The organism is Thiopseudomonas sp. SA1F2-1K (genome assembly GCF_057443035.1).
Window position 1 is genome coordinate 466,967 of sequence record NZ_CM172014.1, and the last position, 57,671, is coordinate 524,637.

Here is a 57,671-nt window from a genome sequence, read left to right on the forward strand (position 1 = left end):
AATGTTATAGTGTTTGCAACTAATCTGTTTATACTGGTTATCTCTAAAAGATGTAGATTTAACCAAGTGGTAAGAAATATTGCCTATAAAAATGATTGTTAATTTGGTGGATAAAGTTCAAAAGCAATATAATATTAAATATTTAATAAATGTAGTAAGAGATATAAGGTGTTAGCGTGAAAAAATTTGCTCTGATCGGTGCAGCGGGCTACATAGCTCCACGCCATATGCAAGCCATTAAACATATTGATGCAGATCTTATTGCTGCCCTAGATCCTAATGACTCTGTGGGTATTATGGATAGTCATTTTCCTGATGTCAGTTTTTTTACTGAGTTTGAGCGTTTCGATCGGTACTTAGATAAAATGCGTCGACTAGGTGATGGCGTAGATTATATTTCCATATGCTCTCCAAACTATTTACATGATTCTCATATGCGCTTTGCTTTAAGGTCAGGCGCAGATGCTATTTGTGAGAAGCCTTTGGTGCTTAACCCATGGAATATTGATGGATTATTAGAAATAGAAAAAGATACGGGAAGAACAGTCAATACTATTTTGCAGCTACGCGTTCACCCGGCAATTTTAGCGCTTAAGAAAAAAGTTGAGGTCAGTAAAGTAGAGAGGAAGTATGAAGTGGATTTGACTTATATCACTTCAAGAGGAAAGTGGTATCTACACTCATGGAAAGGCGAAGTTAAAAAGTCGGGTGGTATTGCGACTAATATTGGAGTGCATTTTTTCGATATGTTGCACTTTGTTTTCGGTCGCCTACAAGACAGTCAAGTGCATGTTGTATCAGAAACTAAGGCAGGAGGTTACCTAGAGTATGAAAATGCTCGGGTGCGCTGGTTTTTATCTGTCGATATTAATGACGTGCCAGCTGAAATAAGAGCTACAGGGCAAAGAACTTATCGCTCAATTACTGTAGACGGTGAGGAAATTGAGTTTTCAGGTGGTTTTACTGAATTACATAACCGTAGCTATGAAGAGATTTTGGCTGGTCGTGGTTTTGGTTTAGAAGAAAACCGTACGGCGATTGAAACTGTATCAGCTATTAGAGAAGCACGGCCAATAGGTATTCAAGGAGATTACCATCCATTTTTGCATGAGCAAAAATAGCTATGAATTATTTTAAGCATGCAAGTGCCATTGTTGATGAGGGCGCGCAAATTGGCGAAGGCAGTCGAGTCTGGCACTTTGTGCACGTCTGCGCCGGTGCGAAAATTGGCAAGGGCGTGTCGTTAGGGCAAAACGTATTTGTCGGCAATCAAGTTACCATTGGTGATCACTGCAAAATTCAAAATAACGTGTCGGTTTACGATAACGTGCATTTAGAAGCGGGCGTATTTTGTGGCCCGAGCATGGTGTTTACCAATGTGTATAACCCCAGATCCTTAATTGAGCGTAAAGATCAGTACTTAGATACTTTGGTTAAAAAAGGCGCAACCTTGGGCGCTAATTGCACCATTGTTTGCGGGGTAACCATTGGTGAGTACGCTTTTGTAGGAGCCGGTGCGGTAGTCAATAAAGATGTACCTGCTTATGCGCTAATGGTGGGTGTGCCGGCTAAGCAAATTGGTTGGATGAGTGAGTTTGGTGAGCAATTAGCCCTACCTTTGCAAGGCGAGGCTGAAGTGTTATGTGAACACACCGGTGCTCGTTATGTATTGAGTGGTCAGCAGGTTCAGCAAATTAAGGCTTAGTCCGCTAGGGACTAACGTTGGGAGTTAGGTAATGCAGTTTATTGATTTAGCCGCACAGCAGGCGCGTATTAAAGACAAGATTGATGCAGGGATTCAGGCGGTTTTGAATCATGGCCAATATATTTTGGGGCCAGAGGTGGCAGAGCTTGAGCAGCAATTAGCAGCCTTTGTAGGCACTAAACACTGCATTACCGTAGCTAACGGCACGGATGCCTTACAAATTGCACAAATGGCCTTTGGCATTGGTCCTGGCGATGAGGTAATTACCCCAGGCTTTACCTATATTGCCACCGCAGAAACGGTGGCTTTATTGGGGGCTAAACCTGTTTATGTGGATGTTTGCCCTAAAACCTATAACTTAGACCCTACGCTGCTAGAGGCTGCCATTACTCCGCGTACCAAGGCAATTATTCCAGTTTCTTTGTACGGGCAATGTGCGGATTTTGATACGATTAATGCGATTGCTGAAAAGCATGGTATTCCGGTGATTGAAGATGCGGCGCAAAGTTTTGGTGCTACTTATAAAGGTAAAAAATCCTGCAATTTAAGTACGGTAGCCTGCACTAGTTTCTTTCCTAGTAAGCCTTTAGGTTGTTATGGCGACGGTGGGGCAATCTTTACCAATGATGATGAGTTGGCGGTGGTTTTACGGCAAATTGCTCGCCATGGCCAAGATCGTCGTTATCATCATATTCGGGTTGGGGTTAATAGCCGTTTAGATACTTTGCAAGCAGCTATTTTATTGCCCAAGCTTGAGATCTTTGCTGAGGAATTAGTGTTACGTCAACAGGTGGCCGAGCGTTATAACAGGCTATTAAATGAAGCGGGTATCTTAACTACGCCTTTTATTGAGGCGCACAATACCAGTGCTTACGCGCAGTATACGATTCAGGTCGAGAACCGCGAGCAGGTGCAGGCTAAGTTACAAGAAGCAGGGATTCCTACCGCAGTGCATTACCCGATTCCGCTGAATAAGCAGCCAGCAGTGGCTGATGCAGCGGTGAGTTTACCGGTAGGGGATGCGGTGGCAGATAAGGTAATGAGTTTGCCGATGCATCCGTATATGACTGAGGTAGATATTAACAAGGTAGTTATAGGTATAGTTAATGGATAGCAAGCATATACTAATTATTCCATCTTGGTATCCGGCAACATTTAATGATGTGGGAGGAAGTTTTTTTAGGGAGCAAGCAATTGCACTTAAAAAAAGAGGCTATAAAGTTGGTGTAATTGCGCCAAGTTTTAGGTCCATACGTGACATTAAAGGAGTTTTTCTTAAAAAATATGGTATTAGCTATGAAGTTGATAATGGTATAAATACCTATCGGTATCATAGTATTAGCTTTCCTAAAATGCCTAGGCTAGCAAATAAAAGATGGGTGTCTGCAGGCTGGAAGCTATATAAAGAGTATATAAAAAAACATGGCGTTCCAGATATTATCCATGTTCACTCTATAATAAATGGAGGTTTTTTAGCATATGAAATTTATAAGAAATACTATGTTAAGTATGTTATTACAGAGCACTCGTCATTTTTTTCTCTAGGAAAAGTATCGAAGCATATACTGAAAAATATTAGTTTGATATCGAGTGAGTCCAAATACAATATAGCTGTTAGTGATAGATTTAAAGAGCTTTTAAATGGTTTAACTGGGGTGGAGCGTTGGGTATATATTCCTAATATTGTTGAAAATGGTTTTTTGACTTATGAAGGAAATATTAAAAGAGATGCTTTTAATTTTATAACTGTTTCTCTTTTAACTAGGAATAAAAGAGTAGATGTGATTTTAAAAGCCTTTGCTAAGAGCTTTAAAGGAGACAGTAGAGTATTTCTTAAAATTGGTGGAGATGGACCAGAGAGGCCTTATTTAGAAGCGCTTGCTAAAAAAATGAGTATTCAAAATCAAGTGTTTTTTTTGGGTATGCTGTCAAGAGAGCAAGTAAAAGCAGAAGTTGCAGCTGCAGATGCATTTATGCTTTCAAGTGAATATGAAACTTTTGGTGTGGTAGTCATCGAAGCTTTGGCTTTAGGAAAACCAGTTATTGCTACTAAATCAGGTGGCCCTGAATCAATTCTTAATGATGAGGTTGGCTATCTAGTTGATGTGAACGATGTTGAGCAAATGTCGGAAGCTATGATTGATTTGTATAAAAATATAGATAGGTTCGATGCAGAGTATATTCGTAGCTATTGCAGAAATAATTTTAGTGAAGATGCAGTAATAAGTAAATTGAGTAGCATATATCAATCAGTAGTTGAGTCTAATTGATGAGAAATAAAATATTAGGCTATGCAATAGGGCCTATAGGCTCAGCAGCACTAGGGTTCATTACGCTACCTTTACTCACGTGGTTTTATTCTGTTGAAGATATTGGCAGAATTTCTATGCTTCAAGTAGTAGCTAGTTTCTCTGTACTCTTATTTTGTTTAGGATTAGATCAAGCATATGTCAGGGAGTACTACGAGGCAGATAATAAACCTAAGTTATTTAAGCAGAGCATACTTCCTGGTTTATTATTTATGTTAATAAGCTTTGCTTTGGTATATCTTGTTGGTTCAGATAAGTTGTCAAACTGGTTGTATGGCGTACCTAGCAAATATTTAACTTTTTTGAGTATTGCTTGCTTTATTTTTGCATTTTTATCTAGATTTCTATCCTTAATATTAAGAATGCAAGAAAAAGCAATAGCTTATTCAATGAGTCAGCTGCTGCCTAAGTTGGCTTTTTTGGTTTTTATTCTTAGTAGTGTACTTTTTGGTTTTCAAAAAAATATATATAATCTAATTACTGCTCATGCATTATCTATCTTTTTTGTTTTTTTTATTTTTGCTTGGAACACAAGAAAAGAGTGGATAGCATCAATTTTTATTCGGTTTGATAGAAAACAACACAAAACCTTAATGAATTTTGGCTTGCCTTTAGTCGTTGGCGGCTTGGCTTCTTGGGGTTTAAATGTAATGGATAAACTTTTCTTGCGAAGCATGTCTACATTTGAAGAGTTAGGCATTTATTCAGTTTCCATGAGTATAGCGGGTGTAGCAACGTTATTTTCAGGAATATTTAATACTATCTGGGCACCAATGGTTTATAAGTGGGTATCTGAGGGGGGAGACTTTAGAAAAATTGAAGAGGTTTCAGAATATGTGTTATCTGCAGTTTACTTTTTAATTGTATTAAGTGGTGTTTTTTCTTGGAGTTTATTATATGTACTTCCAGTGGAGTATGACTCAATAGTATATTTGCTTACCTTGTGCTTAATTGGGCCGCTACTTTACACTCTCTCAGAGACAACAGCAATTGGTATATTGTTATCTAAAAAAACTGTATTCTCTATGATTTCCTCTATAGGAGCGATGCTTGCAAACTTAATAGGTAACTTTTTATTGGTACCTAGTTATGGTGCATTAGGTGCAGCTATTTCTACCGTTATAGCCTTTTTTGTTTTTTATGTATTGAGAACAGAGTTTGGCTGTATAGCCTGGAAGCAAGTTAGCAGATTGAAAAGCTATATAATAATAATTTTTTTGGTTTTTCCAGCAATTTTTTCAGCAGTTTTACAGGTTTCACTGTATGTTCAAGTTGTTATCTGGAGTTTAATGTTAATTTTAGGCTTTGTTATTTTTAACAGAGCCGTGAGGCTTGCTATAAGAAGTTTAATAGTTTTATTAAGAAGTTATAAGTTATGAGCTTTAAGATTCAAGGCGTTTTAAGTGTTCAGATTAAATGTGGCAGCTTAAATCTGGACTGTGAAACCACTTACTTGCTGCTTCCATCTTCAGCATATTTAGGTGTCGATAGAAATAGCGCAATTATTTATGAGGCAGAGTTTGAAGAAGAGCAGTGTGTACAACAGGTTAAGCTATTAAGTGGTTTTTTAAAACTTACTCTGCATGCTAATTTAAAAAGTAAAGAATATTATTTTTCGCAGTTAGTTACAGAGCAAAAGCCAGTAGAGCTCTTACTAGCCGAGAGTGGTAGAGTTATTATCGGCTTCACTTACCCACCACCAAGAGTATGAATATTTCAATTAACCCTTATATACAGACTTTCTATGCACAGACACTTGACGAAGTTGTGCGCTTATGTTTGCAGTTAAAAAAAAGTGGGCCAGATAGTCGGTTTTATTTTCGAGGTGAAAATAAAGATTTTGGTGATGGTGCATTCACTCCCAGTATTTATCGAAATAAGTTATTAGCACGTGAACACATAATTTATCGTGAAATGCAGCGTTTTAATGATCATGAGTTTACTACAGATAAAACTGCATTCGATAAGTTGGCGCGTATACAGCATTATGGTAGCCCTACACGAATGCTTGATTTAAGTGAAGATATGTTTAGTAGCCTATACTTTGCTTTAGACGGTCGAGCTGAAGATGAAACAAAAGATGGCGGTGTGCTTTATGTGGTAGAGCTAAACGAAAACCAAATAAAATATTATGATTCGGATGCAGTGAGTGTTATTGCTAATCTTTCTAAGTTACCTTATCAGGTTGATAGTAATGCTTCTCCAAAAGAAAAATCTAAACAAGCACTTTGGCAGGAGGCATTAACTTATTATCAAGACAGAAAAGGCTATAATACTAATAAAATGTTACTAAGCAAAGGGTACCTACTGCATGATATAAAAGAAGAAAAGTCTTACTTTAAAGACTTAATTGACCCAAAAGATTTATTTAAAGTAGTTGCAGTTAAACCTAAGCTAACTAATCAGCGGCTGCAAAGTCAAAAGGGGGCGTTTTTACTATTTGGTTTAAGTAAGTATAATGTTGATGAACATATAAAGTTAATTAATATTAATGGGCAGTTAAATAAAGATTCGGATACACATCCTTTGCTAGGCCTTACAAAAATTAAACTAAGCATACATATAACTAGCGATCAGCTAGAGCAGTTAGGGATAACGATGCCATTTATTTATCCGGAACTAGATAAGGTGGCAAAATACTTAACTCCGAAATAAGACTAGTTTAATAAATGATAATGATAATACTCTGCATCAGTGCTGAAAATACTGATAAGCTAGAAAGGCGGGCAGAAACTATTGATGCATTAAGTAATACATACTCATTTTTCACTTGATCTGAATACTAGAAAAATACTATGCGACAAGGCTTATCTTTAAATGTACATCTGATTGAGCTTGTGGAATAGTTAGAAGTGCTATGGTTTTACAGTATACAGGTCAGATGTTTAACCGGTAGCGATGGAGTATAAAAAGTTTTTATGGCTAAGACTTGTGTGATGATGCATGATAAAGCAGAGTGGATAGAGTTAATCCAAATTGGAGTCAATGAGTTGGTGTGGCTAAGATAGTAAAAGGTTGTGACGGGAGAGTAATTAAAGATAAAAGTCAGACTTATGGTAGAGTAGCTGTTGCAAAGGCCGCTGTTGAAAAGCTAAAAGAGAGAGTTCTAAGTGACTAGATTGTTAATAGTAGGATTGCCATTTTTTCCACATAAATATGATTATGTAACTGATTCTTATAAAGCCATTGGAGTTAATGCTAAAGTATTGTTGAATAGTGATTATAATGTTGCTTTGGCAGGAAAAGATTTTATTGAGTTTGCTGGTAGGAATAAGTTTAAAAGAGTTGCTTCATATTTTTTTATGATCAAGAGATTTAGGCCAAAGTATTTGGATTGCTATGATTACTCTATTTTGTCACTTTTTTACTTAATAGTGGCAAAAATATTTAAGGTGAAATCTCGTTATTGGTTAATTGGTGGAGAGCTTATTGGTGATAGTCAAGATTTAAATAAGAAAAATTTTAAATCTAGTGCCTTGATTAAAATTAAAATGTGTTTTTCTAGAGTTTGTTTAAGGGTGGCAGATACTATTTATGCAAAAGAGCATCATCAGTTAAAAACAATAGAGCGGATTAATAAAGGTCTTTTATCGAAGACTATTAGTATTTATAATTGTGTACCTGTAGATGGTAGGTTTCGTAAAGCTGATGATTTGAACTATAAGATAGATTTTTTATACGCAAATGCTGTAATTGAAAAAAGAAATGTAATAGAGCTTTTAGAGGCATTTTCAAAACTAAAAGAAAATAAGTCGGAGTTTTCTGCCTCTATATACGGATTTAATTCTATTTCTAATGATGTGTATGCACCCAGAGGTTTAGAATACTCTTCTAAAGCCATTAGTATTTATAATAAGCTTGACTTAAAAAAGTATGTTAGTGTTTTTGGATTTACAAAAGACATAAAAAATGTCATGAAAATTAGCAAGTTTTTTATTTTGCCAGCAGATAATATACTTGCAAATTATGCATTATTGGAGTCTATGGCTGTAGGAGTAGTTCCAATAGTTTATGCAGGTGATGGGTATGAAGTGATAGTAAAAAATAAAGAAAATGGGCTAGTTGCTTATAGCTTAGATGAGCTATCTTTCGTTTTAGAAAAAGCAATAAATATGAGTGATGAGGAGTACTTAAAAATGTCACATGCAGCTCAAGAGACTATCAAAAACAAATTTTCTCTTGCAGTATGGCAGAGTAAGCTGAGTCAAAACCTGACATTGGAATAAAAAATGAAGATATTATCCGTTTTTGGAACTCGTCCTGAAGCTATTAAAATGGCTCCGCTTGTAAAGGCTTTGGAAGCAGATGAGTTTTTTGAATCTAAAGTGTGTGTAACGGCTCAGCATCGTGAAATGTTAGATCAGGTTTTAGATTTATTTGAAATTCAACCTGATTACGATTTAAATTTAATGAAAAAAGAGCAAGATTTGTATGATATTACTTCTGCAGTTTTGCTTGGTCTACGGGATATACTCAAAGATTTTCAGCCAGGCATGGTACTAGTCCATGGTGATACAGCTACTACCTTTGCAGCTGCTTTGGCTGCGTTTTATCAGCAGATTCCTATTGGGCATATAGAGGCAGGTTTACGCACAGGCAGTTTATATTCACCCTGGCCAGAAGAAGCTAATCGCGTATTGACGGGGCGTTTAGCAGCTTTACATTTTGCTCCTACTGAGAGAAATCGTAATGCGTTGTTACGCGAACATATTAGTGATGAAGTAATCATAGTAACAGGCAATACTGTTATTGATGCTTTGCAGTGGATGATTAAAAAAATTAATTTATCTAGCGAGTTAAGAAGTAGTATTAATATACAGCTGAGTACAGCTGGCTTGGATATAAATATATTACAAAGTTGTTATGTTTTAGTTACTGGGCATCGTCGTGAGAATTTTGGGAAGGGTTTTGAAAGTATTTGTGCTGCTTTGCATGATTTAGCGACTGCTAATCCTGAAATTAATTTTATTTATCCTGTACATTTAAACCCTAATGTACAAGGTCCAGTTAAACGTTTGTTAGGTGGACTCTCAAATATTCATTTGATTAAGCCTCTTGGATATGAACCTTTTGTATATCTTATGAAAAAATCTTACTTGGTGCTTACAGATAGCGGAGGAATTCAGGAGGAGGCACCCAGTTTAGGTAAGCCTGTTTTAGTAATGAGAGAAACAACAGAGAGACCTGAAGCAGTTGATGCTGGAACTGTAATGTTATTGGGTACAGATTCTAATAGAATAGTTAACTCTGTCCAAGAATTATTAGATAATAAATCTTTATATATGAAAATGTCACAAGCCCATAACCCATATGGTGATGGGAAGTCTTGTGAGCGTATAATTACTTATCTAAAAAGCTTATAAAATGTTGCCTTACATAATTCTCAGTTTTTTAGTAGCATTTTTTATGCTATTTGATAAATCTAGATTTGAAAAAAAATATTTCATTTAATTGTTTTTTTATGATGATTTTTTCTGGATTTAGATTTGGAGGGACTGGTACTGGAGATTATAATGCATACCTTGAGCTTTATAATGCTATTGTAGATTTTAATGATGTTTTAAATCCAAAAGTTCATGCTGAAATAGGTTTTAGATTTTTAAGTTATATTGGTAATGGTTTAGAGTTAAAGAGTTATTATATTATTTTTATAATGACTTTTCTATCTGTTTTTTTGGTCAGTAAGTTGATTTATAAGCTGTCACCTTATCCTTTTTTATCATTGCTAGTTTTCCTTCCTTTCTTCTTTACTTTTACCATGCAGACATCAAGAGCAGCAGTTGCTGCTGCTTTTGGTATGCACTTTATCTATAGATTTATTCATAAAGACTTTAAGATTTCAATAATTTACTTGCTTTTAGCAATTAGCTTTCATTATTCAGCATTAATATTGGTTTTCTTACTGTATTTTTCACTTAAGTCCTTAATGTGCTTTCTAGTTGTTGGTGTTTTTATTGGTGTTTTTGGTGATCCATTTGCTTTACTAATAAATTTTTTTGAGTTTTTGGGTTTTTTTAGGATTTCTGATTTTTTAAGGATATATGTCAACTCTTCAGATTATGGATATCCAATGAAGCTTTATGATCCTAGAATTATTTTATCTATAATCATTGTTTTTTTGATTGTAAATTTAAAAGGTGATGCTGAGTATAGGATCAAATATTATAAGGTTTTCACTATTGGGGTGATTGTCTTATTGCTTTTTTCTAGTAACACAGCTATTGCTTTAAGAAGTAGCTATTATTTTTTGATTTTTAGCGTACTAGTAATTCCATACTTAACAGAGAAGTATAATGAAATTTATTTTTATAGGTATGGCTCAGTATGGTTGTTTAATGGGTTGTTCTTGTTGATTTATATTGTTTATCTGCTTGGCTTAATTGTAGGCTTTCAACCTTATCGATTTTTGTTTTTATATAATTCATGAAAAAGTTATTAATAATAGATACTACATATCCAATAAATACTAGAACCGAAAGATTTAAGCGGTCACTTGAGCATGAGTATGAGGTTCATACTTGTACCTGGTTAAGAAGGGGGAGAGATGTTTCTTTAGAGTTAATTGATTACTATTTTTTTAACTGTGGAAATGTAGGTTTTGGTGATAAATTTAAAAAATTATTATATCTGCCTTTATTTTGTCTTTTTGTAGTTAAAACTGCGTTTAAAGTAAAACCAAGTATTATTTTTGCGAGTCATTGGGATTCCTTGATTTGTGCAGCTGTTGTTAAAGTGATATTTTTAGGTAAAATAAAAATAGTCTATGATTGTTTAGACATGCCGACAGCATCTAGCTCTATACTTCATAAAGTTTTAAGAGGTATAGAGCGTATTAATTTAAATCTGGTAGATTTGACTATATTTGCCTCAAGACATTTTAAGCCTTTATATCCTAAAAGTATTAGAAGTACTGTTTATGAGAATTATCCCTCTAAGCTTATATTGAATAAGCAGACTGCTATGCCTAAATGGTTTAAAGATTCAGATTTAGAGATAATTAAAAATAAAAAAAGCATTTCATGGATTGGTGTTGTTCGATATTTTGATATCTTAGAAAATATACTTAAAGCCCTTGAGGGGACAGAGTGCTTTTTTTATGTTTTTGGTGATGGTCCAGATCTGAATAAGTTAAAGGATAAGGTTAAAGAGATGGGTATGTGCAATCAAGTGTTTTTCTTTGGCCGCTACTCCTCTTCAGATTTAGAGTTCATTTATGGAATTTCACAATTAGTTTGGGCCGCTTATCCAACTAAAGATTTTAATGCTTTGTATGCTATATCGAATAAGTATTTTGAGTGTTCTTATTTTAATAGAGTTCCAATTATATCTGTAAAGACAAAAATGGCTGATGGTCTAAAAAATAGTCCGAATGTTATATTGGTTGACGAGTATTCTGTTAGTGATATAAGAGATAAAGTTTTCGGATTTAAACTTCAGGCTCCATATATTAAGTACGAACCTGATGTGACATGGGAAGATAAAGAGTGTGATTTTGTTAACTATATAAAGAGGGAGTTATAATGCTGGTTTCTATTATCACGCCACTTTATAACTGCTCAACTTTTTTAGAGAGTACTATTCGCTCTATTATTGCTCAAAGCTATATTGATTGGGAGTTAGTCTTGGTTGATGATTGCTCGCAGGATAACTCTTTAGATATAGCAAATGATTATGTGGCGCAAGATAGCCGTATTAAACTCATTAAGTTGACTAAAAACTCAGGAGCTGCCGTTGCTAGAAATATAGCTATTGAAGAAGCTAGTGGTCGGTTTATCGCATTCTTAGACAGTGATGACTTATGGCATCCTCAAAAATTAGAAAAGCAAATTAATTTTATGTTAGAAAATAATTATGCTTTCTCTTACACTGCTTATGAAAAAATTAATGAGGAGGGTAAGGTTTTTGAGTATGTTGGTGCTCCGCAACAACTTAGTTATAAACAACTATTAAAAACTAATGAAATTGGTTGCTTAACTGTTATATATGACATGAAGCATCTTGGTAAGGTCTACATGCCAACTGAAACAAAGCGTGAAGACTATGCTACTTGGCTATCTATTTTGAAAAAAACTGATTATGCATATGGTATGCCTGAGATTTTAGGGCAGTATCGTGTTTATGCTAATCAATCATCAGCTAAAAAAGGAAAAATGGCTAAAGAAAACTGGAAGCTTTATCGTAATATTGAAAATCTGGGTGTGATCAAATCAGTCTATTATTTTAGTCACTATGTTATACGTGGAGTGCTAAGAACAAAATTTCCTAAATTGGCACGTATGTTAGGTGTATTGCATAAGTAATAGTTCTGATCGTTATCGCTAGTCTCTTGTAGTAGCTGCTTAACCTATAAGCATTAACGGGCTCGCTAAATATCGCCTTTAACGAGCACCAAACCCAGTCAGAATAGTTTTAACAGTCTTAGCTATAATCAGCATGTCTAGCCAAATTGAAAAGTTTTTAATGTAGTAAAAATCATGCTCAATTTTAACTTGAGTATCTTCAGCGTCTGCCGCATAGCCATGCACTACTTGTGCCCAACCAGTAATACCTGGTTTAACCACATGGCGATAAGCATAAAAGGGAATCGTTTTTTCAAACTCATCGACAAACACCCGTTGTTCAGGCCGTGGCCCAATTAAACTCATATCACCCTTTAATACGTTAATAAACTGCGGAATTTCATCTAAGCGGGTTTTACGAATAAAGTGTCCTACACGGGTAATTCGCGCATCATTGGCTTGGGCAAATTGTGCACCGTCTTTTTCAGAGTCTTTACACATGCTACGCAGCTTATACACAGTAAAGGTTTTGTCCGCTTGCCCTACGCGTTCTTGTTTAAAAAACATTGGGCCTTCGCTTTCTAATTTAATCACTACACCAGTAATTAACATGACAGGTAGCCAAACAGGTGCGGTAATTATTACCAAGCTTAGGTCAAGGATACGTTTAAAAAAGCTATAAATAGAAGAGGGTAATAAGCTACCAAATTGGTTTTCTGAGAGATGATCAATTTGTACCCGCCCTGTCAGCGCCTCAATAATATGTTGGGTATGGTAGACCGGGATTCGTGCCAAGGTGCATTGGGCTAAAAAACGTTGCCATTCGGCATTTAATTCGGGGGTATGTAAATCTGCAATTACCCCATCAAAACGACGGTTGCCAAGATTAGGAGAAGAAAGCATAGTAAAGTTAGCACGATAATCTGACTTTAAAGTACTTGCTCTTCCAAAAGGAACAACTGCAAATTTTTTTCGGTTAAGTTTTCGGTTTAAGTAGGCTGTAAGTAAGATCCATAAGCACTGAAAGACTAAAGAAATAGCAATGACAGGGCGAGAATAAGACTCTTCTCTAGCCATAATAAAGTATGTGATCAGTATTCCCCAACACCCTAAGGCCGTAGATATAGAGTAAGCAACATGATTATTGCCTGGCACCGCCTGAAATTTTTTTGAAATAAAAAAGCTACTCATAAATGCAAAAAAAACGGCACTAATGCTGTTAACGACAGTAATAGTTGGATTAATAAAAATATTGTTCATTCCCCAAACTAGAATAGCAGGGCCTAAACAAATAAAGAGTGTGCCCATTCCAACTTGGAAGAGGGTACTAAATAAAATAACCTCATACCAACGAGAGTGACGGCGATGAAAGTGGGTAGTCATAAGAGTTTCACGGTTAATCAATAATACTGAGCTTCAGTAAAGTAGGCAGTTTTTGGCTATTGTTATAGCTCTCAATTAGGCAACAATCTTACCTGAAAGATTAGAAAATAACCTTAAAAAGCACGCCAACAGCAGATAGATAGCCATCCTTTAGTGAATGATATTTATTATCATTTCTTTATGGGTGAGCTACAGACATTAACGCAGGGGTATTGTTCAGTTACTGTAAAACTACGTCGTGCCGGATTTAGTCCGGCATCTCAGGAGCCAATGCACGGCCATGAACCCAAACCTATTAAAGCAGTACAAACGCATCTACCCATAAATAGATACTTTTATCTTTCAGCCCATTACTTATGACTTAAGTCTAGCGCTGGCAGGTGTCTTATAACCATTTTCCTGTGCTAGGGTAAAAGCAAATAAAAACCCATGGGTCACGCTATGCCAACCCCAACAACGATCAATGCACTGCAGTTAACCAAGCACTACGCAGCACAAGTGCGGCGGGATAAAACATTAACCCTAGAACCGCCAAACAGCCTGCTGCGAACAGAACTGCAAGTGCCCGACGTACCTGGGACCCAGCTCACCCTTGAAGCACACATAGTAAAAGGCAAACTGCAGGCACTGGGTTATCGCATTCGCAGTTGTAGTCTAGGTCAAGCCGCATTAGGCATTTTACTGCAATACCATCAAGGCTTAACCCTAGCGCAACTGACCCAAGCCCAGCAGCAACTGACGGATGTCTTAGCGGGCACGCTGACTGACGTTAGCCAACTGATTTGGCCAGAGTTAGCGCTGTTTGCCGATGCCGTCACCTTAACTGAGCGTCACCCGGTAGCTTTGCTGCCTTTTAATGGATTAATCCAACTCTTTACCCAAGTTCAAACACAGGAGTTATCAGCCAACCCATCACTTACTTAATCCTTGCGCCAATCAATAACAACAAAAATAGCCCTTATCTAGGAGCGCCCATATGAAACAACATATTATCGTCGTCGGTGGCGGAATTGGTGGCACCATGACTGCCAACAGTTTGGTCAACAAACTCTACCCAGAGGTGGTATCCGGCAAAGTACGCATTAGCTTGGTCTCCAATAGCCCCTGGCATTACTACAAGCCAGCATTTATGTATGTTGCCTTTGGTGCCTTTTATAAAAATGAACTGCGTCGTCCCCAGGCCTCGCTGTTACGCCCCGAAATTAACTTTATCCTGGATGAAGTAGAAAACTTTGAATTTAGCCATAGTCGATTACGGATGAAATCGGGCAAGCACCAAGACTACGATTACTTAGTGGTTTCAACGGGCTGTATTCCTGCACCAGAACGGATTGAAGGCCTTAAAGAGGCGGGTGATCATTTCTACCAACATGCCCCAGCACGCCAACTCTATGAAAAGCTGTGCACCATTGAAAAAGGCCGAATTTTTATTGGCGTAACCTTCCCCGAAACCCCGAACGTACCCCACCAGTGCGGCATTGCCCCGATTGAAACTACTCTCATGCTGGATGAGTTTTTACGTAAGCGCGGGGTGCGCGATCAAATTGAATTGGTGTATACCTATCCCACCGTGTCGCAGCTGATACGCAATTGCTTGTTTTTACAGAAAGACACCTGCGAAATTCTACCGACGATTTTTGATTCCAAAGGCATTAAATATCAACGGGGCTTTACTCTGGCTAAGGTCGATGCCGAGCGTAAAGTAGCAATCTCTGCCGAAGGGGATGAACAAGACTTTGATATTTTAATGCAAACCCCACCGATTCGAGCGGTGGATGCAGTGCTAAATTCAGGCGTTTCCCAGGCACCGAACAACGAAGGCTGGTTGCCGACTGATCGTCACAGCTTGCAATTAGAAGGCTTTGAAAATGTTTTTGTGATGGGCGATACCGTTGATTTACCGATCAGTAAAGCCGGAGGCAGTTGCCATAACCAATCGCCTGTGGTGTGCAACAACATCGCGGGACTGATTCGTTTAGGGCAAACCGTGGCCGAGTACGACGGTAAGGTTCAAGCCATTGCCCAGATGGGCCTCGAGGCAGGAATGCCGCTGTGGTATGACTACGATGAGGACGTTAAACCCACGCCACCAACCAAAATTGGTGGGTTGATGCGTAAAGCCTTTAACCGAGGCGTGTATTGGTCTGTAGCCCGTGGGCTGGTATAAGGAGTCTGCTATGTCTGAAGTTGATCGTCATCATCCATTAGAAAGCTTGCTGTGCAATGCGCCTGAGCTACAAGATCCCGCTACGTTGGCCGGCTTAGCTGAATTGATTGGCAAGTTAACGCCGTTAATTCAGGGTAACCGCTTACATAATATTGTGGATTTAGTTGCTGCCACCTCCGATGTGATTGAGATGAGCGATGATGCCATGGTGCAAAAGCTGATGGCTCTCTATGAGGAAAGCATCGGTAACCTATGGAATCTCAGCAACACCTTACGCTACGCTGCTGCCCAAGCCGCTGCAGAAGCCAATCCACCCAGCCTATGGCAAAGTGTGCGCCGTTTAAATGGCGATGCCGATGTGCGCCGCGGGATGGATCTGGTACTGAATGTACTCGCCCAGCTGGGCAAACAAGCACACAACCAACACCAACCCTTGCCTGAAGATTAATCCACTGTTTCTTGCTTAGGTGCCGGACTTCTGTCCGGCCTTTGCTTAATTGACTAACCAGCGCAAGTTGTTGATAGGTGTGCCTGCATGGATCCCGGGTCAAGCCCGGGAAGACGGGTGAAGGTGCGCAAACTTAAAATCGTCGTGCCGGACTTGAGCCAGTTTATGTTCGTCGTGCCGGACTTGATCCGGCATCTACTTAATTGACTAACCAGCGCAAGTTGTTGATAGGTGTGTAGGCATGGATCCCGGGTCAAGCCCGGGAAGACGGGTGAAGGTGCGCAAACTTAAAATCGTCGTGCCGGACCTGAGCCAGTTTATGTTCGTCGTGCCGGACTTGATCCGGCATCTACTTAATTGACTAACCAGCGCAAGTTGTTGATAGGTGTGTAGGCATGGATCCCGGGTCAAGCCCGGGAAGACGGGTGAAGGTGCGCAAACTTAAAATCGTCGTGCCGGACTTGAGCCAGTTTATGTTCGTCGTGCCGGACTTGATCCGGCATCTCGAGAACCCAAGCAAGGTCTGTAGCCAATCTACATGGATCCCGGGTCAAGCCCGGGAAGACGGATGAAGGGGCGCAAACTTAAAATCGTTGTGCCGGACCTGAGCCAGTTTATGTTCGTCGTGCCGGACCTGATCCGGCATCTCGAGAACCCAAGCAAGGTCTGTAGCCAATCTACATGGATCCCGGGTCAAGCCCGGGAAGACGGATGAAGGGGCGCAAACCTAAAATCGTTGTGCCGGACCTGAGCCAGTTTATGTTCGTCGTGCCGGACTTGATCCGGCATCTACTTAATTTTTGTGTATAGAAGCTACACCCTATTTAGCACCTGCCTAGATCACTCGTTAGCGATAAATTGTTGTAGCAGAGTATTGTTATAAACGACTTGACTGCCATTGAATGTAACGATTTTGTTTTGTAAAAGTGCGTTAAGCACAATCTTTTCTTCATTATTTTTTAGCTGGCACTGACTACGAATGGCGTTAAGTAGTGACTCCTGTTTTGCTGGTCTAGCCTTGGGGTACTGCATTAGTCGGCCGCAAAAAGTTTTTAGGCGTTGCATGGTAAGACTGGTTTCAATTGCACTATTTTTCTTATTGGCAGTGGGAGCGGCAGCCGATATTTTTTTCACCCCAATGCGCTCCGCTGGTATGTCTTGGCTGATAAGAAGGTTCACCACATGGTCTAGATCTGTATCATCCGATAAAATCACAAACTCGGTATGAGGCGGCATTTCATTCATCAGGCTGCCAGCAAAAAAAGCGATACCAAAATCTGCCGAATTCTTACCTTTAGTCGTCATCTGGATAACTTTTAAACGACCTTGATTAATTGTTTGGTTTAAAGGCAGTAACCAGTCGAGCGGTATTTTGGCAGTGCTTTGTGCATAGCAAATAACCACTCGAGTAAAAGCCGCAAGATTTTCGTGAATATGCTGAATTTGATTGGGGCAGTTCTCTAAATCAATCAGCAGTACTTTCGAGGCGGTATTGTTGCCTTCGAAATCAAAAGAAGATTCAGTAATCGCTGGGCTAGCCGGTTCACCGGTTAAAGCAATAGCTGTTGGTAGCATAAGATCTATCCCTGAGTTATACAGAAGAGGACGCAGCTCTCTTGTTAGCTAAAGAATTTTTCACAGTTAATATCTGGCGCTTAGTTTAATAGTCACAGTCAGCCAGAGGTTAGCAAGTGTTACAGTTGTTCATTCGCTATGTTGAGCCAGATTTGCTGCCTTGGACGTTGGCGCATACCCCAGTGCTTGGCCAAGGTTGCGCCGACTAGAAGCCGAGGATATACATTTAGGCGAGTTCAGAGACATCAGTAGCACGTAGCTAGCCAATGGCTAGCTGTGTTTGCTAAAGCGCAAATAGCATCAAGTTTGCACTTATGCGCTCTACGGATAGTTTAGCTAGACAGAAAACCTAACGTATCACTTGCACCTGAACCGGGGCTAAGCCGGCGCTGTGCAAGCCAATTTCTTTGGCCGCTTGTTTAGATACATCAATAATACGTCCTTTAGCATAAGGACCACGGTCATTAATACGTACCACCACACTCTTTTTAGTGCGTAAATTGGTGACCTTGACCTTAGTACCAAACGGCAGAGAAGGGTGCGCTGCAGTCAACGCATTTTGATTAAAGCGCTCACCACTGGCGGTAGGGTTGCCGTGGAAGCGATCACCGTACCAAGAGGCGGTGCCTTTAAGGGAGTGACTAGAAGAGGCAAACGCCGATGTAGAAAGACAAACACACAATAATAAAATAAAGCGAGTCATGAATTATCCTGCGAACTTGAATAGGGCGATGCCAAGCCAACCCTTAGTGGGCGTGCTTGGCATCGTTTTTTCAGTCTTCGAGTTTTTTCTTGAGCAACTCGTTAACTTGCTGTGGGTTAGCCTTGCCTTTAGAGGCGCGCATCGCCTGACCCACGAAAAAGCCGAACATTTTTCCGCGGCGATTTTCGTCAGCGGAGCGGTATTGTTCCACTTGATCGGCATTGGCTGCAAGCATTTCATCAATTAAGGCATCAATTGCACCACTGTCGGTGACCTGTTTTAGCCCACGTTTTTCGATCACTTGGTCGGCATCACCTTCGCCTGCGGCCATAGCTTCGAGCACGGTTTTGGCGATTTTTCCGGAGATCGTATTGTCTAGGATACGTCGCAGCATCCCCCCTAACTGCGCGGCTGAGACCGGTGACTCGGCAATTTCTAAATTGTCTTTATTCAGCAAACTTGAGAGCTCGCCCATCACCCAGTTGGCAGCCAATTTAGCGTCGCCACAGACCTGTTGAGTTTGTTCAAAATAATCGGCCATTTCCCGACTAGCGGCAAGCACATGGGCATCATATTCCGATAAACCAAACTCAGCTTGGAAGCGCTGGCGCTTTTCTTGCGGTAACTCAGGCAGTTGGGTTTTAAGTTCGGTTAAAAAATCTCGCTCAATCACTACCGGTAGCAAGTCTGGGCAGGGGAAGTAGCGGTAATCATTGGCTTCTTCTTTACTGCGCATAGAGCGGGTTTCGTTTTTGGCGGGATCATAGAGACGGGTTTCTTGGGTGATACTGCCACCGTCTTCTAAAATCTCAATTTGGCGCTGGATTTCAGTATTAATCGCCCGCTCAATAAAACGGAACGAGTTAACGTTTTTAATCTCAGTGCGGGTACCAAACTCCGCCTGCCCCTTAGGCCGAATGGATACGTTACAGTCGCAGCGCAGCGAACCTTCGGCCATGTTGCCATCGCAGATGCCCAGATAGCGCACTAAGGCGTGGATCGCGCGCACATAAGCCACTGCTTCCTTGGCGCTACGAATATCAGGCTCTGAGACAATCTCTAACAGCGGGGTACCGGCGCGGTTAAGGTCGATACCGGTCATGCCATTAAAGTCTTCGTGCAAGCTTTTACCGGCGTCCTCTTCGAGGTGAGCACGGGTTATGCCAATGCGCTTGACGGTGCCGTCGTCGAGGGTGATGTCCATGTGGCCTTTGCCGACAATGGGATCATCCATCTGACTGGTCTGATAGCCTTTGGGTAAATCTGGATAGAAGTAGTTTTTGCGGGCAAAAATATTACGCTCGGCAATTTCAGCATCAACTGCTAAACCAAACATGCAGGCCATGCGCACTGCTTCTTGGTTAAGCACCGGTAAGGTGCCGGGCATAGCGAGATCAATGAGGCTGGCTTGGGTGTTAGGCTCGGCACCAAAGGTGGTATCGGAGCCTGAAAAAATCTTAGTTTTGGTGGCGAGCTGTGCGTGAATCTCCAGCCCGATTACGGTTTCCCATTGCATGTAACGTGCTCCTTAGAATCCCGCTGGCGCTTGTGTGTGCCAGTCAGTCGCTTGTTGGTATTGATGGGCGATATTTAACAGACGACCTTCCTGGAAGTACGGCGCCATTAGTTGCACGCCAACGGGTAAGCCATCAATAAAGCCCGCAGGCATAGAAAGTGCAGGAACGCCAGCTAAGTTGGCGGTGGCGGTGTAAATGTCTTCTAAGTAAGCCGAGACCGGATCATCGGTTTTGGCGCCCAGTTTCCACGCCAGGTTAGGCGTAGTTGGGCTTAAAATAACGTCTACTTGATTAAAGGCGGCCAACAAATCGTTTTTGATCAGACGACGCAGGCGCTGGGCTTTTACATAGTAGGCATCGTAGTAGCCGGTAGACAGCACGTAGGTACCCACCATAATTCGGCGCTTCACTTCAGCACCAAAGGCCTCACCACGGGAGCGCTTATACAAATCTTCTAGGTTAGCGGGGTTGTCACAGCGATAGCCAAAACGCACACCGTCAAAACGTGCCAGGTTAGTTGAAGCCTCAGCCGGAGCGATCACATAGTAAGCTGCCACTGAATGCTCTACATGGGGTAACGAAATATCTTTAACTTCAGCCCCTTGCTGCTTTAACCACTCGACTACCGCCAGGGTTTGATCGGCGATTTGACTGTTGAGCTCGCTGCTAAAAAACTCTTTAGGTAGGCCAACTCGTAAACCGGCTAATGGCTGATTAAGCGCTGCGCTGTAATCTTCGTTAGGTTGCTCGGCACTGGTTGAGTCGCGCTGATCAAAGCCAGCCATTGCCGTTAACAACAGGGCGCAGTCTTCAGCGGTACGAGCCAGCGGGCCGGCCTGATCGAAACTAGAGGCATAAGCCACCATCCCCCAGCGCGACACACGGCCATAGGTAGGCTTGATCCCCGTTAAGTTATTAAAGGCTGCCGGTTGGCGAATAGAGCCGCCGCTGTCGCTGCCGGTAGCTGCTGGAATTAAGCGCGCAGCCACTGCGGCTGCACTGCCACCGGAAGAGCCACCAGGGACATGCTCAAGGTTCCACGGGTTTTTTACCGAACCATAAAAGCTGGTCTCGTTGGATGAACCCATGGCGAACTCATCCATATTTAGCTTGCCTAGGCTGACGGTGCCGGCGGCATTGAGTTTTTCCACCACAGTGGCGTTATAGGGGGCAATAAAGTTATCCAGCATTTTGGAGGCGCAGCTGGTTTTTACCCCTTGGGTACAAAATAAATCTTTATGGGCTAAGGGCGCGCCCAATAAAGGGCCTTGCTCGCCGGCGGCTAAGCGCTGATCAGCTTGCTTGGCTTGAGCTAAGGCGCTGTCTTCCGACAGCGTAATAAAGCTATTTAATTGAGGATCCAGTTGCTTAATTCGCTGCAGTAGATGTTGAGTAATCTCAGTTGAGGAAAACTCTTTGGCAGCGAGGGCGCGAGTGATTTCGGCCAAAGTCAGTTGGTGCATTCTGCAGTCCTTTTATTCGATTACTTGGGGAACGAGGTACAGGCCTTCAGCAGTTGCTGGCGCGAGCTGCTGGTATTCATCGCGATGGTTATGTTCAGTAACAGTATCGGCACGCAGGCGTTGGGTTATTTCTAGAGGGTTAGCCAGCGGCTCGATACCGGTGGTGTCTACCCCTTGCATGGTTTTGAGTAAACCGATGATTTGATTAAGTGAGGCAGTGGCTGGAGCAATTTCAGAGTCGTCGAGTCCGAGTCTGGCTAAGTGGGCAATCGCTTCCACATTGGAGCGTTCAAGCGCCATGGAAATTCTCCTCAAAAGAAATAAAAATAATTTAAACAGGTTATATAATGAACGTGCTTAGGCAATAATAGTCATTTAAAACCGAAGTTTAATGGTTGCGTCTAGATTGCTACAATTTACCACATTGAGCGTCTTGCTCAAAAGAGTGATGGTTGCTAGAGTTTCCGATTCTTTGACGTTTGTTTTCTATCCCTTATTTTGTACGCGTTTTTGACTCGCGCGTTGTAGAGTTTTTTCAATCATGTTTAAAAAATTGCGTGGCTTGTTCTCCAGTGACTTGTCGATTGACTTGGGGACGGCTAACACCCTGATTTATATGCGCGATAAAGGTATCGTGCTCGATGAGCCGTCGGTGGTTGCGATTAAAACCGGCCGTGGTAATCAAAAAAGTGTCGTTGCAGTAGGCACCGATGCTAAACGTATGCTTGGTCGCACCCCTGGCAATATTACGGCGATTCGTCCAATGAAAGATGGCGTGATTGCTGACTTTAGCGTGTGCGGTAAAATGCTTGAATACTTTATTAATAAAGTACACGAGAACAGTTTTCTTTCGCCGAGCCCACGGGTATTGATTTGCGTACCTTGCAAATCCACTCAGGTTGAGCGCCGGGCAATTCGTGATTCAGCGCGCGATGCTGGCGCCCGCCAAGTCGTCTTAATTGAAGAGCCTATGGCGGCAGCCATTGGTGCCGGAATGCCAGTAGATGAAGCCCGCGGCTCAATGGTGGTGGATATTGGTGGCGGTACCACTGAAATTGCACTGCTATCGTTAAATGGTGTGGTGTACGCTGAATCGGTGCGCGTTGGTGGCGATCGCTTTGATGAGGCGATTATTACCTATGTTCGTCGCAATTACGGAAGTTTAATTGGTGAGGCCACTGCTGAGCGAATTAAACAAGAAATTGGTTCGGCTTTTCCATCGAGCGAAGTGCTGGAGTTCGATGTGCGTGGCCGTAACTTGGCCGAAGGTGTGCCGCGCAGTTTTACCATTAACTCCAATGAAGTACTGGAAGCCTTACAAGATTCCTTAGCACAAATTGTGCAAGCGGTGAAAAGCGCTTTAGAGCAATCGCCACCCGAGTTGGCGTCAGATATTGCTGAGCGTGGCTTAGTATTAACTGGCGGCGGTGCTTTGTTAAAAGGTATTGATCAGTTACTCTCCCAAGAAACGGGACTGCCGGTAATTGTCGCCGAAAACCCAAAAAACTGTGTGGCAATTGGTGGCGGCATTTACCTGGAAACCATGGGTAAAGATCTAGCCGATTTACTGGCTCAAGACGAGTAACTAAGCAGCTCAGTCTCAGTGAGTCAGCTGAGTGGGTAAGACATTGTTTGGTTGTAAAGGCCTCATTCATTAAGCCTGAGTGGGGCAGGGGTGTGACTTATTCAGCATTTATTTAAAAAGAGACCTTCATTAGGTACCCGTTTTGCGGTGCTAGCGGTGCTCTCTATTTTAATCATTGCCGCTGATGCGCGCTTTAAGGTGCTGACTCCCGTACGTAATAGTTTAGGGGTGGTACTGACTCCTTTGTATCAAGTCGCTGAATGGCCACTGCAAGTGTGGCACGATTTAGATCAGCGTTTTACTAGCCGCAGGCAGCTGCTTGAAGAAAATCAACAACTCAAGGCTGAAGCCTTACAAATGCAGCGGCGCCTATTAAAACAAGCCAATATTATTGAGCAAAATGTGCGTTTGCGCGAGTTGCTGAATTCTTCTGCATTAATTGATGAAAAAGTGGTGGTCACCGAGTTGATTGGTGAAGACCCCAATCCCTATTCCCAGCGTATATTGATTAATAAAGGCAGCCATGAAGGGGTATTTTTGGGGCAGCCAGTATTAGATGCGACAGGGTTAATGGGGCAGGTAGTTGAAGTCATGCCCTATAGTTCTAGGGTGTTATTAATTACTGACGCAGCCCACAGTACGCCAGTGCAAGTTAATCGCAATGGATTACGCGCCATCGCCTCAGGTGTTGGACAAAGCGATCTGCTAGAGCTGCGCTATGTGGCCGAAACCGCTGACATTAAAGAAGGTGACTTGCTAGTGACTTCAGGTATGGGGCAGCGCTTTCCCGCAGGTTATCCGGTAGCGGTTGTGACGCAGGTTAATCGCGATGCTGGCCAGCCGTTTGCAGTGATTAAAGCGGTGCCTACCGCTGCACTAAAGCGCAGTCGTTACTTGTTATTAGTGTTTAATAATCAGAGCGGCTATTCCGCCAGTTTTGTCGGCCCTTTACCCTTGGCGACAGAAACAGAACCTGCAGCACCCCAGGAGCTAGCGGATGCCCCGTAGCTTGGTGATTTGGGGTAGTTTATTGCTAGCCTTAGTGTTAGCAATTATGCCTTTACCTAATTTTATGCAGATAGGGCGTCCTTTGTGGGTGTTGCTAACCCTTACTTTTTGGTTCTTAGCAGCGCCGAAACAAGTAGGGCTAGGATTAGCCTGGTGTTTAGGCTTAGCCCAAGATGTGCTGTATGGCGCTACCTTGGGGGAGCATGCAATTATTTTTGTATTGGCGCTAACCTTTATTGGGGTGATGCGGCAGCGCATTCTGTTATCGCCAATGTGGCATCAGGCACTGGCCTTGGCGATTATTTATGCCACTGTACTGTTATTGCAGTTGTGGCTAAATGTATTGATTGAGCGGCGACCACAAAGTCTAACGCTATTATTACCGGCATTAATTAGTAGTTTACTATGGCCTTGGGTAAGGCTTGGGTTATCTGCTCTAGCCCGCTGGCGCCTCCGGTAAATAGAGCACGTGAGACGATAACAGCTGGACATAATCAAGGTAGATGCGATGAGTGTTAAGCATTACTGGCAGCAGGTAGATAAATGATGCGGCTTTATTTAGCGTCGACGTCTCCACGTCGGCATGACTTATTGGCAAGAACAGGGCTTACTTTTACCGCGTTAGATCCGGCGGTAGATGAGAGTGTGCGCGAAAATGAAGCTGCAGTAATGTATGTCGAGCGGATGGCCAAGGCTAAAGCGGAAGCAGGTTATGCGCTATTAAATGCACCCACTGAGCGGGATGTAGTGCTAGCAGCTGACACCATTGTGGTATTGGAAGACTGCATTTTAGGTAAGCCAAACGATCGAGACGAGGCGCGGCAAATGCTGCAGGCCTTATCCGGGCGTTCCCATGTGGTGATGACTGCCATTGGGGTTAAAGACAGTGAAAAGCTTCGGGTGCAGCGAGTCAATACCACGGTATTTTTTCGCAGTCTGAGTGCGGCTGAAATTGAATGGTATTTGGATACCCAAGAGCCGATGGATAAAGCTGGTGCTTATGGCATTCAAGGCCAAGGCGGGATTTTTGTAAGCTCCATCACGGGCAGTATTAGTTCGGTGGTGGGCTTGCCCTATGCTGAAACCTTACATTTGCTAGCCAGTTTTGGCATTGAGCATCCACCAGTGCAGGATTAACTAAAGCTTCAGTGGTTGAGCCGCCTTATTTGCGAGCGGCCAAGAACCAGTTGATAAGGAAAACGTGTTTCATGAGTGAAGAAATTTTAATCAATATCACCCCAATGGAATCACGTGTCGCCATTGTTGAAAATGGTGTGCTGCAGGAAGTGCATGTCGAGCGCACACAAAAGCGCGGCATCGTTGGCAATATTTATAAAGGTAAGGTGGTGCGGGTTTTGCCTGGCATGCAGGCGGCTTTTGTGGATATTGGTTTATCGCGCGCTGCTTTTATTCACGCTGCTGAGATTGCCACCAGTAACGGCCAACCAGCAGAAAGCATTTCTGGCTTGGTGCATGAGGGACAGTCGCTGATTGTTCAGGTCACCAAAGACCCAATTGGCAGTAAAGGTGCGCGACTGACCACGGATCTGTCGATTCCTTCCCGCTATTTGGTGTATATGCCCCATAGTGAGCATGTGGGTGTGTCGCTAAAAATTGACAGTGAAGCCGAGCGCGAGCGCCTCAAGCAGCTGATGCAGCAGACCTTAGAAGAGCAGCAGTTAGCCGATGAGGGTGGGTTTATTATCCGCACCGCGGCTGAGGGTGTCGGCGCTGATGAAATTTTAGCCGATATTTTATATTTGCACCGACTGTGGCAGCAGGTCGAGCAGCAAATTAAAACCTGCAGCACCCCGCACCTGATTTATGAAGACTTATCGCTGGCGCTGCGTACCCTGCGGGATTTAGTCAATGAGCGCACTGAAAAAATCCGTATCGATTCCCGTGAAACACTGCAAAAAGCCGAACTGTTTGTGGCTGAGTTAATGCCGGAAATTCGTGAACAACTTGAGCACTATCCCGGTGAGCGGCCGATTTTTGATTTGTATGGCATTGAAGACGAGCTGCAAAAAGCCTTAGAACGCAAGGTGCCGTTAAAGTCAGGTGGCTATTTGGTGGTCGATCCAACAGAAGCGATGACCACCATTGACGTTAATACAGGGGCCTTTGTTGGCCATCGCAACCTGGAAGAGACCATTTTTAAAACCAACCTTGAGGCGGCGTTGGCCATTGCTCGGCAGTTACGTTTGCGTAATTTGGGCGGCATTATCATTATTGATTTTATTGATATGGCCGATGAAGAGCATCAGCGCCAAGTGCTGCGAACTCTGGAGCGCCAGTTAGAGCGCGATCATGCCAAAAGCAATATTATTGGCATCACCGAACTAGGTCTGGTGCAAATGACCCGTAAGCGCACCCGGGAAAGCCTATCGCAGATACTCTGCGAGCCTTGCTCAACCTGCCAGGGACGTGGATTATTGCGTACCGCAGAAACCATTTGTTATGAGATTTTCCGTGAGATTTTGCGCGAAGCACGGGCATTTCAGGCGGAAGGTTATATGGTGCTGGCCAGTCAAAGTGTTATCGATCGGCTACTGGATGAAGAGTCTGGCAATGTGGCGGACCTTGAAACCTTTATTGAACGGCCGATTAAGTTCCAAGTCGAAACCATGTATTCCCAAGAGCAGTATGATGTGGTGTTACTGTAAATTCTAAGGGTTGTTGTTAGTTCAGCAATAACCCAAGCCGCTTACTTTAGTTTGCGGATTTCTTTGTTCATAAGGTTTAAGTGCCATGCAAATTCAACTACAGCATTTAGGGAAAAAACTCGCGTGGTTGATGGCTATGTTGTTGTTGCTGTTTGCTTTATTGGTGAGTGTTGGCCGGATTTTATTGAGTTACACCGAAGACTATCAGGCCGAGATAGTGCAGCAGCTAGCAGCAGCGCTAGGTAAGCCTGTTACCGTGGAGTGGCTCAGTGGTAACTGGCGTGGGCGTTATCCTCAATTGCAGGCACGGCACGTTACTTTAGGTAAAAGCCAAAGTTTAGCTCTAAAGCAAATCACGTTCGATATTCGTCCCTTTGCCAGCTTGTTTACAGGGCAGCTTAAACTGGCCAAAGTGCAGTTGGAGGGGGTGCAGTTAGCCTTTGTTGAGGATCAACAACAAAATTGGCGAGTACTGGGCTTACCTGAAAACAAAGATCAAGAAGTAGATCTTTCCTACGCTAGCGTGGTGCAGTATCTGGCGCAGTTAGGGCAGGTTGAAGTACGAGATAGTCGTTTTGCTTTTTTCCCTTATCAAGCTGGTCCTGTGGTGTTTAAACAGGCCAACCTTGGGTTTAGTAATGGCTATTTGAGCCAGCAGTTACAGGCTTCTTTAAGTCTGCCCGATGACACTCAGGTACAGCTTAAGGCCAAAGGTAAGTTGCATGCGACTGATTGGCGGCAAAGTGACTTACATTTTTACTTAGCTTCAGAAGCCACGGATTGGGCTCGCTGGTTACCGGTTAAGCAGTGGCAAGACTGGCAACTAGTGCAAGCCGAGTTTGGTCTTCAGTTATGGGGTGAGGTGAGCGATGGCTGGTTGCAGCAGGCTAGTGTGCAACTAGCTGCTGAGCGTGTGCAATTAACTACGCCCCATGCTCAACAGATGACAGTTGATCAACCAGAACTGGCCTTGTTTTATCAAAAACAGGGTGAGCGGGCTGAAGTATGGCTCGAGTCGCTGAAGTTGTCCTTAGCCAGTGATACGGTTTTGCCGGTAGCTGAACCTTATCAGTTACAAGCTTTGATTAGCTATGAACCAGAGCCCGAGGGGCCGATGCTACGGTTGCAGATTCCAGAGATTGACTTGCCGGCAGTTAATCGCTGGGTTTTAGCCTTTTTGCCACAGCAGCACGCCGCCTATGAGGTTGTTAAACGTTTAAATTTTCAGGGGCAATTACAGCAGCTTTGGTTGGAGTGGCGACCAGAGCATCCAGAGCTAGCTAAGCAGCTGAGTTTTTCGAGCGCAGTAAAGGATCTGAGTTATTCAGCCTGGGAGCATGTGCCCAGTGCATCAGGTATTAACGGTACTGTGCATGGCACGGCTTTGAATGGTGAACTACGTTTAGATACTCAGGCATTTAGCTTGCATTTGGCTGAGTTATTCCCTCAACCTTGGCAGTATCAACAAGCCCGCGCACAGTTAATGTGGTTATTTGATGAGCAAGGCTTTGAGTTGGCTAGTCCGTACTTGCAAGTTCAGGGGCAAGAGGGGCAAATTGCTGGCGATTTCGTGATTCGTCTATTTGATGATCCAGCCCTAGAAGATTACATGGACTTACGAGTTGGGTTGGTCGACGGCAATGCTGCTTTTACTGAAAAGTACTTGCCTACCCGCGCACCTGGTTTTAGTAAAGAGCTAGGTGACTGGCTAAAGCATGCGATTGTTGCGGGCCAAGTAGAGCAAGGTTATTTTCAGTATCAAGGGGCAATTAGCCAGCATCAAGATAAAATGGCCAGTGAAATGGGACTGTACTTTAAAGTGCGTGATGCAGAGTTGGCCTATCAGCCTGGTTGGCCAGCCTTAACCCAGGCTGAGGCTGAAGTACTAGTTGATGGCAGCCAAGTGGTGGTTGAGTTGGCGCAGGGGAAAATTCTCAATACTCGGGTTACTGACGCTGTCGCTGAGGTGCCTTTAGCTACAGGCGCGCCTCAATTACGGTTATCAGCTAAGCTCGACAGCAGCATGCAAGATGGCTTGGCTATTTTGCAGCAAACTCCGTTAGCTGAGGATTTATCTGCACTGCATAGTTGGCAAGGTAGCGGCCCCTTGCCCGCGACTCTGAATTTAGCGATACCACTGGATAAGCAAGCCCCACCGTTACAGGTGGTAGTAGATTTTCAGGCCCGGCAAGCTGAACTTAATTTAGTTAACTTAGGCGTGCCCTTGACTCAAGTGAACGGCGATTTTCGTTACGATTTGCAGCAGGGTTTAAGTGCTAAGCGTGTGGCAGGGCGGGTGTTTAATCAGCCATTTACCGGCGAAATAACCGCTCAGCGTAAAGCGCAGCAGGCTCATACCTTGATGCGTTTTAACGGCAAGCTTCCGGTTAGCACGTTATTGACTTGGGGTGGATTGGATAGCCAGCTGCCAGTAGCCGGCCAGTTGCCCTATAACCTGGCAGTCAACTTACAGGGGGCTGATGCCAACCTTGAATTAACCTCCAATCTAGAGGGTGTTAGTTTAGATTTGCCGGCTCCCTTTGCGAAACGTAAGAATCAATCTCGAGCGATCCAGCTACAGATTCAGCTGCCTGCCCAAGGGACACCTAGCTATCAATTGCACTATGCTAATTTGTTGTCAGCCAATGCACGTGTACCCAATCATCAATTAGGGCAGTTGCGTGCACGAGTTAAATTGGGTGGGGGAAAAGCCGGGGCGCCTACGGCGAGTGGCATCAGTTTAGAAGGCCAGTTGGCTGAGGTACAGCTAGAGCAATGGCAGGCATGGGCTGAGCCATATTTTAGCCAATGGCAAGTGGCTGCTACTGGGAACCCAACGCCTAAACTGTCCACAGTGAATCTCTCAACCCCGCGCTTTAGTGGGCTAGGTATGAGTCGACAGCCTTTGAGTTTTCAGTTAAGACCTCAAGCCAATAATAGTTGGTTGGCCCAAGTGGATAGCCCGCTCCTTAAGGGGAGTCTGCGTTATTATGAAAATAACCATCAGCCCCATCAGATCACCTTAAGTCAGTTAACCTTGCCTCGTCCTGCAGATACAGCGACGTCTCAGAAACAAGATGCTTTAGCGGGCATCAATCCGAAAACTATTCCGAGTATGGATGTCAGCATTCAGCAGCTTAATCTTGGCTCGCAGCCGTTGGGTACTTTACGCTTTAAAGCACGTAAACAAACCCATGGGCTGCGCTTATTGGATATTGCCAGCAATTTACAAGGGTTGAGTGTGCATGGACGATTAGACTGGTTGCAGCCAGCCACCCGCGTCAGCTCTAGCTTTACTGGGCAATTACAGGGAGGAGATATTGGCAAGGTGCTGAGTGCCTTTGGTTTTGCTAAAACCATCAGCAGTAAACAGTTTTTTACCGCAATTAATGGTCGTTGGGATGGCTCACCGGCAGCCATGGGCACTGAAGCCTTTACCGGCGACATTGATGCCCGTTTTAGCCAGGGACAATTAAAAAGTATCGAAGGAAATGCTCAGGCCGTACGCGTCTTTGGCTTACTCAATTTTGAAACCATTGGCCGGCGTCTACGCTTAGATTTCTCGGATATTTTTGATCGAGGCTTAGCCTATGACACCATTAAAGCCCGGCTACGTGCCGATAATGGTTTATTTAAAACGGTAGGGCCTGTAGTTATGGCTGGGCCAGCCACTGACTTGCAACTAGAAGGCTTTATTGATTTTCCCCGGGATAAAATCAATGCTCAGCTAAGGGTTAGCGTGCCTTTAACGAGCAATTTAACCATTGCGGCCATTGCTGCTGGCGCGCCTTTAATTGGTGGGGCTGTTTATTTGGCGGATAAAGCGTTAGGTAATCGCTTAGAAAAACTTACCGCGGTGCGTTATCGCATTACTGGAGCTTGGTCTAAACCGACGGTGCGGATGCAGTAACCCGCTGCAGGTTTAGCCCGCTGCCACGAAAGAGTAACTGGCAGCGGGCTTGCAGTTTAGGCAGAAGCGGAAATCGGCAAACGCAGTAGTTGCTTAGCATGGGCTAAGGATTCGTTGGTGATTTGAATCCCCCCCAGCATACGGGCGACCTCTTCAGTACGCTCATGGGTTGACAGGACTTTGACCGAAGTGTCGGTGCTGTGTTTGGAGTGTTTTTTATGCACATACAGATGCTGATCACCATGGGCTGCTACCTGGGGTAAGTGGGTGACAGCAATCACTTGGCCACGTTGCCCGAGTTGATGCAGTAAGCGTCCCACGACTTCAGCGGTGGGGCCGCCAATGCCCACATCGACCTCATCAAAAACTAAGGTGGGCGTTTCGCTGCTAGCTGCAGACACCACTTGGATAGCTAAGCTAATACGTGAAAGCTCACCACCAGAGACGACCTTGGCCATTTCTTGCAAGGGTTGACCTGGGTTGGTGCTGACTAAAAAACTGACTTGTTCAAGGCCATGGCTAGAAAGCTCTTCGTTGGCTGCCCGCGGAAATAGGCCAATTTCAAACTGAATAGACACTAACCCCAGCTGTTTGAGTTGCTTGGATACCGCCTGTGCAAAGCGGGGCGCTGCCCGGTGGCGCGCTTGGCTTAAGGCTTCAGCGGCGACCTGGTAGTTACTTTGTGCCTGTTCAATTTGTTGCTCAAGCTGCTCTAGGTTGGCGGCTTGTTGATCAAGGGTGTTGAGCTCGGCGCGTAACTCTTGCTGCAGATTGAGCAAGTGCTCGGGTTGAATTTTATGCTTGCGCGCTAAGCTGTAGATGCTATCGAGGCGTTGCTCAATCTGTTCTTGACGTATAGGGTCGGCATCAAAACTATCGGAAAAACGGCGCAATTCGCCCATGGCCTCGTCAATTTGAATATGAGCGCTGCTAAGTAAATGTCGTGCGCTCTCAAACTGGTTTAGTTGTTTAGCCGCTTGGCTATTGCTTAGTTGTTGCAGGCAATAGTTAAGACTGCTGAGCAGTGAGTTTTCAGGGTTATCACTGCAGATATCCAGCACAGTTTGCGAGCTGCCTAGCAGCTGAATGGCGTTATCTAGTAAGCGCTGCTCTTGTTCAAGTTCGGCAAGCTCAGTTTCTCCTAGATTTAGCTGATCCAGTTCTTCCAGTTGGTAACGCAGTAATTGTAATTGAGCTTCGTGCTGAGCAGCGGCTTGTTCAGCGTTGTGCTTGGCTTGGCTTAATTGTCGATAGCTGAGCGCAGCCTGCTTGACTTGCGCAGCTAAGGCATCGGCTTGGGCGTAGTCGTCAAGTAATAAGCGGTGCTGATCGAGTTTCAGCAGGGCTTGTTGGGCATGTTGGCCATGGATATGCACCAGCATTTCGCCCAGGGTTTTAAGGTCAGCTAGTGGGCAGGCGATACCATTAATGTAGGCGCGTGAGCGGCCTTCTTGGGTAATGACTCGGCGTAAAATGCACTGCTGATCATCCGCTAAATCGCGTTCTTGCAACCATTGTTGAGCAGCAGGTAACTGGGTTAGGTCAAACAGCGCTTGAATTTCAGCTTTTTCTCGCTCGGGCTTAACCGCATGACTATGGGCGCGTCCACCTAAGACCAGTCCAAGGGCATCGAGCATAATCGATTTTCCTGCCCCTGTTTCACCGGTAATTACACTCATCCCTGAGCGCAAATCAAGTTCTAGGTGTTCAACAATGGTGTAGTGGGAAATCGTTAGATGAGTCAGCATGAAATTCACCTGTAACAATAAACAGTCTGTGAATTTATACAGTATTTTTTATGGCTTGCAAAGGACTTTTTAAATCACCTGGTTTAGTGCCTTGAATTCGTAGGAGCTAGCCCTCATATAAAGCGTAACTTGTAAAAAATACTGCACTGAGGACAGGGCAATGACAGAACAGCAGAAACCAGAAACACCAGAAGTTGAAGTAGATGAAGCCTTGCTTGAGAGTGAAGCAGCTGAGGCGCCTGAGCCAGCGGTGGAAAATGACCTAGAAGCACAGTTAGCGGCGTTAACTGATCAGTTGGCAATGGCTAAAGATCAAGAACTGCGATTAATGGCTGAGGTACAAAATACCCGTCGCCGCGCCGATCAGGATGTAGAAAAAGCTCATAAGTTTGCTTTAGAAAAATTTGCTAAAGACTTATTAGCGGTGGTGGATACCTTAGAGCGTGCACTTGAGGTACAGATTACTGAAGATACGGCGGTGCAGTCGATGCGGGAAGGGATTGAACTGACCTTAAAACTATTGCTTGATACCTTAAAGCGCCATCAGGTAGAGCAAATTTCACCAGAGGGTCAACCCTTTGATCCAGAGTTACACCAAGCCATTTCAATGGAATCTAATGCTGAGGTTGAGCCCAACTCGGTGGTGAAGGTATTCCAGAAAGGTTATTCCATCAGTGGCCGTTTACTGCGTCCGGCTATGGTGGTGGTGAGTCAGTAAGTACCAGCAATAACAGCGTTACGAAATAATAAGCGACACAATAAATAGCCGAGGGCTTGAAAAGTTAAAAATAGCCCCCATTTATTAGTCAAGCATTAAGAATTAGCGGCTCATAGCGAGCATAAGACTTAGATCAGTTTGGAGAACATCATGGGTAAGATTATTGGTATTGACTTGGGTACAACTAACTCCTGCGTGTCAGTGTTAGAAAACGGTACTGCAAAAATTATTGAAAACGCTGAGGGTGGTCGTACTACGCCATCAATCGTTGCTTATGCCAACGACGGTGAGGTGTTAGTAGGGCAATCAGCTAAGCGTCAGGCGGTGACTAACCCAACCAACACCCTGTATGCGGTGAAGCGCTTAATTGGTCGTCGGTTTGACGAAGAAGTAGTGCAAAAAGACATCAAAATGGTGCCTTTCGCTATTGTTAAAGCGGACAATGGTGATGCCTGGGTTGAAGTAAAAGGCGAAAAAATGGCACCGCCACAGATTTCTGCGGAAGTCTTGAAGAAAATGAAGAAAACCGCTGAGGACTACCTCGGTGAGCCAGTTACCGAAGCCGTAGTTACGGTTCCTGCATACTTTAACGACAGTCAGCGTCAAGCCACTAAAGATGCGGGTCGTATTGCCGGCTTAGATGTTAAGCGGATTATTAACGAGCCGACAGCAGCAGCCCTAGCTTACGGTATGGATAAAGCCAAAGGCGACCGTACGGTGATCGTGTATGACTTAGGTGGTGGTACCTTTGACGTTTCGGTGATTGAAATTGCTGAAATTGATGGCGAGCACCAGTTTGAAGTGTTGGCCACCAACGGTGACACCTTCTTAGGTGGTGAAGACTTTGATATTCGCTTAATCGACTACTTAGCCGATGAGTTTAAGAAAGACAGCGGTATGGATCTTAAAGGTGATCCATTGGCGATGCAGCGCTTAAAAGAAGCGGCTGAGAAGGCTAAAATTGAGCTCTCTTCAGCGCAGCAAACCGACGTTAACTTGCCTTACATCACGGCTGATGCCAGTGGTCCTAAGCACTTAAACGTGATTATTTCTCGCGCTAAATTAGAGTCATTGGTAGAAGATTTAGTCCAGCGTACGTTAGAGCCGTGCCGCACTGCGTTAGCCGATGCAGGCCTTGAAGCCAGCGCGATTGATGAGGTGATTCTGGTAGGTGGTCAGACCCGTATGCCATTAGTGCAAAAAGCGGTCGCTGATTACTTTGGTAAAGAAGCCCGTAAAGACGTTAACCCTGACGAAGCAGTAGCCATGGGTGCGGCCATTCAGGGTGCGGTATTAGGTGGTGATGTTAAAGACGTTTTACTGCTAGACGTGACGCCTCTGTCCTTGGGTATTGAAACCATGGGCGGCGTGATGACTAACCTGATTGAGAAAAACACGACGATTCCAACCAAGAAATCCCAGGTGTTCTCAACGGCTGATGATAACCAGCCGGCAGTAACTATTCATGTGTTACAAGGTGAGCGTAAGCAAGCAGCGCAAAACAAATCCTTAGGTCGTTTTGACTTATCGGATATTCCGCCTGCGCCACGCGGTGTGCCACAAATTGAAGTAACCTTTGATATTGACGCGAACGGTATTATGAACGTGTCAGCCAAAGATAAGGCGACCGGTAAAGAGCAGTCGGTAGTGATTAAGGCTAACTCTGGCTTAAGCGATGAAGAAGTTGAGCAAATGGTGCGTGATGCCGAGGCGAATGCTGAGGAAGATCGCAAGTTTGAAGAGTTAGTAACGGCGCGTAACCAAGGTGATCAGCTGGTCCATGCGACCCGTAAGATGGTGACTGAGGCAGGCGACAAGGTGACTGACGAAGAAAAAACAGCCATTGAAGCGGCGGTCGTTGAGCTTGAAGAAGCGATTAAAGGCGACGATAAAGCACTGATCGAAGCTAAAATCGAGGCTGTATCACAAGCGACTGCACCGGTGGCACAAAAAATGTATGCCGACCAAGCTCAAGCAGCTGAGGCGGGTGCAGATCAGGCGCAAGCCGGTTCAGACGATGTAGTTGATGCAGAGTTTGAAGAAGTGAAAGATAACGACAACAAGTAATTGTTGCCTAGAGTGTTCACTTAATCGATGTGGCCTGTAATAAGCTGCATCACTGTTCGCGCGGGAGCTTGCTCCCGCGTTGACGTGTTTAAGGTGCAGTTTTAAGTCAGAGAGTAAGTTTTATGTCAAAGCGTGATTATTACGAAGTGCTTGGGATTGAGCGCGGAGCCAGTGAAGCGGAGCTAAAAAAAGCTTATCGCCGCTTAGCGATGAAGTTTCACCCAGACCGTAATCCCGACGACAAAGACGCGGAAGAAAAGTTTAAAGAAGCTAACGAAGCCTATGAGGTGCTGTCCGACGCAGAAAAGCGTGCGGCTTATGATCAATACGGCCATGCCGGAGTGGATCCGCAAATGGGCGGTGGCGGTTTTGGTGGTGGCTTCTCCGGCGGTAACTTTGGCGATATTTTCGGTGATGTATTTGGCGATATCTTTGGTGGTGGACGCAGCCAGCGTGGCGGTCCTCAGCGTGGTTCCGATCTACGTTACACCATGGATTTAACCCTAGAAGAGGCGGTGCGTGGTACCACTCAGAAGATCACCATTCCAACGGCAGTCGAATGTAAAACCTGCCATGGCAGTGGGGCGAAAAAAGGCACCAGTCCAGTCACCTGTACGACCTGTAATGGTGTAGGACAGGTGCGTATGCAGCAAGGTTTCTTTGCTGTACAGCAAGAGTGTCCGCGTTGTCATGGTAGCGGCAAGATGATTACTGATCCTTGCGGCTCTTGCCATGGTCAAGGGCGGGTGGAAGAAACAAAAACCTTGTCGGTAAAAATTCCTGCTGGCGTGGATACGGGTGATCGCATTCGCTTATCGGGTGAGGGCGACCTTGGCGTAAAAGGCGGTCCTGCAGGTGATTTGTATGTGGTGGTGAATGTGCTGCCCCACGATATCTTTGAGCGTGATGGCGCTGATTTGTACTGCGAAGTGCCGATCAATATTGCCGATGCAGCCTTAGGTGGTGAGCTTGAAGTGCCGACTTTGGATGGTCGGGTTAAATTAAAAATTCCTGAGGGCACTCAAACCGGCAAAATGTTCCGTTTGCGCGGTAAAGGTGTTAAGCCTGTGCGTGGGCATGCTGTCGGTGATTTGATGTGCCGTGTGGTGGTGGAAACGCCGGTTAAACTCGATAAACGCCAGCGTGAAATGCTCGAGGAGTTTCGTACCAGCTTGCAAGGTGATGCTTCGCACTCACCTAAAGCTAGCGGCTTCTTTGAGGGAGTTAAACGTTTCTTTAATGACCTGTAGTCGTTAGTGGTCATGGCTGAGTTGAGTGCTCAGCGGAAACAGGCGTAACAGATAAAGTCAGTTTGCGGCATAATAGGCTCAAACTGACTTTTTTTATCGTCGCGAGTTTAAAGCGGGCGGTAAATCACTAATCAAAGGATTCCTCTATGCTTCGTATTGCAATTATGGGCGCTGCTGGGCGCATGGGTAAAACCTTAATTGAGGCCGTGCAACAGTTAGACGGTTGTCAGTTAACAGTGGCGGTTGATCGTCCTGATAGCAGTTTAATTGGTGCTGACGTAGGTGAGCTGGCTGGTGTTGGGCGGTTAGGGGTTAACTTAGTCGCTGATCTAGGCAGTCAGCTAGAGCACTTTGATTTAGTGATTGATTTTACTCACCCAACCGTCACGGTAAATACGTTAGAAGTCTGTCGTCAGGCTGGCAAAGCAATGGTGATTGGTACCACTGGCTTTAGTCCTGCTGAGCGTGAGCTATTAACCCAGGCTGCCCAAGAGATTCCGATTGTCTTTGCGGCCAACTACAGTGTGGGCGTTAACCTGTGTCTTAAATTGTTAGACATGGCGGCGCGGGTGATGGGTGATGATGCAGATATTGAAATTATTGAAGCTCACCATCGCCATAAAGTCGATGCGCCTTCGGGTACCGCGCTACGGATGGGCGAAGTGGTGGCAGAAGCATTAGGCCGTGATTTACAGCAAGTGGCAGTGTATGGTCGAGAAGGGCAAACCGGTGCCCGCGAGCGTGAGACCATAGGCTTTGCAACAGTGCGTGCGGGTGATGTGGTGGGCGATCATACGGTGCTGTTTGCCACTGAAGGTGAGCGGGTAGAGATTACCCATAAAGCCTCCAGTCGTATGACCTTTGCTAAAGGGGCGGTGCGTGCAGCAAGCTGGTTACAAAAGCAGCCTGCAGGACTTTACGATATGCAAGACGTACTTAGCTTACGTTAGCCTTTCGGTTTAGGAAAAATTCCAGTAGAATGCCGTTTTAGTTTATTACTAAAGAAGCGCACACTATGAATTGTATTTAAAGCGGAATGATGTTTACTCACGTCATTCCGCTTTTTTGCGAGAAAAAAGCGCACCATTGCTACTATATCGGGAGGTCTTCTTGACTAAGCCAGCCATACTCGCCCTTGCAGACGGCAGTATTTTTAAGGGCGAATCCATTGGAATTGACGGACAGACCGTTGGTGAGGTGGTATTCAATACCGCCATGACCGGCTATCAGGAAATTCTAACGGATCCATCCTATGCACAACAAATGGTTGCTCTGACCTATCCACATATCGGTAACTCAGGGACAACGCCTGAAGATGCTGAGTCTAATCAGGTGTGGGCAGCAGGACTTATTATTCGTGACTTACCGTTAATTTCTAGCAACTGGCGTGATCAGCAGCCACTAGGCGAGTATTTAAAAGCCAATAAAGTCGTGGCTATTGCCGATATTGATACCCGTCGCTTAACTCGCATTTTGCGTGAAAAAGGGGCACTTAATGGCTGTATCTTAGCCGGTGAAGATGCAACTGAAGAGCAAGCGTTGGCCTTAGCTCAGCAGTTTGCCGGTATTCAAGGTAAAGACCTAGCCCGTGAAGTGAGCACCGCTGAGATCTATGAGTGGCGTTCAGGCCCTTGGTGCTTACAAACTGACAGTCACCCAGAAGTTCCGGCAGCAAAACTGCCTTACCATGTGGTGGCCTATGATTTTGGCGTGAAGCGTAATATTTTACGTTTATTAGTGGCGCGCGGTTGCCGAGTAACCGTAGTACCAGCTGAGACGCCAGCCAGTGAAGTGTTGGCGCTCAATCCGGATGGGGTGTTCTTATCCAATGGCCCTGGCGATCCAGCACCTTGCAGCTATGCAGTGCAAGCCATTGAACAAGTGATTGCCGCAGGCAAGCCCGTATTTGGTATCTGTTTAGGTCATCAGCTATTAGCGTTGGCTTCCGGTGCGCGCACTGAAAAGCTGCCAAATGGTCATCATGGGGCTAATCACCCGGTACAAGACTTAGCTACCCAGCGGGTCATGATTACCAGTCAAAATCATGGTTTTGCCGTTGCTGAAGACAGCTTGCCAGCTAACCTGCGGGTTACTCATCGTTCTTTATTTGATGGCACCGTGCAGGGCGTTGAGCGTACCGATGTAGTGGCCTTTGGCTTCCAAGGGCATCCAGAAGCAAGCCCTGGTCCAAATGATGTGAATGGCTTGTTCGATCGTTTTGTCGCAGCGATGGCTAAGTAGTTATGATGGCGAGTTTGGGAGTGGTGGAACTCTGGGCCTATGTCATAGGTACAGTGTTGATTGTATTGCTGCCAGGCCCTAACTCGTTATTTGTGCTTAGCACTGCTGTGCAGCGCGGGGTAGCCGCTGGTTATCGCGCAGCTGCGGGGGTATTTATTGGTGATAGCTTGCTGATGCTGTTTTCAGCGCTCGGCATGGCATCGCTGCTAAAGACACACCCGATGCTGTTTGAAGTTTTAAAAATGATTGGCGCTGCTTACCTTGGTTATCTTGGTCTGCGGATGTTAGTCGGCGCTTGGCGCACTTATTGCTCTAAAGCGTTGAACAGTAAGCCAGCAGTGGCTGCAACTGAGCCGTCTGCCTCGCACAAACTGAGTCATCCGTTGCGTAAAGCCTTGATGCTGAGTTTGTCGAATCCTAAAGCTATCTTGTTTTTTATGTCTTTTTTTATCCAGTTTGTTGACCCAGGTTACGCCTATCCTGGAGTGTCCTTTCTGGTGTTGGGCATTATTTTACAAGTGATTAGCTTGTTGTACCTTACGGTACTGATTTTTATGGGTGCCCGCTTGGCCCACTGGTTTGCACAGCGTAAGCGTATTGCAACCGGTGCTGGAGCCGCAGTAGGTACTCTGTTTGTCGGCTTTGGCGTGAAGCTGGCGACTGCAACTTTGTCCTGAATATTACGAGAATCCCATGCCAAAACGCACAGATATCAAAAGCATTTTAATTATCGGCGCCGGTCCGATTGTCATTGGTCAGGCTTGTGAGTTTGACTACTCGGGCGCGCAGGCGTGTAAAGCACTGCGTGAAGAGGGCTATCGAGTCATTTTGGTTAACTCGAACCCAGCCACCATTATGACTGACCCTGCCATGGCCGATGCCACCTACATTGAGCCAATTCAATGGCAAACCGTGGCTAAAATCATTGAAAAAGAGCGTCCAGATGCGCTGCTGCCAACCATGGGCGGACAAACCGCGCTGAACTGTGCGTTGGCGTTAGAGCGTGAAGGTATTCTGGAGAAATTTGGCGTAGAAATGATCGGTGCTAATGCCGACACCATCGATAAAGCTGAAGACCGCTCACGTTTTGATAAAGCTATGCGTGATATTGGCTTAGCTTGCCCGCGCTCGGGGATTGCGCACTCGATGGATGATGCCTACCGAGTGTTGGATGAAGTGGGCTTTCCGTGCATTATTCGTCCTAGTTTTACCATGGGCGGTACCGGTGGTGGGATTGCCTATAACCGCGAAGAGTTTGAAGAGATCTGTACCCGCGGTTTAGATTTATCGCCAACCAAAGAGTTGTTGATTGATGAATCACTGATCGGTTGGAAAGAGTACGAAATGGAGGTGGTGCGTGATAAAAACGACAACTGCATTATCGTGTGCTCAATTGAAAACTTTGATCCTATGGGCGTACACACCGGTGACTCGATCACCGTAGCGCCAGCCCAAACCTTAACCGATAAAGAATACCAAATCATGCGCGATGCCTCGTTGGCAGTAATGCGTGAAATTGGTGTTGAGACCGGTGGTTCAAACGTACAGTTTGGGATTGACCCTAAAGATGGTCGCATGGTGGTGATTGAAATGAACCCCCGTGTGTCCCGCTCATCAGCACTGGCTTCAAAAGCTACAGGCTTCCCGATTGCTAAAATTGCCGCTAAGTTAGCTGTGGGTTATACCCTAGATGAGCTAAGCAACGACATTACCGGTGGCCGTACGCCCGCTTCTTTTGAGCCAGCAATTGATTACGTAGTTACTAAGATTCCACGCTTTGCTTTTGAAAAGTTCCCTAAAGCCGATGCCCGTTTAACCACCCAGATGAAATCAGTGGGTGAAGTGATGGCGATTGGTCGCACCTTCCAAGAGTCGTTACAAAAAGCCCTGCGGGGCCTAGAAGTGGGCGTGAATGGCTTAGATTCAATTATGGATATTAAAGCTGCCGATGCCGAATCAACCTTGCGCCGCGAATTAACCGTGCCAGGAGCTGATCGCATTTGGTACTTAGGCGATGCCATTCGTTTTGGTATGAGTCGCGATGAAATTTACGAGCTGACCAAGATTGATCACTGGTTCTTAATTCAGTTAGAAGACTTAGTTAAAGAAGCCGAGCGTCTGAAAACCATCGGTTTGAATGATGTGGATTACGCCTTAATGCGTAAACTTAAGCGCAAAGGTTTTGGTGATGCGCGCTTAGCTAAGTTGTTGTCGGTCACAGAAAAAAGCGTGCGTGCCCGTCGCCAGCAGTTAGGTGTATTGCCGGTGTACAAGCGAGTAGATACCTGCGCTGCTGAGTTTGCTACTGATACTGCTTACATGTACTCCACCTATGAAGAAGAGTGCGAAGCTAATCCGTCAGACAACAAGAAAATCATGATTTTAGGTGGTGGTCCAAACCGTATTGGTCAAGGTATCGAGTTTGACTACTGCTGTGTACATGCGGCCTTTGCCATGCGTGAAGATGGTTACGAAACCATTATGGTGAACTGTAACCCTGAAACGGTTTCCACCGACTATGACACCTCTGACCGCCTCTACTTTGAGCCGGTGACTCTAGAGGATGTATTAGAAATTGTACGGATTGAAAAGCCAGTGGGTGTGATTGTGCAGTATGGTGGACAAACGCCACTTAAAATCTGCCGCGCGTTAGAAGAAGCCGGAGTGCCGATTATTGGTACTAGTCCTGATGCGATTGACCGTGCGGAAGACCGTGAGCGTTTCCAGCAAATGGTGCAGCGCCTTAACTTGCTACAGCCGCAAAATGCGACCGCCCGCAGTGAAGAGGAAGCGATTATTGCTTCCCGTGAAATCGGTTATCCATTGGTGGTGCGTCCTTCCTATGTGTTAGGTGGTCGCGCGATGGAAATTGTGTATGACGAGGAAGAGCTTAAGCGTTATATGCGTGAAGCGGTGCAAGTTTCCAATGACAGTCCTGTGCTGTTGGACTACTTTCTCAACAGTGCAATTGAAGTGGATGTAGATGCGGTATCGGATGGTAAGCAAGTGGTGATCGGCGCCATTATGCAGCACATTGAGCAAGCCGGGGTGCACTCCGGTGACTCAGCCTGTTCATTGCCACCGTATTCCTTAACCCCTGAAGTGCAAGATATCATTCGCGACCAGGTATCACGCATGGCACTAGAGCTAGGCGTTGTTGGTTTAATGAACGTACAGATGGCGGTTCAGGGCGATGATATCTATGTGATTGAAGTCAACCCACGTGCTTCCCGTACTGTGCCTTTTGTTTCTAAGTGCATTGGCGAATCCATTGCTAAAGTAGCAGCCCGCGTAATGGCTGGTAAAACCCTTGAGGAAGTAGGCTTTACCAAGGAAATTATTCCGCCGTTCTACAGTGTTAAAGAGGCGGTGTTCCCCTTTGCTAAGTTCCCAGGGGTAGATACCATTCTTGGCCCTGAAATGAAGTCTACCGGTGAAGTGATGGGCGTGGGCGATAGCTTTGCTGAAGCCTTTGCTAAATCACAAATGGGTGCTAGCGAGACGTTACCTACTGAGGGCACGGTATTTTTGAGCGTGCGTGAAGATGACAAGCCCTATGTGGCCGCTTTAGCCCGTGATTTAATCGAATTAGGCTTTGAGGTAGTTGCGACTTCTGGCACAGCTCGTATCATTGAGGCAGCTGATTTACCGGTACGCCGAGTAAATAAAGTAACTGAAGGTCGTCCTCACGTGGTTGATATGATCAAAAATGCTGAGGTGACGTTGATTATTAATACGACGGAAGGACGTCAGTCGATTGCTGACTCGTTCTCGATTCGTCGTAATGCCTTGCAGCATAAGGTTTACCTCACCACCACCTTGGCTGGTGGGCAAGCCGTATGTGAAGCGTTGAAGTTTGGTCCTGAAAAGACTGTTCGTCGCTTGCAAGACTTGCACTCAGGAATTAATGCGTGACTAAATTTCCAATGACTGTCCAAGGCGCTCGCGCCTTGGAAGATGAACTTAACTTTTTGAAAACCGAGCGTCGTCCGCAAATCACTGAAGCTATTGCCACTGCGCGTGAGCTAGGTGACCTCAAGGAAAATGCTGAATATCATGCTGCTCGTGAGCAGCAGGGTATGGTCGAGGCACGCATTCGAGACATCGAAGGCCGCCTTTCAGCCGCTCAAGTGATTGATGTAACGACCATCGCTCACACTGGTAAGGTGATTTTTGGTACCACCATCGACATTATGAATGTGGATACCGATGAAGAAGTCTCTTACCAGATTGTGGGTGAAGATGAAGCTGACATCAAACAAGGAAAAATCTCAGTCACCTCACCGATTGCCCGTGGCTTAATTGGCAAAGAGGAAGGTGAAGTGGTAGCTATCCAAACGCCGAGTGGTGTTGTGGAGTATGAGATACTTGAAGTTAAGCACATCTAAAGCCGTACTGACTCCAGCATTAACCAGCTCCCAAGTGATTTGGCAGCTGGTACAAATGCTGTGGGTTGGTAGTTTATTTTTAACCCATTTTCTGTTGCTGCCCGCTTTGCAAACAATGGCTTTGGCGCCAATGTTAGTGCAAGAGGTGGCAGAGAGTTTAAGGCCAGTTTTGGTTGGCTTGGCAGTGGTGGGTGTGATATTTCAGCTGGTGCTGTTGATGCAAGCGCGTAAAGCACGCTGGTTAAGCGATCTACGAGGGTGGCTATTGCTTAGCAGTTTAGTGTTAGCGGCAGTGTTTTATGCTTTGCCAGTGATCGATTCGCAGCTGCAGATAGTCCAAGGGTACAGTTATTTAGCATTGAGTTGCGTGGGTCTGCTCTTGCTGGTACAGCCGTTTCCAGCAGTAGAGCAGAATCATCAAGCGCGCGAAAATTAAGCTTGGTAGCGTAAAATATTCGACAGATTTTTATTGGGCTTAGGATTTTTACGGTAGATAACAGCCACCTTACCAATACTTTGTACCAATTCAGCGCTGGCTGATTGGCAAAGTTGGTCTAAAATAGCTTTTCGATCTTCGCGCTCACCAATACGGAGCTGAACTTTAATTAATTCGTGATCATTAAGTGCACGATCTAATTCAGCCAGTACACCTTCTGATAGACCGTTATCTGCTACAGTCAGCACCGGTTTTAGAAAGTGGCCAATAGCTTTAAATTGTTTTTTTTGCTCTTGGGTGAGCGACATAGTGAACCTCTGCAGTGTAACGGTTTGAATAAACGCCTAGTTTACCCGACCTAGCCATGAAAGAGGTATTTTTACGAGGTATTCTGTGGCACGTTCAAAAAGTAGTGGCCGCTGGCTAAAAGAACACTTTGATGATCAGTATGTTAAGCAGGCGCAGAAAGACGGTTATCGTTCGCGGGCTAGCTATAAATTACTGGAGATTCAAGATAAAGACCGTATTTTGCGCCCTGGCATGACCGTAATTGACTTAGGCAGTGCGCCTGGGGGCTGGTCTCAAGTAACCAGTCGGGTGATTGGTGATAAGGGGACCTTGATTGCTTCGGATATTTTACCGATGGATAGTATTGCTGATGTCACCTTTATTCAGGGCGACTTTACTGAAGACTCGGTTTATCAAGAAATTTTAACGGCGGTAAATAATCGGCCGGTTGACCTTGTTATTTCGGACATGGCCCCCAATATGAGTGGTATCCGTACTGCAGATCAGGCCAGTGCTATGTTTTTGTGCGAACTAGCTTTGGACCTTGCCAGTAAAGTATTAAAGCCAGGCGGGGATTTTTTAATTAAAATTTTCCAAGGTGAAGGATTTGATGCTTACTTAAAACAGGTGCGCGAGCAGTTTGAGAAAGTACAGATGCGTAAACCTGCTTCCTCAAGGGACCGTTCGCGTGAGCAATATTTGTTAGCACGAGGCTATAGAGGAGAGTAAAGGTGAACTCTCAGCCGATACATCACCTAAGCTAGGAATAGAAATTTTGATACAACTGGAACTCGATTTTAATCAGGCGGTTGCCGCAACAAGCAGCTGCAGAGGGTGGCTAAGTGAATGATATGACTAAAAACCTATTGCTCTGGGTGGTAATTGGCGTGGTGCTAATTACGGTGATGAATAATTTTTCATCCCATAATGAAGCCTCCAAGCTCAATTACTCCTCTTTTATTGAGCAGGTTAAAGAAGGCAAGGTGAATCAGGTCACTGTTGATGGTTATATCATTAGCGGTAAGCGCCTCGATGGCAGTAGTTTTGAAACGGTGCGTCCGGCAATTCAAGATAATGGCTTAATGGGCGACCTGATTGATAACAATGTAACCGTAGTGGGTAAGCAACCAGAACAGCAAAGTATTTGGATGCAGTTGCTTGTGGCTAGCTTCCCAATTTTGGTCATTATTGCCGTGTTTATGTTCTTTATGCGGCAGATGCAGGGCGGCGCTGGCGGTAAGGGCGGCCCGATGAGCTTTGGTAAAAGTAAAGCGCGGATGCTATCTGAAGACCAAATTAAAACCACATTAGCTGATGTGGCCGGTTGTGATGAAGCTAAAGAAGAGGTGGGTGAGCTGGTAGAGTTTCTGCGTGATCCAAGCCGTTTTCAGCGCTTAGGTGGAAAAATTCCCCGCGGCGTATTGATGGTGGGTCAGCCAGGTACAGGTAAAACTCTATTGGCTAAGGCGATTGCCGGTGAAGCCAAGGTGCCATTTTTCACTATTTCTGGTTCTGATTTTGTTGAAATGTTTGTCGGGGTTGGTGCTTCTCGGGTGCGTGATATGTTCGAGCAGGCCAAAAAACACGCCCCGTGCATTATCTTTATTGACGAGATTGATGCGGTCGGTCGTCACCGTGGCTCGGGTATGGGCGGCGGTCATGATGAGCGTGAGCAAACCCTGAACCAATTGCTAGTTGAAATGGATGGTTTTGAAGGCAATGACGGCGTAATTGTTATTGCTGCGACTAACCGTCCAGACGTGCTGGATCCTGCGTTATTGCGTCCAGGGCGCTTTGACCGCCAAGTGGTGGTGGGTTTGCCTGATATTCGTGGGCGTGAGCAAATTTTACATGTGCACATGCGTAAAGTGCCGGTGAGTAATGATGTGGATGCGGCGGTGATTGCCCGCGGTACGCCAGGTTTCTCCGGTGCAGATTTGGCCAACTTAGTAAACGAAGCAGCCTTGTTTGCCGCTCGTGGTGGCAAGCGCGTAGTAGAAATGGCTGAGTTTGAACAAGCCAAAGATAAGATCATGATGGGTGCCGAGCGCAAATCCATGGTGATGTCAGAGAAAGAAAAGCTGAATACAGCCTATCACGAGGCGGGACATGCGATTGTTGGCCGTTTAGTGCCTGAGCATGACCCAGTCTATAAGGTGTCCATTATTCCCCGTGGCCGCGCCTTAGGTGTGACCATGTTCTTGCCTGAAGAAGACCGTTATAGCTTGTCTAAGCGTGGTTTGCTCAGTCAGATCTGCTCACTTTATGGTGGTCGGATTGCTGAAGAAATGACTTTAGGCTTTGATGGGGTAACGACAGGGGCGTCAAATGACATCATGCGCGCCACCCAAATTGCTCGCAATATGGTAACCAAGTGGGGACTGTCGGAAAAATTAGGGCCTTTGCAGTATGCCGAAGATGATGACGCTGGCTTTTTAGGTCGGGGTGGTTCCGGTGCGGCGGCTAATGTATCGGGTGAAACAGCTAAACTGATTGATCTTGAAATACGAGAAATCATTGATAGCTGCTATGCCAAAGCCAAGCAGTTGCTGGAAGATAATCGCGACAAGCTAGATGTCATGGCGCAAGCCTTGATGAAGTATGAAACCATCGACTCCGATCAAATTGATGACATTATGGCGGGGCGCGAAGTGCGTGAGCCTAAAGATTGGAGTGGCGGTAATGGGCCGCAATCAGGTGCACCTGCAGCGCCAAACACAGAACCTCCAACCGCTCAGCCTGACTTAACGGATCCGGCGAGCGAACATTAATCCTTGATGCCGCTGATTCCAGCGGCATTTTTTTTACCGAAAGCGTTAGGTGGTAAAAGTGGCACAGCAATCGTGGTTACAGTGCGGCGCACGGCGTTTAGATTTAACTGAGCCCAAGGTGATGGGTATTGTGAATATGACGCCTGACTCTTTTTCTGATGGTGGGCATTATAATCATCTCGATCAAGCGCTATTACGGGCACAGCAGTTATGTGCTGAAGGCGCAGCGATTATCGATATTGGTGGTGAGTCTACCCGGCCAGGCGCCGCTCAGGTTTCTGAGCAGCAAGAGTTAGATCGTGTAGTGCCGTTGGTTGAGCGCATTGCCCAAACGCTCGATGTGGTGATTTCTGTTGATACATCCACCCCGAGTGTTATGCGTGAGTCAATTGCAGCCGGTGCCGGGCTGATTAATGATGTGCGCTCGTTGCGCCGTGAAGGTGCATTGGAGGCAGTGCAGGATACTCAAGCTGCTGTTTGTTTAATGCATATGCTAGGTGAGCCGCAAACCATGCAGCAGCAACCTGAATATGCTGATGTGACGGCCGAGGTGTTGCAGTTCTTGCAGGAGAAGGTTCAGTTGTGCGAGCAAGCAGGAATTGCTAAAAGTCGCTTATTGATTGATCCAGGTTTTGGATTTGCGAAAAATTTAACGCATAATTTGACCTTGTTTAAGCAACAGCAACAGTTAGCTGTTTTGGGGTTACCCTTGTTGGTTGGGGTTTCCCGCAAAAGTATGATTGGCCAAGTATTAGATAAGCCGGTTGAGCAGCGTTTGTTTGGTAGCTTAGGGTTGGCTGTAATGGCGCTTGAGCGTGGAGCAAAGGTGCTTAGAGTGCATGATGTGGCTGCTACTGTAGATGCAGTCAAACTGTTTAATGCTGTAATGGCAGCGCAATAGGAAGTGGATATGACGCGTAAGTATTTTGGCACCGATGGCATTCGTGGGCGTGTAGGAACGGCGCCGATTACCCCAGAGTTTATGTTGAAATTAGGCTGGGCGGCGGGCATGGCATTTCGTAAGCAGGGTAAATGCCGGATTTTAATCGGCAAAGATACGCGTATTTCTGGCTATATGTTTGAGTCTGCGTTGCAAGCAGGGTTATCGGCTGCCGGCGCGGATATTTTATTGTTAGGCCCGATGCCGACCCCCGCGGTTGCTTATTTAACCCGTACTTTCAAGGCGGAAGCAGGGATTGTCATTAGTGCCAGTCATAATCCGCATTATGATAACGGGATTAAGTTCTTCTCCGCGCAGGGTACTAAGCTGCCAGACGAAGTTGAGCTAATGATTGAAGAGCTGCTAGACACACCGATGAGCGTGGTTGATTCTGAGTTGTTAGGTAAGGCGTCACGGATTAACGATGCGGCAGGTCGTTATATTGAGTTTTGTAAGAGCAGTGTGCCTACTAGCAGTGATTTTTCAGGCTTTAAAATTGTCTTGGACTGCGCCCATGGTGCCACCTATAAGGTAGCGCCTAGTGTGTTTCGTGAGCTTGGTGCAGAAGTTATTGTCACCGCGGCTAATCCTGATGGGGTGAATATCAACCATGGCGTAGGTTCAACTTCACTCGGCTCGTTATGCCAAGCAGTGGTTGAGCACGGCGCCGACTTTGGTATTGCCTTTGACGGTGATGGTGACCGAGTGTTGATGGTGGATCACACCGGGGCTGAAGTGGATGGCGATGAGCTGTTATATATTATTGCGACTGACCTGCAGGAGCGTGAACGTTTGCCAGAAGGCACAGGGGTAGTCGGCACCTTAATGAGCAACCTTGGATTAGAGCTGGCGCTGAAAGAGCGTGGCATCCCGTTTGTGCGGGCTAATGTGGGCGATCGTTATGTGATGGCAGAAATGCAGAGTCGTGGCTGGGTGCTTGGCGGTGAAAACTCAGGGCATATCCTTTGTGCCCAGCATGCCACCACTGGTGATGCAATTATTGCTGCCTTGCAGGTCTTGCTGGCGCTAAAGCGTCGGGGACAAAGCTTAGCCAAAGAGCGTTTGGCGTGGAAAAAATTGCCCCAGGTGTTAATTAATGTGCGTTTTTCTGGAGAAAAAAATCCGTTAGATGCATCAGAAGTGCAAGCAGCCTGTGATCAAGCCACTGAAGCGATGGCTGGGCGTGGACGTGTATTGCTGCGTAAGTCTGGAACAGAACCTTTGATTCGGGTGATGGTGGAAGGCGAAGATGAGCAGTTAGTGCAGCAGTATGCAGAACAGATTGCTCAAGTCGTGGAAACGGTTTGTAGCTAGCGCGGTCTAGCAACTTCAAGTATAATTTGCGCCCTTATTCTGATGGAGAGCCTACTAATGCGTCGAAAACTTGTAGCTGGTAACTGGAAAATGTTTGGTGAGCAAGCGCGGGTGAATGCATTAGTGGCGGAACTTGCGGCGCAAGATTTTAGTCAGGCTGCAGTGGATGTGGCGATTATCCCAGGCTTTATCAATTTACAGTCTGTACAACAGCAACTAGCTGATACTGGGATTGAGTTAGGTGCGCAAGATTGTGCTGAGCAGCTAGAGTATGGGGCCTTAACGGGTGAGGTAAGTGCGCTGCAGCTGGCAGAGCTAGGTTGTCGCTATGTTTTAGTCGGGCACTCAGAGCGCCGTGCATTGCAATCTGAGTCAGATCAGGTAATATGCCGCAAGTTTATCGCTGCGCAAAAAGCAGGTTTAATCCCTATTTTATGTTTGGGTGAAACCTTGGCTCAGCGTGAAGCAGGTTTAGCTACGGCTACTGTGTGTGAGCAATTGGAAGCGGTGATGGAGCAGGTTGGAGTAGATGCTTTTGAGCAAGCCGTGATTGCCTATGAGCCGGTTTGGGCAATTGGCACAGGCTTAACTGCAACACCTGAGCAAGCCCAAGAGATTCATCAGCAGATTCGTCAGCGAGTAGCTGAAGAGTGCAGCGACGTTGCAGCTCAAGTACAGATTCTCTATGGCGGTAGTGTTAAGGCAGCCAATGCAGCCGAACTATTTGCTATGGCTGATATTGATGGGGGGCTAGTCGGTGGTGCCTCTCTGGATGCCAAAGAATTTAGCGCTATTGTTAGCGCGCTAGGAAACTAACATGTTAGAAAACGTTATTATTGTTGTGCATTTGTTGGCTGCACTGGGTGTGGTCGGTTTTGTTTTAATTCAGCACGGTAAAGGTGCTGATGCGGGTGCTTCCTTTGGTTCGGGCGCATCAGCGACGGTATTCGGTTCGCAAGGCTCGGGCAGCTTTTTAAGTCGTACCACTGCTGTGTTGGCAACGATTTTCTTTGCCTCAAGCATGGTGTTGGCTTACTACGCGAAAGATCGTGCAGCATCAGTTTTTGATTTAGGTGTGCCTGATCCTTCAGTGTTAGAAGTGCCGAAGCCTGCTGTGGAAGATGTGCCGCAAATTCAAACTCAGGAAAAGCTTGATTCGGCGGATGTGCCTGTGGTAGAGTGACGCACGTTTTTGCCGAGGTGGTGGAATTGGTAGACACGCTACCTTGAGGTGGTAGTGGCCTAAGGCTGTAGGGGTTCGAGTCCCCTTCTCGGTACCATACAAAAAAGACCCGCAATCGCGGGTCTTTGCGTATACTAAGGGCTTAGATGATCTGTGTTATAAGACCTGTCATCAGCTTAAGCAGATAAAGCTTAAGCCGTAATAGTTATTAGTTATCTCTAGAGCCCCGGTTATTAGGGGCTTTTTATTGGCTGTTTGAAATAAAAAATAGCCATCTTGATGGGCACAGTGCCCATTTTTTATTTATCCACTTACCTATTTAGGAGGGCGAATGACAAGCAGGCTAGACCAGCTGCAAGCCATGCTAGCCCCTGTGATTGAAGGGCTTGGTTACCGCTGTTGGGGAATTGAGTTTATTTCTCAGGGACGACATTCGTTGTTACGCGTCTATATTGACAGTGATCAAGGTATTTTTATTGATGACTGCGAGAAAGTTAGCCGTCAGATTAGTGCGGTGATGGATGTTGAAGATCCAATTTCAAGCGAGTACACCTTAGAAGTATCTTCTCCTGGAATGGATAGACCGTTATTTACGTTAGAGCAGTACGCAGCGCACGCTGGCGATGTAGTGAAGATTCGATTGCGTACACCCTTTGAGGGGAAGCGTAATGTACAAGGGCTTTTGCAAGGTGTGGAGGATGATGAGGTCGTGGTGCGGGTTGAGCAGCACGAGTATCTGTTCCCCATTGAGCAAATTGATAAAGCAAACATTGTTCCTCAGTTTGAATAACTTGAGATAACAATCGCCAGTCCAACGGATTGTGCAAGACGAGGCAAGTAATGAGTAGAGAAATATTACTGGTCGTGGAATCAGTATCAAATGAGCGCGGCGTGCCCCCTGGAGTTATTTTTGAAGCTCTAGAGGTAGCGTTGGCGACTGCTACTAAAAAGCGCTACGACGAAGAAGTGAATATTCGGGTAGAGATTGATCAGAAAACCGGAAACTACGATACCTTCCGTTCATGGGTTGTGGTAACCGATGAAGAGCTGGATGATCCGGCCTTCCAAGTAACTGAAGATATGCCGAAGGCGATTGAGCATAACGCTAAAGTCGGTGAGGTAATCGAAGAGCAGGTTGAGTCGATCGAGTTCGGTCGTATTGCAGCGCAAACGGCTAAGCAAGTGATCGTACAAAAAGTACGTGAAGCAGAGCGTGCGCAAATGGTTGAAGCTTACCGCAGTAAAGTGGGTGAGATCCTGTTTGGCACGGTGAAGAAAGTTACGCGCGACAACATCATTGTCGATTTAGGCAATAACGCTGAGGCGCTCTTAGCCCGTGAAGAAGTGATCCCACGGGAAACCTTGCGCGTAGGTGCCCGTATTCGTGCTTTATTGAAAGAAATTCGCACTGAAAACCGTGGTCCACAGCTGATTTTATCGCGTACTGCCAATGAAATGCTGATGGAGCTGTTTCGTATTGAAGTTCCGGAGATTTCAGAAGGCTTGATCGAAATTATGTCTGCAGCACGTGACCCTGGTTCACGAGCAAAGATTGCAGTACGTTCTAAAGATAAGCGGATTGATCCGCAAGGTGCCTGTATTGGTATGCGCGGTTCGCGGGTACAAGCTGTATCTGGCGAGCTAGGTAACGAGCGTGTGGATATTGTGCTGTGGGATGACAGCGATGCCCAGTTTGTGATTAATGCCATGGCACCGGGTGAAGTAACGGCGATTATCGTCGATGAAGATGCACACTCCATGGATATTGCTGTGCCTGAGGATAAGTTGGCTCAGGCCATTGGACGTGGTGGTCAAAACGTGCGGTTGGCTAGTCAGTTAACTGGATGGACCTTAAACGTCATGACAGAAAAGGATATTCAAGCGCGTCAACAGGCTGAAACAAGTGATTTGTTACAGTTATTCATCAATGAATTAGAAATTGATGAAGATCTGGCTCAGGTTCTAGTGGATGAGGGCTTCTCTGATTTAGAAGAGGTGGCTTATGTCCCAATGGAAGAGATGCTAGATATTGATGGGTTTGATGAAGAGTTAGTAAATGAGCTGCGTAAGCGCGCCAAAGACCGTTTATTGGTACGTGCGCTAGCGACGGAAGATAAACTGGCAGAGGCCCAACCGGAGCAAGATTTACTAGACCTTGAAGGGGTCAGTAAAGAGCTAGCCGTTGAGCTTGCCGTTCGCGGAGTGCTCAGCCGCGAAGACCTAGCCGAGCAGTCGATTGATGACTTGCTCGAGATCGAGGGCATGGACGAAGACCGTGCCGGCAAACTAATTATGGCCGCCCGCGCCCATTGGTTTGAATAAGCACTAGCGGTCTGAGGAGATAAGAGCATGACTCAAGTCACGGTTAAAGAGTTGGCCCAAGAGGTCAATATGTCAGTTGATCGTTTGCTGGAGCAAATGAAAGAAGCTGGTTTGTCGCATCAGAGCGCCGAACAAACAGTAAACGATACTGAGAAACAAAAGTTACTGAGTTACTTACAGGCAGTGCCTGGTAAAACCAGTGAGCGAAAAATTACTTTGCAGCGTAAAAAAACCAGCACTATCCGTAATCCGGGTAGCAAGGCGATTAGCGTTGAAGTGCGCAAAAAGAAAACCTTTGTGCAGCGTAGCGCCGAAGACATCGAAGCCGAAAAGCGTTGCGAGCAAGAAGCTCAGCGAGCAGCTGCTGAGAAAGCAGCGGCAGAAAAAGCGGCAGCAGAAAAGCGTGCCGCCGATGAAGCCAAAGCTAAAGCTAAAGCTAAAGCGGAAGAGCGCGAGAAAGAGCGGGAAAAAGCCCTAGCGCAGAAAAAAGCGCAAGAAGCCCCGACCATTAAAGCGGTAGAAATTACTCCGCGCGCCGCAGAGCCAGCGCCAGAGCCTAAAGCCAAACCTGCTGCTAAGGTTGAGCCTAAGGTAGACGTTGAGCCAGAAGCGGCTCCAGCAGTCGCTGAGCGTAAAAAAGAAGAGCCGCGTCGTGCTCGTCGGGAAGAAGATGAGCGTCGTGAGCGTAAGCCTGCAGCTGCCCGTCCTGCGCCTAAAGGTAAAGTATCGCCACGCGTAATTGATGGTGATGATGATGGCTTTGGTCGTCGTGGTGGCCGTGGTGGCCGTAATCGTCAAAAGAAACGTTCTAATCAGCATGGTTTCCATACCCCAACGGGGCCGATTGTGCGTGAAGTACAAATTGGTGAAACCATCACCGTAGCTGATCTCGCCGACCAGATGTCCGTTAAAGGCGTGGAAGTGGTTAAGTTTATGTTTAAACTTGGCTCGCCAGTGACCATTAACCAAGTCTTAGATCAGGAAACTGCCATTTTGGTGGCCGAAGAGATGGGACACAAGGTCAAGCGCGTCAGTGATGATGTGATTGAAGAGCAGCTGGCTGAATCCTTGCAAATGGAAGGTGAAGCAATTCACCGTGCGCCTGTCGTGACTGTGATGGGCCACGTTGACCATGGTAAAACCTCATTACTCGACTACATTCGTCGCAGTAAAGTGGCAACCGGTGAAGCAGGCGGTATTACTCAGCATATTGGTGCGTACCATGTGAAAACCGAAGGCGGTATGGTGACCTTCTTGGATACTCCAGGTCACGCAGCCTTTACTGCGATGCGTGCTCGTGGTGCGAAAGCGACCGATATTGTAATTCTGGTAGTGGCTGCAGATGATGGCGTGATGCCACAAACCATTGAGGGGATTCAGCACGCGAAAGCGGCTGGTGTACCTTTAATTGTTGCAGTGAACAAAATTGATAAGCCAGAGGCTGATCCCGATCGGATTAAAAACGATCTGGCTGCCCACGATGTGATCCCAGAAGAATGGGGTGGCGATACTCAGTTTGTTCATGTTTCGGCGAAACAAGGTACTGGTATCGATGAGCTGCTAGAGGCGGTATTACTACAAGCAGAAGTGCTTGAGTTGACCGCTATCCCAAGTGCTTCAGGCCGCGGTGTAGTCATTGAATCCCGTTTAGATAAGGGTCGTGGGCCTGTGGCTTCGATTCTGGTGCAAAACGGAACCTTACATCAAGGCGATATGGTATTAGTAGGAGTTAACTACGGTCGTGTTCGTGCCATGTTGGATGAAAATGGTCAGGCAATTAAAGAAGCTGGCCCATCGATTCCGGTAGAAATCTTAGGTTTAGATGGTACGCCTGAGGCCGGTGATGAGATGACCGTTGTCGCTGATGAGAAGAAAGCCCGTGAAGTGGCATTATTCCGTCAGGGTAAATACCGCGAGGTTAAACTGGCCCGTGCCCATGCAGGTAAGTTAGAAAATATCTTCGAAAGCATGGGGCAAGAAGAGAAGAAGACCCTGAACGTGGTTATTAAAACTGACGTTCGCGGTACTTTGGAAGCCCTGCAGTCCTCTTTAACTGAGCTCGGTAACGATGAGGTTCAAGTTAACGTGGTAGCGGGTGGTGTCGGTGGTATTACTGAAAGTGATGCTAACTTAGCTTTAGCTTCTAATGCGGTGATCTTTGGCTTTAACGTACGTGCGGATGCCGGTGCGCGTAAAATTGTTGAAACCGAAAGTCTTGACATGCGTTACTACAACATCATCTACGACATTATTGAAGACGTGAAAAAAGCACTTTCAGGTATGCTCGGTAGTGATGTTCGTGAAAACATCATCGGTGTGGCTGAAGTGCGTGATGTCTTCCGCTCACCAAAAATTGGTGCAATTGCCGGTTGTATGGTGATTGAAGGCCATGTTTTACGTAGCCGTCCAATCCGCGTGTTGCGTGATGATGTGGTGATCTTTGAGGGCGAGTTGGAATCTCTGCGTCGCTTTAAAGATGATGTAAACGAAGTGCGTTCAGGCATGGAGTGCGGTATCGGCGTTAAGAGCTACAACGACGTAAAAGTTGGTGACAAGATCGAAGTATTCGAGAAGGTCGAAGTGGCCCGTACGCTGTAATCGTTACACGGTTACAGGAGCGGCAAGTGTCGATTTAGGGAAACCTTTATCGCGCTTGCCGCTCATTATTTGTAGCGATAAAAAGTACTATAGCGACTAATCTAAAACAAAGATTAAAGCGCACTTCTTATTAGGCAGGTTGATATGGCAAAACAATACAGTAGAACCCAGCGGATTGGCGATCAGATGCAGCGTGAGCTAGCCACTATGATTAGCCGTGAAGTGAAAGATCCGCGCTTAGGCTTTATTACCATTACGGCAGTTGATGTGACCCGTGATCTTGGGCATGCCAAGGTGTTTATTACGGTAATGGGTGATAACACTGCAGAACAGATTCAGAGCAACTTAGATGTGCTTAACGATGCGGCTGGCTTTTTACGCATGCTGCTGGGTAAAGCCATGAAGCTGCGTACTATTCCGCAGCTGCATTTTCATTACGACAGCAGTATTGAGCGTGGCGCGCACTTGTCAGCCTTGATTGATAAAGCTCGCGCTGCAGATAAACAGTTAATCAGCTCAGACGAGGAGTAATCTGTGGCGCAGCAGATCAAACGTAAACGTCGCAATGTCAGTGGCATTATTTTGCTCGATAAGCCGCTAGGCGTTAGTTCTAATGGTGCTTTACAAAAAGTGCGTTGGCTGCTGAATGCCGCTAAAGGTGGGCATACTGGCAGTTTAGATCCGTTAGCCACTGGCGTACTGCCGTTATGTTTTGGTGAGGCAACAAAGTTTTCGCGTTATTTATTAGATGCCGACAAAACCTATGAAACGGTAGTTCAGCTAGGCGCTACGACAACTACGGCAGATGCCGAAGGCGAGGTCTTAACCCAGGCTGCGGTTAACTGCGATGTAGCACAAATTGAAACAGCATTGGCGCAGTTTCGGGGTGATATTTTACAGGTGCCACCGATGTATTCGGCGCTGAAAAAAGATGGTCAGCCGTTGTATAAGCTAGCGCGCAGTGGCCAAGTGGTTGAACGGGAGCCCCGTCCAGTGACGATTTTTAGCTTGGAACTGTTGGCTTTTGATTCTGCTGTTAACCAACTTAGTTTGCGTGTGCATTGCAGTAAAGGTACCTATATTCGTACTCTAGCTGAAGATATTGGCGCAGCTTTAGGTTGCGGTGCCTATGTAGCTAAACTACGTCGTACCCAAGCGGGGCCCTTTACTTTAGAGGGTGCAGTAACCGTTGCTGAGCTTGAGCAGTTGCATGAGCAACAGGGGGCTGAGGCGTTAGATCAATTTCTAATGGCTTGTGATAGTGGTTTGCATCATTGGCCAGTGATTAGTCTAACTGAAAGTAGCAGTTACTATTGGTTGCAGGGGCAGCCAGTGCGAGCTCCGGGCGCGCCTGCTTTTGGTATGTTAAGAGTGCGTAATGCTGAGCAAGAGTTTATCGGTATCGGTGAAATAGATGAAGATGGACTAGTTGCGCCAAGACGAGTAATTCGTACAGAATAGAATTTAATTCTAGGGTATACTAGCAACCCAGGTTGGCTGTTGGCAGGCACGGTCAAACCTTTATTTTTAGCACAAGGTAAAGCTCAGGCTTGCCTTGGCCTGTCCCAAACTAGGAGCCCATCATGGCACTAAGCGTAGAAGAAAAAGCCCAGATCGTTAACGATTACAAGCAAGCAGAAGGTGATACCGGTTCTCCAGAAGTGCAAGTTGCACTGCTGACCGCTAACATCAACAAGCTACAAGAGCACTTTAAGGCCAACAAAAAAGACCACCACTCACGTCGTGGTTTGATTCGTATGGTTAACCAACGTCGTAAATTACTCGACTACTTAAAGGGCAAAGACTTAGGTCGTTATAGCTCGTTAATTGCTCGTTTAGGCTTACGTCGCTAAGACGTCTTAGACGATGATTGAGAGCCCGAAGTTAGTTTAGCAGTTGATTGACTGTTAGCGCTTCGGGCTTTCAGTTTGGATGCCTTGAGTTCATAGTTTTAAGTTAAGCAGTTTATAAAAGTAAGTCACACTTGATCAGCACCTAGGTGCAGAGTAAGTGGCATAAGAAATAACAGGGCCGATACCCGTTTTTCTTACAATTTCCCCAAGGGTAACAAAGAGAAGGAACAATCCGTGAATCCGGTGATTAAGCAATTTCAATTTGGTCAGTCGACCGTTACGCTTGAAACAGGTCGCGTTGCGCGTCAGGCTTCAGGTGCTGTATTAGTTAGTGTTGATAACGATGTCACAGTATTAGTGACTGTGGTTGGCGCTAAGCAAGCCGATCCAGGCAAAGATTTTTTCCCGCTGTCTGTGCATTATCAAGAAAAAACCTATGCTGCGGGTAAAATTCCTGGTGGCTTCTTCAAGCGTGAAGCGCGTCCATCAGAGAAAGAAACTTTAACCTCACGTTTAATTGACCGCCCAATTCGTCCGTTATTTCCAGAAGGATTTAACAACGAAGTGCAGGTGATCTGTACTGTAATCTCTACCAGTAAGAAAACCGATCCCGATATCGCAGCGATGTTAGGTACTTCTGCAGCGTTAGCTGTTTCAGGTATTCCATTTGCTGGTCCAATCGGTGCCGCGCGAGTGGGCTTCCACCCTGAAGCGGGTTACTTGCTTAACCCAAGCTATGAGCAAATGGCTGTGTCTAGTTTAGACATGGTAGTAGCCGGTACTAAAGACGCGGTATTAATGGTTGAGTCAGAAGCTCAAGAGTTAACCGAAGATCA

General features: G+C 45.5%; 51 protein-coding genes and 1 tRNA gene (1 of these 52 cut by a window edge). 44 read left to right on the plus strand and 8 right to left on the minus strand.

Annotated elements, in window-relative coordinates; translation table 11 throughout:
* Positions 1 to 176: 176 nt before the first annotated feature.
* From AC2T15_RS02230 to AC2T15_RS02285, 12 genes are all read left to right on the plus strand, one after another.
* Positions 177 to 1,121 carry a Gfo/Idh/MocA family protein gene (locus tag AC2T15_RS02230; protein ID WP_486778629.1) on the plus strand — a complete coding sequence of 315 codons (945 nt, stop codon included), beginning with the start codon at positions 177 to 179 and terminating at the stop codon, positions 1,119 to 1,121.
* Positions 1,122 to 1,123: 2 nt separating this feature from the next.
* The gene (gene wbpD, locus AC2T15_RS02235; protein ID WP_486778630.1) at positions 1,124 to 1,705 is read left to right on the plus strand and encodes a UDP-2-acetamido-3-amino-2,3-dideoxy-D-glucuronate N-acetyltransferase; all 582 of its coding nucleotides are present in this window, start codon (positions 1,124 to 1,126) and stop codon (positions 1,703 to 1,705) included.
* 31 nt (positions 1,706 to 1,736) lie between these two features.
* Positions 1,737 to 2,819 carry a DegT/DnrJ/EryC1/StrS family aminotransferase gene (locus AC2T15_RS02240; RefSeq protein WP_486778631.1) on the plus strand — a complete coding sequence of 361 codons (1,083 nt, stop codon included), beginning with the start codon at positions 1,737 to 1,739 and terminating at the stop codon, positions 2,817 to 2,819.
* Complete coding sequence (locus AC2T15_RS02245) at positions 2,812 to 3,975, plus strand: glycosyltransferase (RefSeq protein ID WP_486778632.1); 1,164 nt, start codon at positions 2,812 to 2,814, stop codon at positions 3,973 to 3,975. Before AC2T15_RS02240 ends, AC2T15_RS02245 begins: the two co-directional genes overlap by 8 nt.
* Complete coding sequence (locus AC2T15_RS02250; RefSeq protein ID WP_486778633.1) at positions 3,975 to 5,393, plus strand: oligosaccharide flippase family protein; 1,419 nt, start codon at positions 3,975 to 3,977, stop codon at positions 5,391 to 5,393. Before AC2T15_RS02245 ends, AC2T15_RS02250 begins: the two co-directional genes overlap by 1 nt.
* Positions 5,390 to 5,725 carry a hypothetical protein gene (locus AC2T15_RS02255; protein WP_486778634.1) on the plus strand — a complete coding sequence of 112 codons (336 nt, stop codon included), beginning with the start codon at positions 5,390 to 5,392 and terminating at the stop codon, positions 5,723 to 5,725. Before AC2T15_RS02250 ends, AC2T15_RS02255 begins: the two co-directional genes overlap by 4 nt.
* Positions 5,722 to 6,669: an FRG domain-containing protein gene (locus tag AC2T15_RS02260; RefSeq protein ID WP_486778635.1), complete on the plus strand. Its 948-nt coding sequence runs from the start codon at positions 5,722 to 5,724 to the stop codon at positions 6,667 to 6,669. Before AC2T15_RS02255 ends, AC2T15_RS02260 begins: the two co-directional genes overlap by 4 nt.
* Before the next feature lie 455 nt (positions 6,670 to 7,124).
* Positions 7,125 to 8,240, plus strand: coding sequence for a glycosyltransferase (locus AC2T15_RS02265; protein ID WP_486778636.1), 1,116 nt, complete (start codon positions 7,125 to 7,127; stop codon positions 8,238 to 8,240).
* Positions 8,241 to 8,243: 3 nt separating this feature from the next.
* On the plus strand, positions 8,244 to 9,377 hold the full coding sequence (wecB, locus tag AC2T15_RS02270; RefSeq protein WP_486778637.1) for a non-hydrolyzing UDP-N-acetylglucosamine 2-epimerase: 1,134 nt from the start codon (positions 8,244 to 8,246) through the stop codon (positions 9,375 to 9,377).
* Positions 9,378 to 9,442: 65 nt separating this feature from the next.
* Positions 9,443 to 10,441 carry an EpsG family protein gene (locus tag AC2T15_RS02275; protein ID WP_486778638.1) on the plus strand — a complete coding sequence of 333 codons (999 nt, stop codon included), beginning with the start codon at positions 9,443 to 9,445 and terminating at the stop codon, positions 10,439 to 10,441.
* Positions 10,438 to 11,535, plus strand: coding sequence for a glycosyltransferase family protein (locus AC2T15_RS02280; RefSeq protein ID WP_486778639.1), 1,098 nt, complete (start codon positions 10,438 to 10,440; stop codon positions 11,533 to 11,535). Before AC2T15_RS02275 ends, AC2T15_RS02280 begins: the two co-directional genes overlap by 4 nt.
* Positions 11,535 to 12,314, plus strand: coding sequence for a glycosyltransferase family 2 protein (locus AC2T15_RS02285; protein WP_486778640.1), 780 nt, complete (start codon positions 11,535 to 11,537; stop codon positions 12,312 to 12,314). Before AC2T15_RS02280 ends, AC2T15_RS02285 begins: the two co-directional genes overlap by 1 nt.
* 78 nt (positions 12,315 to 12,392) lie before the next feature.
* On the opposite strand, the gene AC2T15_RS02290 is transcribed toward AC2T15_RS02285, so the two are convergent.
* On the minus strand, positions 12,393 to 13,697 hold the full coding sequence (locus AC2T15_RS02290) for a sugar transferase (RefSeq protein ID WP_486778641.1): 1,305 nt from the start codon (positions 13,695 to 13,697) through the stop codon (positions 12,393 to 12,395).
* 420 nt (positions 13,698 to 14,117) lie between these two features.
* Between AC2T15_RS02290 and AC2T15_RS02295 the strand changes: the two genes are divergently transcribed.
* The 3 genes from AC2T15_RS02295 to AC2T15_RS02305 are packed head-to-tail and all read left to right on the plus strand — an operon-like array spanning position 14,118 to position 16,291.
* Complete coding sequence (locus AC2T15_RS02295) at positions 14,118 to 14,600, plus strand: hypothetical protein (RefSeq protein WP_486778642.1); 483 nt, start codon at positions 14,118 to 14,120, stop codon at positions 14,598 to 14,600.
* A gap of 52 nt (positions 14,601 to 14,652) precedes the next feature.
* Positions 14,653 to 15,843 carry an NAD(P)/FAD-dependent oxidoreductase gene (locus tag AC2T15_RS02300; protein WP_286596684.1) on the plus strand — a complete coding sequence of 397 codons (1,191 nt, stop codon included), beginning with the start codon at positions 14,653 to 14,655 and terminating at the stop codon, positions 15,841 to 15,843.
* Between the two features lie 10 nt (positions 15,844 to 15,853).
* The gene (locus tag AC2T15_RS02305) at positions 15,854 to 16,291 is read left to right on the plus strand and encodes a helical membrane plugin domain-containing protein (protein WP_053101307.1); all 438 of its coding nucleotides are present in this window, start codon (positions 15,854 to 15,856) and stop codon (positions 16,289 to 16,291) included.
* Positions 16,292 to 17,131: 840 nt separating this feature from the next.
* Here AC2T15_RS02305 and AC2T15_RS02310 read toward each other — a convergent pair.
* From AC2T15_RS02310 to gatC, 5 genes are all read right to left on the minus strand, one after another.
* A complete protein-coding gene (locus AC2T15_RS02310) occupies positions 17,132 to 17,866 on the minus strand; it encodes a PIN domain-containing protein (RefSeq protein ID WP_486778643.1) in 735 nt (244 codons plus the stop codon).
* A gap of 349 nt (positions 17,867 to 18,215) precedes the next feature.
* On the minus strand, positions 18,216 to 18,569 hold the full coding sequence (locus AC2T15_RS02315) for a septal ring lytic transglycosylase RlpA family protein (protein ID WP_486778644.1): 354 nt from the start codon (positions 18,567 to 18,569) through the stop codon (positions 18,216 to 18,218).
* 70 nt (positions 18,570 to 18,639) lie between these two features.
* Entirely contained in the window at positions 18,640 to 20,085 is a 1,446-nt protein-coding gene (gatB, locus tag AC2T15_RS02320; RefSeq protein ID WP_486778645.1) for an Asp-tRNA(Asn)/Glu-tRNA(Gln) amidotransferase subunit GatB, read from the minus strand.
* Between the two features lie 12 nt (positions 20,086 to 20,097).
* Positions 20,098 to 21,549: an Asp-tRNA(Asn)/Glu-tRNA(Gln) amidotransferase subunit GatA gene (gene gatA, locus AC2T15_RS02325; RefSeq protein WP_053101314.1), complete on the minus strand. Its 1,452-nt coding sequence runs from the start codon at positions 21,547 to 21,549 to the stop codon at positions 20,098 to 20,100.
* Between the two features lie 12 nt (positions 21,550 to 21,561).
* Complete coding sequence (gatC, locus tag AC2T15_RS02330; protein WP_053103530.1) at positions 21,562 to 21,849, minus strand: Asp-tRNA(Asn)/Glu-tRNA(Gln) amidotransferase subunit GatC; 288 nt, start codon at positions 21,847 to 21,849, stop codon at positions 21,562 to 21,564.
* A 241-nt stretch (positions 21,850 to 22,090) separates the two neighbouring features.
* Between gatC and AC2T15_RS02335 the strand changes: the two genes are divergently transcribed.
* The 6 genes from AC2T15_RS02335 (at position 22,091) to AC2T15_RS02360 (ending at position 30,718) form a co-directional block, all read left to right on the plus strand.
* Positions 22,091 to 23,134, plus strand: a complete 1,044-nt coding sequence (locus tag AC2T15_RS02335) for a rod shape-determining protein (RefSeq protein ID WP_053101318.1) — start codon at positions 22,091 to 22,093, stop codon at positions 23,132 to 23,134.
* A gap of 147 nt (positions 23,135 to 23,281) precedes the next feature.
* Positions 23,282 to 24,142, plus strand: a complete 861-nt coding sequence (gene mreC / locus AC2T15_RS02340) for a rod shape-determining protein MreC (protein WP_486778646.1) — start codon at positions 23,282 to 23,284, stop codon at positions 24,140 to 24,142.
* On the plus strand, positions 24,132 to 24,602 hold the full coding sequence (gene mreD, locus AC2T15_RS02345; protein WP_486778647.1) for a rod shape-determining protein MreD: 471 nt from the start codon (positions 24,132 to 24,134) through the stop codon (positions 24,600 to 24,602). The genes mreC and mreD overlap by 11 nt, the downstream gene beginning before the upstream one ends.
* 83 nt (positions 24,603 to 24,685) lie before the next feature.
* Entirely contained in the window at positions 24,686 to 25,279 is a 594-nt protein-coding gene (locus AC2T15_RS02350) for a Maf family protein (protein ID WP_486778648.1), read from the plus strand.
* Positions 25,280 to 25,350: 71 nt separating this feature from the next.
* Positions 25,351 to 26,808, plus strand: coding sequence for a ribonuclease G (gene rng / locus AC2T15_RS02355; protein ID WP_053101324.1), 1,458 nt, complete (start codon positions 25,351 to 25,353; stop codon positions 26,806 to 26,808).
* Positions 26,809 to 26,893: 85 nt separating this feature from the next.
* A complete protein-coding gene (locus AC2T15_RS02360) occupies positions 26,894 to 30,718 on the plus strand; it encodes a YhdP family protein (RefSeq protein ID WP_486778649.1) in 3,825 nt (1,274 codons plus the stop codon).
* A gap of 56 nt (positions 30,719 to 30,774) precedes the next feature.
* Here the strand turns inward: AC2T15_RS02360 and recN are convergent, their stop codons facing one another.
* The gene (gene recN / locus AC2T15_RS02365; protein WP_053105148.1) at positions 30,775 to 32,466 is read right to left on the minus strand and encodes a DNA repair protein RecN; all 1,692 of its coding nucleotides are present in this window, start codon (positions 32,464 to 32,466) and stop codon (positions 30,775 to 30,777) included.
* A 160-nt stretch (positions 32,467 to 32,626) separates the two neighbouring features.
* On the opposite strand from recN, the gene grpE reads away from it, so the two are divergent.
* The 9 genes from grpE (at position 32,627) to AC2T15_RS02410 (ending at position 43,566) form a co-directional block, all read left to right on the plus strand.
* Positions 32,627 to 33,184 carry a nucleotide exchange factor GrpE gene (grpE, locus tag AC2T15_RS02370; RefSeq protein ID WP_053101331.1) on the plus strand — a complete coding sequence of 186 codons (558 nt, stop codon included), beginning with the start codon at positions 32,627 to 32,629 and terminating at the stop codon, positions 33,182 to 33,184.
* 150 nt (positions 33,185 to 33,334) lie between these two features.
* Complete coding sequence (gene dnaK / locus AC2T15_RS02375) at positions 33,335 to 35,251, plus strand: molecular chaperone DnaK (protein ID WP_486778650.1); 1,917 nt, start codon at positions 33,335 to 33,337, stop codon at positions 35,249 to 35,251.
* A 122-nt stretch (positions 35,252 to 35,373) separates the two neighbouring features.
* Positions 35,374 to 36,501, plus strand: a complete 1,128-nt coding sequence (gene dnaJ, locus AC2T15_RS02380; protein WP_486778651.1) for a molecular chaperone DnaJ — start codon at positions 35,374 to 35,376, stop codon at positions 36,499 to 36,501.
* Between the two features lie 146 nt (positions 36,502 to 36,647).
* On the plus strand, positions 36,648 to 37,451 hold the full coding sequence (dapB, locus tag AC2T15_RS02385; protein WP_053101339.1) for a 4-hydroxy-tetrahydrodipicolinate reductase: 804 nt from the start codon (positions 36,648 to 36,650) through the stop codon (positions 37,449 to 37,451).
* Between the two features lie 160 nt (positions 37,452 to 37,611).
* Positions 37,612 to 38,742: a glutamine-hydrolyzing carbamoyl-phosphate synthase small subunit gene (gene carA, locus AC2T15_RS02390; RefSeq protein WP_053101341.1), complete on the plus strand. Its 1,131-nt coding sequence runs from the start codon at positions 37,612 to 37,614 to the stop codon at positions 38,740 to 38,742.
* A gap of 2 nt (positions 38,743 to 38,744) precedes the next feature.
* The gene (gene leuE, locus AC2T15_RS02395) at positions 38,745 to 39,419 is read left to right on the plus strand and encodes a leucine efflux protein LeuE (protein WP_435694027.1); all 675 of its coding nucleotides are present in this window, start codon (positions 38,745 to 38,747) and stop codon (positions 39,417 to 39,419) included.
* A 16-nt stretch (positions 39,420 to 39,435) separates the two neighbouring features.
* Entirely contained in the window at positions 39,436 to 42,657 is a 3,222-nt protein-coding gene (gene carB / locus AC2T15_RS02400; protein WP_053101345.1) for a carbamoyl-phosphate synthase large subunit, read from the plus strand.
* Positions 42,654 to 43,130, plus strand: coding sequence for a transcription elongation factor GreA (gene greA / locus AC2T15_RS02405; protein WP_053101347.1), 477 nt, complete (start codon positions 42,654 to 42,656; stop codon positions 43,128 to 43,130). Before carB ends, greA begins: the two co-directional genes overlap by 4 nt.
* Positions 43,102 to 43,566, plus strand: a complete 465-nt coding sequence (locus AC2T15_RS02410; RefSeq protein WP_148561509.1) for a hypothetical protein — start codon at positions 43,102 to 43,104, stop codon at positions 43,564 to 43,566. The genes greA and AC2T15_RS02410 overlap by 29 nt, the downstream gene beginning before the upstream one ends.
* Here AC2T15_RS02410 and yhbY read toward each other — a convergent pair.
* Complete coding sequence (gene yhbY / locus AC2T15_RS02415) at positions 43,563 to 43,874, minus strand: ribosome assembly RNA-binding protein YhbY (protein ID WP_053101350.1); 312 nt, start codon at positions 43,872 to 43,874, stop codon at positions 43,563 to 43,565. The two genes, AC2T15_RS02410 and yhbY, sit on opposite strands and share 4 nt — an antisense overlap.
* A gap of 85 nt (positions 43,875 to 43,959) precedes the next feature.
* On the opposite strand from yhbY, the gene rlmE reads away from it, so the two are divergent.
* The 14 genes from rlmE to pnp form a co-directional block, all read left to right on the plus strand.
* On the plus strand, positions 43,960 to 44,583 hold the full coding sequence (gene rlmE, locus AC2T15_RS02420) for a 23S rRNA (uridine(2552)-2'-O)-methyltransferase RlmE (protein ID WP_053101351.1): 624 nt from the start codon (positions 43,960 to 43,962) through the stop codon (positions 44,581 to 44,583).
* A 122-nt stretch (positions 44,584 to 44,705) separates the two neighbouring features.
* Entirely contained in the window at positions 44,706 to 46,625 is a 1,920-nt protein-coding gene (gene ftsH / locus AC2T15_RS02425; protein ID WP_053101353.1) for an ATP-dependent zinc metalloprotease FtsH, read from the plus strand.
* A gap of 49 nt (positions 46,626 to 46,674) precedes the next feature.
* Positions 46,675 to 47,526: a dihydropteroate synthase gene (gene folP, locus AC2T15_RS02430; RefSeq protein WP_053101355.1), complete on the plus strand. Its 852-nt coding sequence runs from the start codon at positions 46,675 to 46,677 to the stop codon at positions 47,524 to 47,526.
* Between the two features lie 9 nt (positions 47,527 to 47,535).
* Entirely contained in the window at positions 47,536 to 48,879 is a 1,344-nt protein-coding gene (gene glmM, locus AC2T15_RS02435) for a phosphoglucosamine mutase (protein ID WP_053103541.1), read from the plus strand.
* Between the two features lie 57 nt (positions 48,880 to 48,936).
* The gene (gene tpiA / locus AC2T15_RS02440; RefSeq protein WP_053101361.1) at positions 48,937 to 49,695 is read left to right on the plus strand and encodes a triose-phosphate isomerase; all 759 of its coding nucleotides are present in this window, start codon (positions 48,937 to 48,939) and stop codon (positions 49,693 to 49,695) included.
* Between the two features lies 1 nt (position 49,696).
* Complete coding sequence (secG, locus tag AC2T15_RS02445; RefSeq protein WP_486778652.1) at positions 49,697 to 50,062, plus strand: preprotein translocase subunit SecG; 366 nt, start codon at positions 49,697 to 49,699, stop codon at positions 50,060 to 50,062.
* Positions 50,063 to 50,073: 11 nt separating this feature from the next.
* Positions 50,074 to 50,159 (plus strand) — tRNA-Leu (locus tag AC2T15_RS02450).
* A 234-nt stretch (positions 50,160 to 50,393) separates the two neighbouring features.
* Positions 50,394 to 50,852, plus strand: coding sequence for a ribosome maturation factor RimP (gene rimP / locus AC2T15_RS02455; RefSeq protein ID WP_053101367.1), 459 nt, complete (start codon positions 50,394 to 50,396; stop codon positions 50,850 to 50,852).
* A gap of 50 nt (positions 50,853 to 50,902) precedes the next feature.
* Positions 50,903 to 52,384 (plus strand): transcription termination factor NusA, encoded by a 1,482-nt coding sequence (gene nusA / locus AC2T15_RS02460; RefSeq protein WP_053101369.1) that lies wholly within the window; start codon positions 50,903 to 50,905, stop codon positions 52,382 to 52,384.
* A 27-nt stretch (positions 52,385 to 52,411) separates the two neighbouring features.
* Positions 52,412 to 54,982 carry a translation initiation factor IF-2 gene (infB, locus tag AC2T15_RS02465; protein ID WP_486778653.1) on the plus strand — a complete coding sequence of 857 codons (2,571 nt, stop codon included), beginning with the start codon at positions 52,412 to 52,414 and terminating at the stop codon, positions 54,980 to 54,982.
* Positions 54,983 to 55,126: 144 nt separating this feature from the next.
* Positions 55,127 to 55,513, plus strand: a complete 387-nt coding sequence (gene rbfA, locus AC2T15_RS02470) for a 30S ribosome-binding factor RbfA (RefSeq protein WP_053101372.1) — start codon at positions 55,127 to 55,129, stop codon at positions 55,511 to 55,513.
* Positions 55,514 to 55,516: 3 nt separating this feature from the next.
* On the plus strand, positions 55,517 to 56,443 hold the full coding sequence (gene truB / locus AC2T15_RS02475; RefSeq protein ID WP_486778654.1) for a tRNA pseudouridine(55) synthase TruB: 927 nt from the start codon (positions 55,517 to 55,519) through the stop codon (positions 56,441 to 56,443).
* Positions 56,444 to 56,565: 122 nt separating this feature from the next.
* Complete coding sequence (gene rpsO, locus AC2T15_RS02480; RefSeq protein ID WP_053101374.1) at positions 56,566 to 56,835, plus strand: 30S ribosomal protein S15; 270 nt, start codon at positions 56,566 to 56,568, stop codon at positions 56,833 to 56,835.
* A 234-nt stretch (positions 56,836 to 57,069) separates the two neighbouring features.
* Positions 57,070 to 57,671, plus strand: the beginning of a protein-coding gene (gene pnp / locus AC2T15_RS02485) for a polyribonucleotide nucleotidyltransferase (protein WP_053101375.1). 1,510 nt of this gene lie beyond the right edge of the window; the window shows 602 of its 2,112 coding nt (coding positions 1-602); its start codon is at positions 57,070 to 57,072; its stop codon lies off the right edge, out of view.

Coding starts and splice junctions, on each gene's coding strand:
- rimP (WP_053101367.1), top strand. CDS start 50,394: ATGACAAGCAGGCTAGACCAGCTGCAAGCCATGCTAGCCCCTGTGATT.
- AC2T15_RS02360 (WP_486778649.1), top strand. CDS start 26,894: ATGCAAATTCAACTACAGCATTTAGGGAAAAAACTCGCGTGGTTGATG.
- AC2T15_RS02410 (WP_148561509.1), top strand. CDS start 43,102: ATGAGATACTTGAAGTTAAGCACATCTAAAGCCGTACTGACTCCAGCA.
- AC2T15_RS02315 (WP_486778644.1), bottom strand. CDS start 18,569: ATGACTCGCTTTATTTTATTATTGTGTGTTTGTCTTTCTACATCGGCG.
- AC2T15_RS02240 (WP_486778631.1), top strand. CDS start 1,737: ATGCAGTTTATTGATTTAGCCGCACAGCAGGCGCGTATTAAAGACAAG.
- glmM (WP_053103541.1), top strand. CDS start 47,536: ATGACGCGTAAGTATTTTGGCACCGATGGCATTCGTGGGCGTGTAGGA.
- wecB (WP_486778637.1), top strand. CDS start 8,244: ATGAAGATATTATCCGTTTTTGGAACTCGTCCTGAAGCTATTAAAATG.
- gatA (WP_053101314.1), bottom strand. CDS start 21,549: ATGCACCAACTGACTTTGGCCGAAATCACTCGCGCCCTCGCTGCCAAA.
- AC2T15_RS02350 (WP_486778648.1), top strand. CDS start 24,686: ATGATGCGGCTTTATTTAGCGTCGACGTCTCCACGTCGGCATGACTTA.
- AC2T15_RS02245 (WP_486778632.1), top strand. CDS start 2,812: ATGGATAGCAAGCATATACTAATTATTCCATCTTGGTATCCGGCAACA.
- mreD (WP_486778647.1), top strand. CDS start 24,132: ATGCCCCGTAGCTTGGTGATTTGGGGTAGTTTATTGCTAGCCTTAGTG.
- AC2T15_RS02285 (WP_486778640.1), top strand. CDS start 11,535: ATGCTGGTTTCTATTATCACGCCACTTTATAACTGCTCAACTTTTTTA.
- carB (WP_053101345.1), top strand. CDS start 39,436: ATGCCAAAACGCACAGATATCAAAAGCATTTTAATTATCGGCGCCGGT.
- leuE (WP_435694027.1), top strand. CDS start 38,745: ATGATGGCGAGTTTGGGAGTGGTGGAACTCTGGGCCTATGTCATAGGT.
- gatC (WP_053103530.1), bottom strand. CDS start 21,849: ATGGCGCTTGAACGCTCCAATGTGGAAGCGATTGCCCACTTAGCCAGA.
- AC2T15_RS02295 (WP_486778642.1), top strand. CDS start 14,118: ATGCCAACCCCAACAACGATCAATGCACTGCAGTTAACCAAGCACTAC.
- grpE (WP_053101331.1), top strand. CDS start 32,627: ATGACAGAACAGCAGAAACCAGAAACACCAGAAGTTGAAGTAGATGAA.
- AC2T15_RS02310 (WP_486778643.1), bottom strand. CDS start 17,866: ATGCTACCAACAGCTATTGCTTTAACCGGTGAACCGGCTAGCCCAGCG.
- nusA (WP_053101369.1), top strand. CDS start 50,903: ATGAGTAGAGAAATATTACTGGTCGTGGAATCAGTATCAAATGAGCGC.
- dnaJ (WP_486778651.1), top strand. CDS start 35,374: ATGTCAAAGCGTGATTATTACGAAGTGCTTGGGATTGAGCGCGGAGCC.
- AC2T15_RS02300 (WP_286596684.1), top strand. CDS start 14,653: ATGAAACAACATATTATCGTCGTCGGTGGCGGAATTGGTGGCACCATG.
- dnaK (WP_486778650.1), top strand. CDS start 33,335: ATGGGTAAGATTATTGGTATTGACTTGGGTACAACTAACTCCTGCGTG.
- gatB (WP_486778645.1), bottom strand. CDS start 20,085: ATGCAATGGGAAACCGTAATCGGGCTGGAGATTCACGCACAGCTCGCC.
- secG (WP_486778652.1), top strand. CDS start 49,697: ATGTTAGAAAACGTTATTATTGTTGTGCATTTGTTGGCTGCACTGGGT.
- rpsO (WP_053101374.1), top strand. CDS start 56,566: ATGGCACTAAGCGTAGAAGAAAAAGCCCAGATCGTTAACGATTACAAG.
- tpiA (WP_053101361.1), top strand. CDS start 48,937: ATGCGTCGAAAACTTGTAGCTGGTAACTGGAAAATGTTTGGTGAGCAA.
- yhbY (WP_053101350.1), bottom strand. CDS start 43,874: ATGTCGCTCACCCAAGAGCAAAAAAAACAATTTAAAGCTATTGGCCAC.
- AC2T15_RS02260 (WP_486778635.1), top strand. CDS start 5,722: ATGAATATTTCAATTAACCCTTATATACAGACTTTCTATGCACAGACA.
- AC2T15_RS02280 (WP_486778639.1), top strand. CDS start 10,438: ATGAAAAAGTTATTAATAATAGATACTACATATCCAATAAATACTAGA.
- AC2T15_RS02255 (WP_486778634.1), top strand. CDS start 5,390: ATGAGCTTTAAGATTCAAGGCGTTTTAAGTGTTCAGATTAAATGTGGC.
- AC2T15_RS02250 (WP_486778633.1), top strand. CDS start 3,975: ATGAGAAATAAAATATTAGGCTATGCAATAGGGCCTATAGGCTCAGCA.
- ftsH (WP_053101353.1), top strand. CDS start 44,706: ATGACTAAAAACCTATTGCTCTGGGTGGTAATTGGCGTGGTGCTAATT.
- recN (WP_053105148.1), bottom strand. CDS start 32,466: ATGCTGACTCATCTAACGATTTCCCACTACACCATTGTTGAACACCTA.
- AC2T15_RS02305 (WP_053101307.1), top strand. CDS start 15,854: ATGTCTGAAGTTGATCGTCATCATCCATTAGAAAGCTTGCTGTGCAAT.
- AC2T15_RS02335 (WP_053101318.1), top strand. CDS start 22,091: ATGTTTAAAAAATTGCGTGGCTTGTTCTCCAGTGACTTGTCGATTGAC.
- dapB (WP_053101339.1), top strand. CDS start 36,648: ATGCTTCGTATTGCAATTATGGGCGCTGCTGGGCGCATGGGTAAAACC.
- rbfA (WP_053101372.1), top strand. CDS start 55,127: ATGGCAAAACAATACAGTAGAACCCAGCGGATTGGCGATCAGATGCAG.
- rng (WP_053101324.1), top strand. CDS start 25,351: ATGAGTGAAGAAATTTTAATCAATATCACCCCAATGGAATCACGTGTC.
- infB (WP_486778653.1), top strand. CDS start 52,412: ATGACTCAAGTCACGGTTAAAGAGTTGGCCCAAGAGGTCAATATGTCA.
- wbpD (WP_486778630.1), top strand. CDS start 1,124: ATGAATTATTTTAAGCATGCAAGTGCCATTGTTGATGAGGGCGCGCAA.